We start from the raw sequence: 57,671 nt of genomic DNA, 5'->3' as shown, positions 1-57,671 counted from the left end.
TGCCACTTCGTCCAGGGTCTCGCCGTTGGGCACACCATGCGTCCAGATCAGGTAATCCGGGTTGTCCTTGCGGATCAGGTCCGAACTGATGCCCTCATAGTCGCCGTAGTTCCATTCCACTGCCAGCGGCTCATGCTGCGCGTCAGGGTAACCTGCCAGTTCGGCGGTGCGCCGCGCGCGGCGCAGTGGGGACGTCAGGACCAGGTCGAAGTCCACCTGGTCCAGCACCTTTCGGGCCTCCACGGCCTGCTGCTCGCCTTCCACGGTCAGGGGCAGGTCGGTGAGCCCGGTGTATTGCCCGCTCTTGGACCACTCGGTCTCGCCGTGGCGCAGGATCCAGAGCTGGGGGCGGGGCGCGGTCATCGGGTTAATCATTTGGACTCCTCGTTCGGGGAAAGTTCGACGGCGGCGGGAGGCTCTGCTGCTTCCGGAACCGGGGGTGCTGCCTCGGGCTGCTCCGCCCACCAGGCGAGCAGCCTCGCTTCGGCATCGTCCGGTTGAAGGGGTCCGTGTTCCATCCGTTCCTCCAGCAGGAATTTGTAGGCACGGCCCACCACGGGACCAGGCTTGAGGTTCAGGATGGCCATGATTTTGGCGCCGTCCAGATCGGGCCGGACCGCGTCCAGAGACTCCTGCTCGCGCAAAACGGCGATCCGGTCTTCCAGGTCGTCGTAGGCGAAGGCGAGCCGTTCGGCCTTCCGCTGGTTGCGGGTGGTGACGTCAGAGCGGGTCAGCCGGTGCAGCCGTTCCAGGAGATGGCCGGCGTCCGTAACGTAGCGGCGGACGGCCGAATCACTCCACCCGGCGTCACCGTAACCGTAGAAACGCATGTGCAGCTCCACCAGCCGGGCCACGGCCTTGATGGTGTCGTTGTCGAAGCGGAGAGTCTTCATCCGCTTTGCCGTGAGCTTGGATCCCACCATGTCGTGGTGCCGGAAGCTGACCGCGCCGCCCGGTTCGAAGCGCCGCGTAGCCGGCTTGCCGACGTCGTGCATCAGTGCTGCGAACCGCAGCACAAAGTCGGGAGCCGGCAACGCGCCGTCGGCGTCCGTTTCCAGGGCAGCGGCCTGTTCCAGGACCTGAAGGGAGTGCTGGTAGACATCCTTGTGGCGGTGGTGCTCGTCAGATTCCAGCCGCAGGGCGGACACCTCAGGCAGCACGAACTCGGCGAGGCCGGTTTCCACGAGCAGGTCCACACCGACTCGGGGGTGGGCACCGCAGATGAGTTTGACCAACTCATCACGGACCCGTTCAGCCGAGATGATCTTGATCCGCTCGGCCATCTGGCTCATGGCAAGCCGCACGTCGTCGTGCACGGAGATGCCCAGCTGCGATGCGAACCGGGCGGCGCGCATCATACGGAGGGGATCATCGGAGAAGGAGGCCTCGGGTGAAGCGGGCGTTGCCAGGACGGCGGCGTTGAGATCCCGGACGCCGCCGAACGGATCAATGAGTTCAAGCGACGGGAGCCGCAGGGCCATGGCGTTGATCGTGAAATCGCGGCGCAGGAGATCGTCGGTCAGGGAGGTGCCGAAGGCCACCACGGGCTTGCGCGACTCCGGATCGTAAGCATCGGCCCGGTACGTGGTGATCTCGATCTGGAAGCCGGCCTTCCGCATCCCGATCGTCCCGAAGGCCCGGCCGATCTCCCAGAAGTTGTCCGCCCACTTTTTGATCAGGGCAACTGTCTGGCTCGGCGTGGCGTCCGTGGTGAAGTCCAGGTCCGGCGAGGCGCGTCCCAGGAAGAGATCCCGTACCGGACCGCCCACCAGGGACAGCTCGTGGCCGGCGTCGACAAAGCGCTGCCCGAGCTCCAGGACCACCGGGTCAACCTGGAAATCGACGGTGTTGGAATCAATCTTGTGATGTGCGTGCGCCATAGTTACTTAAGCTTGTCAGAAACCAGCGGCTTGGCAGGCCAAAATCTCCTCAAGATCGCTCCTATTCGCCTGCAGCCCCTCAAAGTGCGTCATACGCAGTCCACTTTGATGTCATGTTCCGGTAATCATGATCGGACAAGAGTCGTTAGAGTGGACTCCATGGCCCATCCCGTACCGAGCGCTCCCGGCAGGAGGACAAACGCACCGTTGCCGTCGGCAATTGGTGCCCACGTCGCGCCTGCCTTGCACTCGGCCCCGGCCTCGCTTCCCACGGTGGAGGAAATTTCCGCCGGCGGCGTTGTGGTGGACACGTCCGACGGCGAACTAAGGGTTGCGATCATTGCCCGCCTTAACAGGGGCGGACGGCTGGAGTGGTGCCTTCCCAAGGGCCATCCGGAAGGCAAGGAAGACAACGAGCAGGCAGCAGTGCGCGAGATTGCCGAGGAAACCGGCATCGAGGGCGACATCCTGGCCCCGCTCGGCAGCATCGACTACTGGTTCACTGTCAGCGGGCACCGCGTCCACAAAACCGTCCACCACTACCTGCTGCGCGCCACCGGCGGCGAACTCACCATCGAAAACGATCCGGACCACGAAGCCGTGGACGTCGCATGGGTCCCCATCAAGGAACTCGCACGGAAGCTCTCGTTCCCCAACGAGCGGCGCATCGCGGATCTGGCCCGGGACGTCCTGCCAGAACACCTCTAAGGCCGTCTCCGCCGAAGCTGCGTATATGCCTATACAGGCATATAGCCTGTCCGTTGCGGTACAAACAGCGTCCGGGTGAGACGATGAACTCGATGTCAGCTACCAATCCCCCCTCCGACAAAGCCGGCCCCGCCGCCCCGAGCGGAACAGCGAGTGAAACCCGGTCCAGCGCCATCATGGCTGCTGGCACCCTGGTGTCCCGGTTCCTGGGCTTCGGCAAGACCTGGATGCTGGGTGCCGCGCTGGGCCTCGGCTCCACGGTTAACGACACGTTCATCAATGCCAACAACCTGCCCAACCTGATCTTCCTGCTGGTGGCCGGTGGTGTGTTCAACGCCGTCCTGGTCCCGCAGATCATCAAAGCGAGCAAGGCCCCGGACAGGGGAGCGGACTACATCAGCCGGCTGCTGACGCTGGCCGTGCTCCTACTGCTGGGCCTCACCGCGCTGGTCACGCTCGCTGCTCCGTGGGTCATCGAATTGACCACCCAGGGTTATTCGCCGCAGCAGAAGGCCCTGGCAGTCGCGTTCGCCTTCTGGTGCCTGCCCCAGATCTTCTTCTACGGCCTCTACGCGCTGCTGACACAGGTCCTCAACGCCAATGGTGCGTTCGGGCCTGCCATGTGGGCCCCCATCATGAACAACCTGGTGGCCATTGGCGGCCTGGGCATGTTCATCTGGATCTTCGGCGAGAACCGCATGAACCCGCACACGCTGGACAACTGGGGCCCGTCCCAGACCCTGCTTGTGGCCGGCTTCTCAACCATAGGCGTGGTGGCCCAGACAGCCATCCTGCTGATCCCGGTGATCCGCCTGCGGCTGGGTCTCCGGCCCCGGTTTGGCTGGCGCGGAGTAGGCCTTGGCCAGGCCGCTAGGCTGAGCGTTTGGACGCTCCTGACGGCCGCCGTGGGGCAGTTGGCGTTCCTGTATGTCATGCGCATCGCCACAATTCCCGGTGCTGAGCGCCTCCGGCTGAAGGAAGCGGGGGATCCGGCGGCCGAGATGCTGCCCGGTAACGCAGTCCTGGAGGTGGCCAGCCAGCTGTACCTGCTGCCGCACTCCATCATTGCGCTCTCGCTCGCCACTGTCCTGTTTAACCGGATGACCCGCGCTTCGCAGGATGGCAACCGCGCGGAACTCCGCGACGCCCTCTCGCACGGCCTCCGCACGATGGCGGTGGCCACCGTCTTTGGCGCGCTGGCACTCTTCGCGCTGGCGGGCCCGCTTGGCATGTTCTTTTCCGGTGGTCCGCGCCAGGACGGCGTCATGCTGGCCCAGACGCTCACCATCCTCGCTCTCAGCACCCCGTTCATGAGCGCCAACTTCATGATGTCGCGGGTCTTCTACGCCAATGAGGACGCCCGCACGCCGTTCCATATCCAACTGCTGCTTGCCGTGGTCTATGTGGCCGGTGCCTTCGGGATCCAGTTCCTGCCGGTGGGCCAGATCATCTACGCAATCGCCCTCCTGTATATGGTGGGCAATATACTTTCGGTGGTCATCAGCGCCTATTTCCTGCGCCGGCTCCTGGGCCACCTCGACGGGCCGCGGATCGCCAACTCCTACATCCGGATGGGTTATGCAGCGCTCGGTTCTGCGATGGCGGGCGCTGGTGCCCTGTGGCTGATGGGCAGCTACAGCGCCGACGGCTTCGCCTGGAAGGACCGGCTCGCCGCCCTGGTGACCGTTATCGTCGTCGGACCCATCATGCTGGTTGCCTATGTCTTCCTGCTGAAGGTCTTCCACGTCGCCGAGCTCCGGGACCTCATGCGCCCCCTGTTGGGACGGCTGGGACGCGGCACGGGACGGTCCGGCGGCGGGGGAACGCCGTCGTCGGCTGCGGGTGCCGACGTTTCCGGAACGGAACGTCCGACGCCGGAACGCGCCACGGTCGCGGTGGACACCGGCCTGATTCCCCGGATTTCCGGCGAATTCGACGCCGCCTCCTTCCGCGCAGGACCCGTACCGGAGCGCCAGGCAGCGCCTACGGCGCCAGCTGATGGCGCACAAGGGGAAACTGAAGCAGTGTCTAGCGGGGGCACTGAAACCGCCGCGGGATACCTTCCCGCAGAGGACGTGCCCGGCACAGCGCGGGGCGGGCTGCTGCGCGACGAGATTCCCCTTCCCGGCCGGCGCACGTTCCAGGGCCAGGCCGGACAGAACCCCCATTTCAGGCCACGCCGGCCTCGAAAAAAGTGATCTTCTCGCGGTTTTTGGTTGCCTGTCGACCACGGCGGTCCTAGCCGATCGGCTAGGATCGACAGTGAACAGGGGTAGTTGCAGGCAAGCGCAGACCGGCTCGCCGGCTGGCTTTTAGCCTGTTTCTGACCGGCGGTGGCATCATCTACGCCGGCATTCCCGGACAGTCTAGGAGGAACAAGTGTCCCACCCGATCGACGTTGGATCAGTACTCGGCGGCCGCTACAAGGTCACAGCCACGGTATTGACCTCACACGACCAGGATCTGGTGCTGGACGGGGTGGACCAGGTTCTCAACCGACCGGTCAGCATTCTGGTCGCCGGCCCGGACAACACCGAACAGGTGGCCCAGAGCGCCCGCGAGGTGGCTACTGGTGAGCGCCCGGGTAACGTCCAGGTCCTGGACCTTGGGGTCACTGAGGCCACCACGTACCTCATCACCAACCACACGTCCGCGGCAGACCTGTTGGACCTCGTGGTCGCTTCCGACGCACCTTACGTCGAGCCGTTCTTCACGGATACCCTGGGCAGCGAAATTTTCGGCCAGGTGCGTTCACACGAACCGGAACCGTACGACGACGAAGAGAACGTCGACGCCGGATATATCAACTATTCGGACAATCACCCCAGCCAGGTTGACCCATTCCGGTCCGCCGCACCGCTTGCTCCGCCGCTTGTACCCCCGGTTGTTCCGGCCCGTCCGCCGCTCCGCCCGGCGGTCCTTCCGGCGTCGGGCCCTGCTAAGGCCGGGGCCGTTAGAGCAGGCGCCGCCGCTGCTGGCGCCACTGCCGCACATCAGCACGTCACTGCGCCGCAACCGGTGCAGGCTGCGGAGAACCGGCCAGTTTCCGGACCGGCCGAGCCCAAGGCAGGTGCCGGATCCGATTCGCCCAAGGTCTCCCTGTGGTCTGAGGACGACTATTCCAACGGCTCCCAGGACGCATCCTACGACGAACCCGTGGTCTCCCGAGCGCCGGAACACTCCGATCGCGCAGCGGGCGCCTTCCCGTCGGTTGCCCGGAAAGTGTCTCCGGCGGCCGCAGTACCGCCTTCCGGCGGGACGGATGACTATTACGATGACGACGAGCCCGAGCGTGAGCCCCGCTCGATGCGCTGGCTGGTTGGCGGGCTGCTCGCCGTGATGTTGATTGCCGGGCTGGTCTTTGCGGTCACAAACCTGGGCAGTCTATTCAAATCTGGCCCCCAGGCCGCCCCAACCTCCAATTCGACGGGCTCCACCCAGCCAAACTCCGGGTCGGCTTCCCCTAACCCGAGCTCCGCACCGCCGGCGGCACCGCCTGCCATCGACAGCATCACCCGCCAGGGGGATTTTGACTTCGCAGGCACCTACGACGTGGATCTTGTGAAGGCGTTTGACGGCAACGCAGCCAGCTACTGGTCAGACATGGAATTTGCCACCGAGGGCTGGGGCGGCCTCGCAACCGATGGCGTGCCCTTGTTCGTCAAGCTGAAGAATCCGGCGAAGGTTTCATCCATCACCCTGACTCAGCTCGGGGCCTCGGGCGGCAATCTCAGTGTCTTCACCAATGACCGTCCGTCATTGGACGGAGCCAAGCTGGTGGGGACCAACAGCTTCACGTCAACAGATCTGACCATGCCGCTGGCCGAGCCGGTGGAGGCACAGTACGTGATCGTGTCCATCAAGACGCTTCCCAAGCTGGCCGCCCCGAAGACCCGCTATGGCTTTGGCATCCGCCTGGCGGAGATCAAGATCCAGTAGGACCACACCTGCGTCGTTCCCGTTGAGCCGCGTCTGTTCTGCCCGGAGTATTGCTCCGAAGTATCAGACGCGGCTCAGCTGTTTTCAGACGGTAATCTGGAAGGGCGTCCCGTCCACATGACGGGGCTATGACCGCTGATGGTTCCTCCGTTCGCGCGACGCCCGGAATATTCACCACCTAGATTCAGTTGTGCCATGTGGCCGGCCGCAAAAGCCGGCGCATCGACTAAGGAAGAGGTTCACCGTTCAGTGAGCAACGCAGAAAACACCGCGTCCGAAGTACGTGATGTCATCATCGTCGGCTCGGGCCCGGCCGGGTACACGGCCGCTGTCTACACGGCGCGCGCCAACCTGAAGCCCTTGCTTCTGGCCGGATCAGTTACCGCCGGCGGCGAACTGATGAACACCACCGACGTCGAAAACTACCCTGGCTTCCCCGAAGGCATCATGGGGCCGGACCTCATGGAGAACTTCGAGAAGCAGGCAGCGCGGTTCGGAACGGAAATCCAGTTCGAGGACGTCACAGCACTGGACCTCAACGGCGACATCAAGACTGTCACCATCGGTACCGGCGAGACCTTCCGTGCGCGGGCCATCATCCTGTCCACCGGATCCGCTTACCGTGAGTTGGGCCTCCCGAACGAAAAGCGCCTCTCCGGCCACGGCGTGAGCTGGTGTGCAACCTGCGATGGTTTCTTTTTCAAGGACCAGGACATTGCGGTCATCGGCGGAGGAGACTCGGCCATGGAAGAAGCCCTCTTCCTGACCAAATTCGCCAAGTCCGTCACCGTTGTGCACCGCCGCGACACACTCAAAGCTTCCAAGATCATGGCGGACCGTGCTCTGGCCCACGACAAGATTTCGTTCATCTGGAACAGCTCCGTTGACGACGTCATCGGATCGGACAAAGTCACCGGGCTCAAGATCAAGAACCTGAAGGACGGCACCGTGTCCGACCTCGCCGTCACCGGCGTCTTCGTCGCCATCGGAAACGACCCCCGCACCGACCTGGTCAAGGACTCCCTGGAGATCACGGCGGCCGGTACCATCGCCGTCGAGGGCCGGAGTTCCAAGACCAGCATCCCTGGCGTCTTCGCCGCCGGCGATGTTGTTGATCCCACCTACCGTCAGGCCATCACGGCCTCCGGTTCCGGATGTGTTGCCGCGATCGACGTGGAACACTACCTCGCAGACCTTCACGCGTAAATCCGCGTACCCGCCGTTCGAAGAGAGAGACAAGGTTATGAGCAACGCTAAAGACGTAACAGATGCAAGTTTTGCTGCGGACGTACTGTCCGCCGACAAGCCAGTAATTGTGGACTTCTGGGCTGAATGGTGCGGCCCCTGCCGCAAGCTGGGACCCATCCTCGACGAGATCTCGGTCGAATACAGCGAGAAGGTTAGTGTCGTCAAGCTCAACGTCGACGACAACCCCGCCATCGCCGCCGAGTACGGAATCACGTCCATCCCCGCCGTTTACCTCTTCCAGGACGGCCAGGTGAAGAGCACTGTTATCGGCGCGAGGCCGAAGCAGTTCTTCGAAAAGGAATTTGCGGACGTCCTTTCCTAATCAGGTAGGGGACTTCGGTCCCATGTGACCAGTGACACCGTCCTGTGGCCACTGCTTCCATGAAGCGGTGGCCACGGGCCTTTAAGACCTGGCCCGTGGAAGCACAACCACATTGCATCAACCGTCAATTGTTTCCTAACTTCACTGATTGCTCAGAGTCGCTCCAGGAGACCCAGTACAGGGATGAGTGTCTTATCAATGAGGGAGAGTGGGCTGTAAATTCCGGTCAGACGTCCCCGGCGCCATCCTAGAGTTCGCCTTTCCGGATTCGGATTGTTGTTTCACGTGAAACATTGGCGATCGCGAAACATGGATTCATGCGAACATCGACGATTCGCCAAGCCATGCGGCGTACGGTGTGGCCATGCTCGCCGGACGGACTAAATTTCTTCGGCGTCAGTGCATGCTGATCCTTACATCCGAGTGCCCTTGCCGCACGACAATGCCGCAGCGATTCAGTTCGACATACTTGAACTCAGCTGAGTTCAGTTCGGCTCACGACGGTAAATCAATCAACCCAGGCTTCCACTTTCGTGACGGTCACACTCTGCGCACTGATGCGTACCCCGCACTATGTTTCACGTGAAACACGGCCGAAGCCTGCGTGAGTCTGCTCCCTTCAGTCCTATTGGCCTGCCCGACGGCATTTGGAGCCAGTCCTCAAGGATCTGGTTCACGCGATGTCGCCGTATTGCGTCCCGTCCATTCGCTGAGGAGAATACCCGCGGCGCACTCAGAGATTGGATCGAACTCTGAGCAGCGAATGCCAATTAGATTAGGTGGCCTAGTGGCCTTGACGCCCCATTTCACCTTGCGGAGGACAATATGGAACCGGAGCATCAGACTACCGGAAGCACCCTGACCAGGCCGGCGTTCCAGCCTCGCTGGCCGTCCATGGTCTAAATCAAACGCCGATTCTCGCAGTTGACGCCTAGAAGATCACGGCTCCAAGGGTGTGGTCAGAGTCAACGCCGGTGGTTGGAGGAATCGGGGCTGGTCGGGGGAGTCGTCGCTGGACGGGGGCAGCCAAGGAACGCCGGGGACGCCAGGTGACCGTTATGACGCTAGGATCCGAGCAATTGGAATAGATCCCCGACATCAAATGGCACCGTCCCCTCGTAACTGACTGGCCACTCTCGAAAACGACTTCCTGATCGAAAATGCGCACAAGTCTCATCGCCAAACCACAGCACGTCGGTATCCTGCCGCGACGGTATCCAGTTCAGTGCCAGCCTGACCAGTTTCAACAGTCCAGTCTTGTCCACAGCATGTCGACGACACAGCAGCGCGCAACTCAAGATTCAGCGACCCCCGGGAGCATACTCACACAGCGTTGGGAACCCGCCAGCACAGACAAGGTGCCTGCGGACGAATTCGAGACCGTCGGCCTGGAGACTCACTATGCCCTTCCGCCGATACCTGCAGCCTCGGGTGGTAATTCAGGGGCCGTACGGATAGGGCACGCGCAGCGCATTCAGTCTGTACTCGCTGCGCTGGTGGGTCCATCGGGATCGTCGTTCGTATTGTCCGAGATGTCCATTGATGCCGATGGCCCGAATGGGAAGCACATGCGGAGATTGTCCAAGCCCGATATTGCCCTCGGCCGCAGCCCACGCCGGTCTCGACACCCACTTGTTGGGGCCGCACCCCTTCACAACGCCGTGGTCGTCTCAGCGGGCCCATGCCAAGAGACGGGCCATACCAGAAGACCTCATGCGCGCCACGGGTGCGGGCCGGCAAAGACGGCACGAGGACACGGATGTTCTTCTACGCCGGACTGTTTCACGTGAAACAGTCCCGCCCCGGCGACGGCTTCGCGGATGGCAAGACCTCGAGCGTACTGTTTCACGTGTAACAAACTGAGCGAAATCTCCGACCAAGCTTCCCGGGATGGATGCTAAGGACGCCGGCTTCGCATGTGCTCGATGCTATCTTCTGAGGCCAACTGCCAACTGGCCGCATCCCCACGTCAACCTGGTTGCTCCACGACCGACGCGTCGTAGACACCCGGACAACCCGTACACAGCCCAGGCACACGAGGAATACTCTCCTCACCGCAGGAATTCTAGACACTGCCGGGCGCCCTCAATCCTGCCACCGGGCTCTATAGACGCTTGCGTGACGGCTGAGCCCTCGCCCAAGCCCTCCGGCCTGCTGCGTCGATGGGGGACCGTCAGCCTGAACCAGGACTGGACGAAGGTGATCGCCGTGTACCTGCCCGTGGCCAAAATAGGCGTTGTGGCTTCGCCGCTACGCACATCTCTGTTCGCAAGATCGCTACGGTTGCCGTCCAGTCAGCGCAGGACAGAACCAGAGCCAACTTGCTCGGTTGTCAGCGAAGGACGGTATCGGAACCGCCTGCTCGGTCTTAACATGTCAGTCCGCACTGCAGCTCCCGACCGGAACAACACGCGTGGGCAGGTCATGAGCCAGCTGGCCAATACCGACTTTCCTGTCCGAAGGGCGGAGCCCTAGGTGCCCGACCAACTCCACCCCAAAGACCTAGAGCAGGTGACGAATGTCAGCGGATGACGGAATCGTATCCATCGGAAGTGTGACTGTTCGGTTCGACTGGAGGGTTCAATCGCGTTGATGTCCACCGACTTCGAAGTTATCCCCAAATGTTATCCACACTGATATCCACACTGATATCCACAGGCTTATCCACCGGTCTGCAAATCGTGGATGCAGGACCCCTAGTGCCGTCCTTTAGATCAGCCGACACCCTCGAGCCGGCTTTGCTCCAGGACAACTACCACGGACGAAGCGCATGCTCACGTTGGACTGGAAATATCGCCGGAAATCCAACTATTGAAGTCGCTTTCCGTCCCGAAAGAGAGTCTGAATCGACCTTGGTAATGTTTCACGTGAAACGGGACTGCAGGCGCTATCCAATGCTCGTGCGTACCGCTCGTTGCAGGATCCGCTCGTGTGGGCCAAATCTCTTCGTGATGCCTGCCACCAAGCAATCTATCCACAAAGTTATCCACAACGATATCCACCATGCAATTCACACCTACGGGCCCAAGCCTGTCCTGGCTCCATCTCTTGTTGTGGCAAGTTTGCCGCACACGATGATGAAGAGTGGGCCACGGAAACATAATCTTTCGGATACTCCCTTTCCCTCAAACCAGGCTGCTGTCCGCCTGGCTAGCTGATTCATCTTCAGCCGGGCCATGATCTGACGTGGTTGCAGTTGTGGTCGCTTCCCCGTCGGATCCGAACCTTTCCGGACGGTCCCGCCTGTCTCAAACTGCTGCACAGCAAGACGACTCGGCTTGCACCAATTCCTTCCACTCCCGGACACTCCCGGACTGGGCCAATTCTGTGCACCCCGCGGTCAGGTCCTAGAGGGGCGAAGCCAAGTTGCGGAGCTGGTCCAGAGACGCACTATGGCGCACTGCCAGAGTCATGCTGTAACGACTTGGAGTGTCGCAGTCCTGCCCAGGGTGGTGGTCCCGTATGAGGCAGCCGGCGACACTGTTGGCCCAGCCAGGGGATCGATGCGCCCTCCTGAGATTGGTGTGTATCGAGGCGCCCTGCAGATTCAATTCGTCGACGTACCGTCTCCACAGAAGACTATTTGATGAAAGGCCCGGTTGGGGGCCGCGGTCGTACCTGCCTGCCTGCCTGCCTGCCTGCCTGCCTGCCTGCCTGCCTGCCTGCCTGCCTCAACCGATGCTACCGGTGCTACCGGTGCGCCGGCGTGCGCCAGCTCAAAAGTCCTCGGATGCGCCAGGAAGCTATCTGTTCAGGCTAACTGCCCGGCGAGTGGAACTCAGGCGTCAGGGTTGGGGCCACCACGGAACGGGACATGCTGGACCCCGGCCATGGCTCTCCGCTGGATACTAGCCCTCTGGACGGCTTCCCAAGCTCCCAGAACCCTGGGCGGGCATGCGCTGGGTCAGCAGGATATAACCAGTGGCGGGCGTCACTGCCGGCCGGGGGATTGGGGGCGGCATTATCCTCGAGGGGTGAAGAGGCCATAGTAGGCTCTAAGCCGTCAACTCCAAGGTCTGGGAATTGTCTCTGTTCCCACGGCGATCGAGATGGGAGGGCGCTTGGGCTGCAAGTTTACAATCCGAGACGCAGCCAGCTCGCCGGCGCCGTGAGGACGTCGGGGTATCGGTGTGTCGGGGCCGTGGGGAGATGCCAGGCACGGTGAGCTGGACTCGTCACGATGTTTCACGTGAAACCATTTAGAAGACGGCTGGGCGTAGGCCGAACCTGCTCAGCAATCTCGGCTACCCTCACGAAGCTTGGTGAACTGCTTCTGCAGGAGTTTTTTAGCCACCGCTTTGGCTGCGGGCGAAGCCCCTCGGATGCTGGAAAACCGAATTCACTTCCGCAGCCGCAGCGTAGGTGACGCGCCGGCGACATCACTGGCCGAGGACTTTAGATTATACCAACTTCATGTTCGTTCTCGATGGCGCCGCCGCCTAGATCCGGCGCATACCCTGTTGATGTTTCACGTGAAACAGCAACCGCGAGGCGCCTTCCCATCTGGACCAGACGTTGCCGAACCCGGACGTTGCCGAACCCACCCGGATGTTGCCGAAGCAGATTGAAGGTCAGAAGACTATCTCGCGACAGGTCTCCGGGGGAGACGTCCACCCTGGCGCATCCCCGTAGTCAACGAGTTAGCCGCAGGCTAAGGCCAACATCTGCACGGGTACGTACACTGCACACCAGATCCCTGGAACAGATCGGGGCAAGCGCAACGATGACGGTGTTCCCGCCGCTTGGCAGGATAGGCACCGCACGGACTGATTGGAAATGTGCGAATCGACGCATTCTTCACTGCTTCGGAGCAACGGAACCCATTGGGTGACAAGCATCACGAGTCGCATCGGAGTGTCCAGCGATCCGTCGAATCCACCACTCCTGCCTGATCGCCGTCTCGAGAGTTCGCGCTCCGCCATCTACATCGCCCTCAGTGCCCACCTCCAGTGCGTCAGCAACCCGGAGCCACAGAAGTCCACCGCTGCAGCGGGAACACAAGCAGAGACGACAGTCGTTGGAGGAGACCAGTCTTTGGAGGACTCCAGTCTTTAGAGGAGTCGAAGGCAGCAGACAATGCCAAACTCGCGTCCCACAACGGAACTATTTCATCGGGCCCAGAGGGGTACCCCATGCGGACCGCGGGCTCGAGCCCGGGGCGCGTCACAACCACCATGGCCACGCCAGTATCAGCTCCGGAATGCTAAGATGGCGTCGATACAGACGAAAGAAGGGCCTGTTTCACGTGAAACAGGCCCTTCTTTGAACAGAGAACGCTAGTTTTCAGATCCTGGCGCAAGAACTTCCATGATGCGGTTCAGGTCTTCAACACTGGCGAATTCAATGCTGACACGCCCCTTGCGGACACCCAGGGAAATCTTGACGTTGGTGTCCAAGCGGTCTGACAGCGAGGATGCCAGATAGTCCAGGCGCTCATGGCGGGCTCCCGGACGAGGGATGTTGTTCTTGGCAGGCTTCGCAGGATCCTGATAGAGAGTGACGGCCTCTTCGGTTGCCCGAACAGACATGCCTTCAGCCACGATTTTCTGGGCGAGGCGTTCCATGGCTGCTGCATCCGGCAGGGCGAGCAGCGCGCGCGCGTGGCCAGCGGAAATAACGCTGGCCGCCACACGACGCTGAACCAGGGGCGGAAGTTTGAGGAGACGCAGCGTGTTCGAAACCTGGGGACGTGAACGGCCAATGCGGTCCGCAAGCTGCTCGTGAGTGGTTCCGAAGTCTTCAAGCAGTTGCTGGTAGGCCGCAGCCTCTTCGAGCGGGTTCAACTGGCTGCGATGCAGGTTCTCCAGCAGTGCATCCCTGAGGAGGTCATCATCAGTGGTGTCCCGGACAATGGCAGGGATGGTCGCCATCCCGGCCGCCTGTACTGCCCTCCAGCGACGCTCACCCATCACCAGCTCGTACGGTTCTCCACCTTCTTCGGTTGAAGTACGAACCACAATTGGCTGGAGGACGCCGATTTCGCGCACGGAGTGGATGAGCTCCGCCATGTCATCGTCATCGAAGACTGAACGGGGCTGTTTACGGTTCGGATGGATGTCGGTGACCGGAATCTCAGCAAAACGCACGCCGGGGACTTCCACGAGGTCAACACCGTTATCCGGCGTACTGCTCTGGGATACAGGTGCCTCGGACACAGACTCGCCAGTCGCGCCTTCAACCGGCATGGGCGAACCGTCCACCGTTGATGTAGCTGCACCGCCCTTTACAGGAGCTTTTGCGGCCGGCAGCTTCTCTGCTGCCTTGGCTGGCGGATTCGCGGGGGAGGCCGTTCTCGGCGCAGCTGCTTTCTTCGTTACCGATGCGTCGTTGGCCTGGGCCGGCGCATCCGACTCGGAAGCAACCGACTCCGAAGATGAAGCATCTGAAGCTGCCCCACCATTTCCTGAAGCGTCATCAGGGGACACGACTTTCTTACGGCCTTCAGGGAAGAAGAGATCCACAGGCCGCGACACAGCGCCGCCGTTGCCCGACGCACTACCGGCGGAACTTGGAATGAGTGCGCCAAGACCGCGGCCTAGGCCACGTCGCTTTTCGCTCATGGATAAATCCCTCCGATGGAAGAGTCAGACCTTGCCGGACTCCGGTTGTTGCAGTTCTTGAAGATTCTAGCGTTCAGCGATTTCGGCTGCGGCTTCCAGGTAAGACAGGGCTCCACTGGAGGAAGGATCGTACGTCATGACGGTTTGCTGGTAGCTCGGAGCTTCTGAAATCCGCACGGAGCGGGGGACTACAGCACCAAGGACCTGCTCGGGGAAGTGCAGGCGAACTTCGGCTGCCACCTGGGCTGCAAGGTTGGTCCGTCCGTCATACATCGTGAGGAGAATAGTGGAGACCACCAGATCCGCATTCAGGTGCTTCTGGATCATCTCGATGTTCTTGAGGAGCTGACTGAGGCCTTCCAGTGCGTAGTACTCACACTGGATAGGGATAAGGACCTCACCGGCAGCACAGAAGGCATTAACCGTGAGCAACCCGAGGCTGGGCGGGCAGTCAATGAAAATGTAGTCGAGGCGTTCTTCGCCGTTCTTTGCCCGGGTCCTGGCATAGACGTCGATCGCCCGGCGGAGCCGCTGTTCACGGGCCACAAGCGAAACAAGCTCAATCTCCGCGCCGGCCAGGTGAATGGTGGCAGGAGCACAGATCAGGTTGCTGATGTCCGGGCAGGGGGCCACGACGTCAGCGAGAGGGAAATCGTTGATGAGGACGTCATAGATGCTGTCCACATCGGCATGGTGCTCGACGCCGAGGGCGGTGGAGGCGTTGCCCTGGGGATCGATGTCAATGACCAGGACGTTCAGGCCGGCTGCGGCCAGGGCAGCAGCGATGTTCACGGTGGTGGTGGTCTTGCCCACGCCGCCTTTTTGGTTGGACACCGTAAAGATACGGGTCTTCTCCGGCTTGGGAAGTTTCCGGCCAACCAGCCGTTCGCGGCGCCTGGTCTCGTGCGCGAGTTCCCGGGCGATAGGACTGGAATCGTCCATGGTGTCCATAACGTTGATCCGGCCACCCGTTGTTGTTTCACGTGAAACAGACGCAAGAATTGCCATTTCCGCAACCGGATTAGGGTGACTTTCCCCTCGTCCGGGCGCGGAACCCATGCCCATGCCAGCAACTGATCGTGCTGACCCCAAAGACACAAACGGGGGTATCCGTTGTGTGGAGGCTTCGCTACTGGTCACTGGGACACACTCACTCTCGTTCGGCTTTTGCTGCCGTTGTCTAGCCTAACCGCTTCGCCCTGCAGACCAAGGCTACCGGGCCAGGACTAGGAGAACTTTCGGGACTTGTTAACGACGATCCGTACCACCGTGGTGGGTTCCTCCAGGAGGTTTTCACCGACAGTCACTACAGAAGTCTGGACGCCACCGAGTTTCCGGATGACCTTCGCTGCTTTTTCGATTTCCTCGCCTGCACTGCGTCCCTTAATGGCCACAACTTCACCCTTGCCGGCGAGCAGGGGGATGGTCAGACCGGCGAGGTTGCTCAGCGCGGAAACAGCCCGGGCAGTCACAACATCAGCGTCCACCATGCCAACCGCAAGCTCCGCGCGCGTCCGCATCACCGTGACGTTTGTCAGGCCGAGATCGTCCACCACTTCCTGGAGCCAGATCACCCGGCGCTCCAGCGGCTCGATCAGTGTCAGCTGGAGATCCGGACGCGCGATCGCGAGGCAAAGTCCGGGAAGTCCGGCTCCGCTTCCGACGTCGGCAACATGGCTGCCGTGCGCGATCTCGCTTTCGATAACGGCACAGTTAAGGACATGCCGGCTCCACAACCGTGGGATCTCACGCGGCCCGATCAGCCCGCGTTCGGTTCCGGACGTGGCCAGGTGCTCCACGTAGCGTTTGGCCAGGTCCAGGCGGTCACCGAAAATCTTCTCGGCCGCCAGCAATTCTGCTGCCGTGATGTCAACCATGATTAGCGGTTCAGCATTCTCTAGTCTGCGGATACTACGATGTGACGCCCGGCGCCTTCGCCCTCGGACTCGCTGACGAGTCCCAGGTCAGCGACGGCGTCATGAACGATTTTGCGTTCGTAGGCACTCATCGGCTCCAGTGCCACGGCTTTGCCGGACTCCTTGACCGCAGCTGCCGCATCCTCGGCGATCTTCTGCAGGTGGACGGCGCGCTGCTGACGGTAGCCGTTGATGTCCAGGACCAGGCGTGAACGGTTCTCCGTTGCGGAGAGAACAGAGAGCCGGGTCAGTTCCTGAAGGGCTTCGAGGACTTCGCCGTCTTCGCCTACGAGGCTGTCGAGACCATCAGTTCCTTCCTCGGCAACGATGGAAATGTAAGTGCGGCCGTTCCGGACTTCAATGTCAATGTCGCCGTCGATGTCAGCGATATCAAGGAGTTCCTCCAGGTAATCGGCGGCAACGTCGCCTTCCTCTTCGAGGCGGCTGGCAGCGGATCCCTTGGGCGAAGCATCGGCGTCGGTCGAGGCTTCGTCCTGATCGTCAATGATCTCGTCGGAAAGGGCGTGTTCGGTGCTCTCGGCTGACATTACTTCTTCTTCCTGTTCTTACGCTGTGGCTGGACGCGCTGTCCCTTTTGCTCGAGGACCGCAGCTGCGGCAGCTGCCTCCGCTTCGGCGTCGGCCTTTTTCCCGCCCAGAATGGGCAGGACCGGCAGGCCCTTGGCCGCACGGCGTTCGGCGAGTGCCTTGGCGGCTGGGGATCCCGGCGTCGGCATGCGGCGGATGACGAAGAACTGCTGCGCCATGGTCCAGAGGTTGGTGGTGGTCCAGTAGATAAGGACACCGATGGGGAAGTTGATGCCACCCACGCCGAACACGAGCGGCAGGATGTACAGCATCATTTTCTGCTGGCGCATGAAAGGGCTGGCCATGGCCTCTTCGGACATGTTCTTGGCCATGATCTGCTTCTGCGTGATGAACTGCGAAGCCGTCATCGCAAGGATCATCACGATCGACAGGATGTTGACAGCCAACTGCGCGTCGCCTCCTCCTCCATGCAGGAGGGTGGCGGAAAGCGGAGCACCGAAGATGCTGGATTCGTCGAACTGCACCACCTGGTCGTGGCTCATCGCACCGACACCCACACCCGCCTTGGCGTTGGAGCTGATGCCGGAGAGCACCTGGAACAGCGCGAAGAAGAACGGCATCTGGATCAGCATGGGCAAGCAGGCCGAGAACGGGTTGGTCCCGTGCTTCTTGTACATGGCCATCTGTTCCTGCGCCATGGCCTGGCGGGAAAGCTGGTCAGTCTTGCCCTTGTACTTGTCCTGGAGTTTCTTCAGGTCCGGCTGCAACAGCTGCATGCCGCGCTGCGCCTTGATCTGCTTGACGAAAACGGGGATCAGGGCGGCACGGATCACCAGCACCAGCCCGATGATGGACAGTGTCCAGGTCCAGCCGTTGGCCGCAGGCAGGCCGATCGCAGTCAGGCCCTCGTGGAAGCCCACCATGATGATGGAAACCAGCCACTTGAACGGAAACATGATTGTTTCAAAGAAGTCCATACGATATCCCTATTCGTCAGGCCGCAAGGCGGCCTTCTCCATCAGTCTGAGCAGCCAGGTACTTGTCCGGGTTGTTCAGCACAACAATTGTGGGGGTCCGGTGATCGGGCCAGTGGCGGTGGCCGGCGGGGACATGGTCCACACCACCGGCATTCCACGGATGGCAGCGCACAAGGCGACGGGCTGCAAGCCAGCTGCCCTTCACCGCCCCATGGACAGTGATCGCTTCAAGGGCGTACGCCGAGCAGGAAGGAAAGAAACGGCAGACCTGGCCATACAAGGGAGAAATCACCTTGCGGTATGCCATCAGCAGCAGAATAAGAATGTTTCTGGGCAGGTTCCAGAGGAAGGTGCCCACGGCGGCAGCAACAGGATGAAGGGAGTGGACGACGGCGGCAGTTACCTTACGCACGCTGTGTCCCTTCCTGTGTTGTACCGGTCGAACCGTTTACAGCAGCCCGCGGAAGGCGGCTGCCCAACCGGCTCATGGTTGATTCCAGTGCGGCGTTGTAGTCCGCCAGCAGTTGATCCCAGCTGGCGGCAGCGGACGCAGGCAGCGCCCGGACCACTATGGCGAACCCGGTACCGTACTCGCGCAGCGAGGCAGCACCGGCTTCTCTCAGTCTCCTCTTAACGAGGTTCCTGACCACAGCGTTCCCGACACCTTTGGAAACGATGAACCCGATCCGGCTGGGTTCGTCGGCAGCAATAGCTGCCGCATATAACACTACGTTCCGGCGTCCATTGCGGACACCGGAACGTACAGTTGTTGAAAAATCGGTTGCAGTCCTCAAACGGTTACGGGTGGCCAGCACCTTAAACTCGCAAAGAAAAGTTAAACCGACGAGTCAGTTATCTAGGCCGACAGTTCGGTGCGGCCCTTGCCACGACGGGCTGCCAGGATGGCACGGCCGGCACGGGTACGCATACGAAGGCGGAAGCCGTGCTTCTTGGCTCGACGGCGGTTATTCGGCTGAAAAGTCCGCTTGCTCACGTTAGTTACTCCAGTGGATCAAAGGTGCGCCCACCCGATCAGTAAAAGGGGAAGAACTGGCCGACGCTAAGTTTTGTATATGCACGCTTCCCCCGGCTGCTCCAACGCGGTGCGTCAGAGAGATTCAGAAGGGGCCAAAAAGCGTACACAAAGGACTTCACAACGTTAGGGCAAAATGCCTGCCAGAGTCAAACCGGGGTACCCCTGCGTCCCTGTCCCCGGCTGTGGTTAACCTGGCCCCACAGCCTGTGGATGAAGTGGCTCACAAGGCCTGTTTTCGAACCACATCGGTGTAATTATCCACAAGGTACTTCCCAGCTATCTTCTGGCCTTTTGTTCCCCTAGAGTGGCTCAGTAGCCGATTATCCACGGACTGTGCATAACCCTGTGGATGAAGCTGAACCAGAGTCCTGGTTCGGGACTTGGGGCTGCACGTAATGCAGGCACGCAAGTTTTGAGGAACTGATTGATGACAGTAGACGAAGCCAACCACGCCAATACTGTCGGAAGTTCCTGGCGTCGGGTTGTGAGCCTGCTCGAGCAGGACGACCGCGTATCTCCACGGCAGCGGGGCTTTGTCATCCTGGCGCAGGCCCAGGGCCTGATCGGATCCACCCTCCTGGTGGCCGTACCCAACGAACTGACCCGTGAAGTCCTTCAGACCCAGGTCAAGGACGCCCTGGATGACGCCCTGCATAACGTTTTCTCCGAGGACATCCGCTGCGCAATCGACGTGGACACCGATCTGGTGCCCCTTCACACGGAGCCGGAACCCGTCGTCGAACCTTCCTACTCGCCGGACCAGCTGATCGAACAGAAGCCGCAGCCGATGCTGCCGAGCACTTCCCACGAGTTCGGCCGGCTGAACCCCAAGTACGTTTTCGATACCTTTGTGATCGGTTCGTCCAACCGCTTTGCCCATGCAGCTGCCGTGGCCGTGGCCGAAGCGCCCGCCAAGGCCTACAACCCGCTGTTCATCTACGGTGATTCCGGGCTGGGCAAGACCCACCTCCTGCACGCGATCGGCCACTATGCCCGCCGCCTGTACAGCGGAATCCGGGTCCGGTACGTGAACTCCGAAGAGTTCACCAACGACTTCATCAACTCCATCCGCGATGACGAAGGCGCCAGCTTCAAGACCACGTACCGCAACGTGGACGTGCTGCTGATCGATGACATCCAGTTCCTGGCCGGCAAGGACCGGACGCTGGAGGAGTTCTTCCACACGTTCAACTCCCTGCACAACAACAACAAACAGGTGGTCATCACCTCGGATCTGCCGCCCAAGCAGCTGGCAGGTTTCGAGGACCGGATGAAGTCTCGCTTCGAGTGGGGCCTCCTCACCGACATCCAGCCGCCCGAGCTCGAGACCCGCATCGCCATCCTGCGGAAGAAGGCGCTCAGCGAAGGTCTCTCCGCCCCGGACGATGCCCTGGAATACATCGCTTCCAAGATCTCCAGCAATATCCGCGAACTCGAGGGCGCACTGATCCGGGTGACGGCATTCGCCAGCCTGAACCGCCAGCCGGTCGATGTTGCGTTGGCTGAGATGGTCCTCAAGGACCTCATCACGGACGACGGCGCCCAGGAAATCACGTCGAGCCAGATCCTGATCCAGACGGCGGAGTACTTCAAGCTCACCATGGAGGAACTCTGCAGCAAGTCCCGGACCCGCACGCTGGTGACCGCCCGGCAGATCGCCATGTACCTCTGCCGCGAGCTCACGGACATGTCCCTGCCGAAGATCGGCCAGGAACTCGGCGGCCGCGACCACACCACTGTGATCCACGCGGACCGCAAAATCCGTGAGCTGATGGCTGAGCGTCGTGTGATCTACAACCAGGTCACCGAACTCACCAACAGGATCAAGCAGCAGCAGCGCAACTCCTAAGCCGTCGTCTCTATACCTTATTAACAGGTGCATGTGGATAACCCTGTGGATACTTAAGGGGACAACCGAACTTAATGGGCTTAAAACCCTTAAGCCGCCTGTGGATCAGCGAAAACCCAAAAATTGTTATCCCCATCCACAGCCTGTTTAAAACCTGCGTCACCCACAATCCATGAACAGGGCTTAACCGCTGGATCCTGCGGCCGGATCGAGTTATCCACAGTATCCACAGCAGTTATTAACACTTCTAATCCCAATAAATTGATTTCCCTCAAATAACAATCTCGATCCGCACCCCGAACCGGCCCAGGCCCAAGGGCCTCCGGACCCCAGGCGTCCTGACCGGGGATGGGTTAATCAGCCGTCTTCCGGCTAAGCTGTCAGCAGCGCTCCCATCCTCGGGTTTCTTTGTGGTTCAGCACTCGATGAACCATGCAGGTTCCGTTGTTGGGGCGCCACTACTTTTGGGCTCCCTGTGGGAGTTTCCGGTTCAGACAAGGCAGCAGCAATGAAAGGCGGCACCCTTCCGTGAAGTTCAGAGTCGAACGGGACGTCCTGGCAGAAGCCGTCACCTGGACAGCCCGGTCGTTGTCTCCGCGGCCGCCGGTTCCAGTGCTGTCGGGTCTGCTCCTGAAGGCTGAAGCCGGCACCGTCAGCCTCTCGAGCTTTGACTACGAGACCTCCGCACGGCTGGACATCCCCGCGGACATCACCGCCGAGGGAACCATCCTCGTTTCCGGACGCCTCCTCGCAGACATTTGCCGCAGCCTTCCTTCCGCTCCGGTGGTCGTGGAGACCGATGGCAACAAGGTGACGCTGACCTGCCGCCGCAGCAGCTTCCACCTGGCCACCATGCCCGAGGCCGAATACCCGCCGCTGCCTGCGTTACCCGCCATCAGCGGCACCGTCCCGGGTGACGCATTCGCCCAAGCTGTGTCCCAGGTGATCATTGCGGCCAGTAAGGATGACACTCTCCCCATCCTGACCGGCGTCCGGATGGAGATCGAGGACGACCTCATCACGCTTCTGGCCACCGACCGCTACCGTCTGGCCATGCGCGAAGTGCCGTGGAAGCCCACCACACCGGGAATTTCCACCAGTGCGCTGGTCAAGGCAAAAACCCTCAACGAAGTGGCTAAGACCCTTGGCAACAGCGGCGACATCAACCTCGCCCTTGCTGACGATGACAGCCGCCTGATCGGTTTCGAAAGCGGCGGCCGCACCACCACATCGCTGCTTGTGGATGGCGATTACCCCAAGATCCGCTCGCTGTTCCCGGATTCCACCCCCATCCACGCAACAGTCCAAACGCAGGAACTTGTGGAAGCCGTCCGCCGCGTGTCGCTGGTGGCCGAACGCAACACCCCGGTACGCCTCGCCTTCACCGAAGGACTGCTGCACCTGGACGCCGGCACCGGCGAAGATGCCCAGGCCTCCGAAGAACTCGAAGCCCAGCTCTCCGGTGACGACATCACCGTCGCCTTCAACCCGCACTACCTGGTGGAGGGCCTGAGCGTCATCGAAACGAAGTACGTCAGGTTCTCCTTCACCACGGCGCCGAAGCCCGCGATGATCACGGCTCAGGCAGACGCCGACGGTGAGGACCAGGACGACTACCGCTACCTGGTTATGCCCGTCCGCCTTCCCAACTAGGTAGCAGAAAACGTCGTTATGGGCGCTCATAACGACACTTAGTGCGACCTAGTTGGGCTGCCCCGTTCAGCAACAGCCAACCCCGCGCAGAAAAGAGACCCCCGTGCATATTGGACTGATCGGCCTTGGCAAGATGGGTTTCAACATGCGCGAACGCCTGCGCAAGGGTGGCATTGAGGTTACCGGCTTTGACCGCAACCCCGAGGTCACCGACGTTGCCTCCGTGGATGAGCTCATTGCGGCCGTTCCGGCCCCGCGGCTGATCTGGGTCATGGTCCCGTCAGGCGACATCACCGATGCCGTCGTCACCGAACTCGGGGACAAGCTCGACGCCGGCGACCTGGTGATCGACGGCGGCAACTCCCGCTTCACCGAGGACCAGAAACACGGTGCCGCGCTGGCCGGGAAGGGGATCCGTTTCGCCGACTGCGGCGTTTCCGGCGGAGTGTGGGGCCTCCAGAACGGGTACGGGCTCATGGCTGGCGGCGACGCTGCCGATATTGAGCGGGCCCTGCCGGTTTTTGATGTGCTCCGTCCCGAAGGCGAGCGGGCGGACAGCTTTGTCCACGTCGGCGGAATCGGTGCCGGACACTACGCCAAGATGGTCCACAACGGCATCGAATACGGCCTGATGCAGGCGTACGCCGAAGGATACGAACTGCTGGCCGCCAAGGACATTGTTGACGACCTGCCCGGTACGTTCCGCGCCTGGCAGAAGGGCACCGTGGTCCGGTCGTGGCTGCTGGACCTCATGGTCAAGGCACTGGACGAGGACCCGGGACTGGAATCCATCGATGACTACGTCGAGGACTCGGGCGAAGGACGCTGGACCGTTGAGGAAGCCATCGCCAACGCGGTTCCGGCACCGGCCATCACGGCTGCACTCTTCGCACGCTTCTCCTCCCGCGAGGAGAATTCGCCCGCCATGAAGATGGTTTCCGCGCTGCGCCACCAGTTCGGCGGGCATGCCACCCGTCCCGCCCAGTAACCTCCACCCCGGGACCCGCCGGTTCCGAGAATTGTCGAACACCGCGTGTACCTAGAACACCTTTCGCTCACTGACTTCCGCAGCTACGCCCAGGTTGACCTTCCCCTCGAACCGGGGGTCACCGTGCTCGTCGGGGCAAACGGCATCGGCAAAACCAACCTCATGGAGGCCATCGGGTACCTGGCCACCCTCAGCTCGCACCGGGTCAGCTCCGATGCCCCGCTGCTGCGGTTCGGCACGGACCGCGCGCTGGTCCGGGCCCGCCTGGTCCGCGGCGGGCAGACCACGGTCCTGGAACTTGAGATCAACGCCAGCCGCGCCAACCGGGGGCGGATCAACCGCAGCAATCCCGTCCGGGCCAGGGATCTCCTGGGGATCTGCCAGACGGTGCTTTTCGCCCCCGAGGACCTGGCGCTCGTCAAGGGAGATCCGTCCAACCGCCGCCGGTTCATCGACGAGCTGCTGGTCAGCCTCATGCCCCGGCACGCGGCGACGCGCACGGACTATGACCGTGTCCTGAAGCAGCGCAATGCCCTGCTCAAATCCGCCCGGGCCGGAAAATTCACTGCCGGACACGAGGCCACCCTCGATGTCTGGGACCAGCACATGGCCCGGGCGGGCGCCGAGCTGCTGCACGCGCGGCTGGAACTGGTGGAACTATTGAGCCCGCACCTGGCCAAGGCGTATGCCCAGCTCACGGATGGGTCCAAGGAAGCCAACGCCCTCTACCGGTCCACCCTCCAAAATGTGATGGACGACGACGGCGGCGCGGCACCGGGTGCCGGTGGCGGTTCGTTGACGGATGGGTCCGCCGCTGCCGAAGATCTGCGGGACCTCACCGTTGAGGACCTCACCGGCCGCTATGTCCAGGCCTTTGCAGCCTCCCGCCGCAAGGAACTTGAGCGCGGAATTTCCCTGGTGGGGCCGCACCGGGATGAGCTCGAACTGATTCTCGGCGAAGCGCCCGCCAAGGGGTACGCCTCGCACGGCGAAACCTGGTCGATGTGCCTCTCACTCCGGCTTGCTTCCTATTACGTCATGCTCGATGACGCGAGGACCGGCGGGTCTGCACCGATCCTCATCCTCGACGACGTTTTCGCCGAGCTGGATGTGCAGCGCCGGCGTAAACTGGCGGCAATAGTCTCCGGCGCGGAACAGGTCCTGGTGACCGCCGCCGTCGACGCCGATATCCCGGAGGAACTCTCCGGCCGGCGGGTGAAGGTCGTCCCGGGAGGAATCGATGAATAAGGATGAAAAGGGCGGGCTGCAGCCTGGCCGGGATCCTGACAACATCGACGCGCCGCAGGCTGCGCTGAACCGCATGCGTGAGGCCGCGGCCGCACGCGGCGAAATCCGCCGGAAGGCACCCCCCAAGGCCGGCGCCGCCAAGACAAAGGGTGGGATCCGGGATACCCGGGGTTTCAGCCAGTTCCATTCCACCGGCCGTGATCCGCTGGGGCTCGGCAAAGTGGTGGGACGCCTCGTGGCCGAACGCGGCTGGAGCTCGCCAGTAGCGGTGGGTTCGGTCATGGCAGAGTGGGCCACGCTGGTTGGCCCGGAAATTTCAGCGCACTGCACCCCGGAGAGCTTCACCGATACCACCCTTCACGTGCGCTGCGACTCGACGGCCTGGTCCACGCAGCTGCGGCTGCTGAGCAACAGCCTGCTGGAGAAGTTCCGCACGGAACTGGGCGATGGCGTGGTCACCAGCATCCAGGTGCTCGGCCCGTCAGCACCCAGCTGGCGCAAGGGCGGACGTACCGTCAACGGCCGCGGGCCGCGCGATACCTACGGTTAGCCGCCGCCGTCGACTCTTGAATATTCGTCCGGCGGCGTGTAGGGCGAGCTAACGGCCTTAGGGCGTATAGGCACCCGGAGGCGGGACCTTGAGGGCGCCCTAGGCGGGGTCAATGGCCTCGCATCGGCACATCAAGGTCCCGCGACGCCCGCCGGAATGCGGGTTTGCGGCCCATTTCACGATAGAATCACAGCAGATAACTGGGCGCCGGTGAAACGTTGACTGAGTCCGTTTTCCGCACGCTCTCCGCAGGCGGACTTCGGTCCTGCACGTCGACGTATCCGTCAGCGCCATCAGCTTGTGCCTGTTGGCGGATGCTTTCCACTGGAAGGCCGCCGCCGGCCATCATCGAAAAAGAGGAGTCGACAGCACCTGTGGCTAACGACAATACAGATACCCAGGCAGTGGAACGCGCAACGGAGGACGTCCCTACCCCCGATACGCCGGCGGAGGCCGTGACACCCCGGGAATACGGCGCAAGCGACATCACCGTACTTGAGGGCCTCGAAGCCGTCCGCAAGCGCCCGGGCATGTATATCGGCTCCACCGGGCCGCGCGGCCTGCACCACCTGGTCTATGAAGTGGTGGACAACTCTGTTGACGAGGCGCTGGCCGGGTACTGCACGCACATCGAAATAGTCCTGCAGGCCGACGGCGGCGTCAAAGTTGTAGATGATGGCCGCGGCATCCCCGTGGACATGCATCCCACCGAGCACAAGCCCACTGTCGAAGTGGTTATGACCATCCTGCACGCCGGCGGCAAGTTCGGCGGCGGCGGTTACGCAGTCTCGGGCGGCCTCCACGGTGTGGGTATCTCCGTGGTGAACGCGCTCTCCAGCAGGGTGGACACTGAAGTCCGGCGGCAGGGCAACGTCTGGCGGATGTCCTTCGCCGACGGCGGCAAGCCCCAGGGCGGGCTGGTCAAGGGCGAAGAGAGCGCCACCACCGGCACCACCCAGACCTTCTACCCGGACGCGGGAATCTTCGAATCCACTGAGTTTGATTTCGAGACGCTCCGCGCCCGCTTCCAGCAGATGGCCTTCCTGAACAAGGGCCTGCGGATCACGCTCACGGACGAGCGCACCGCAGCGTCGAACGCGGACGCCAATGAGGACCTTAACCTTGACGTGGTGGTCACCGAAGGTGAAGTCACCGCTGAGCACCGCACCGTGGTGTACCAGTACGACGACGGCCTGCTGGACTATGTGAAGCACCTGAACTCGGGCAAGAAGGTTGATGTTGTCCACGAGGACGTCATTTCCTTCGAAACCGAGGACACGGAACGGCACATCGCGCTGGAGATGGCGATGCAGTGGACCAACGCGTATTCCGAGAGCGTCCACACCTACGCCAACACCATCAACACCCACGAGGGCGGCACCCACGAAGAGGGTTTCCGCGCCGCGATGACCTCCCTCATCAACCGCTACGCGCGGGAGAAGAGCATCATCAAGGAAAAGGACGACAACCTCACCGGTGACGATATCCGTGAAGGCCTCACGGCGGTCATCTCCGTGAAGCTGGCCGAGCCGCAGTTTGAGGGCCAGACCAAGACCAAGCTCGGCAACTCCGAGGTCAAGGGCTTCGTCCAGCGCGTTGTCACCGACGGCCTGGGTGACTGGCTGGAACGCAACCCCGGCCCCGCCCGAGATGTCATCCGCAAGGCCATTTCCGCAGCCCAGGCCCGGATGGCCGCCCGGAAGGCCCGTGACAATGCGCGCCGCAAGAGCCCGCTGGAATCCTTCGGGATGCCCGGCAAGCTGTCCGACTGTTCCTCGAAGGATCCCGCCCGCTGCGAGGTGTACATCGTGGAGGGCGACTCCGCCGGCGGTTCCGCCAAACGCGGCCGCAACCCTGAAACCCAGGCCATCCTGCCGCTGCGCGGCAAGATCCTGAACGTGGAGCGGGCCCGGCTGGACAAGGCCCTGGGCAACACCGAGGTCCAGTCCATGATCACCGCGTTCGGCACCGGCATCGGCGAGGACTTCGACCTCAGCAAGCTCCGGTACCACAAGATCGTGCTGATGGCCGACGCTGACGTTGACGGCCAGCACATCACCACGCTGCTCATGACGCTGCTGTTCCGCTACATGCGCCCGCTGATCGAAAACGGCTACGTGTACCTGGCGCAGCCCCCGCTGTACCGGATCAAGTGGTCCAACGCGCCGCACGACTACGTCTTCAGCGACAAGCAGCGCGATGCCAAGCTCCTGTCCGGGCAGGCCGCCGGCCGCCGTATCCCGAAGGACAACGGCATCCAGCGCTACAAGGGCCTGGGTGAGATGGACTATACCGAGCTGTGGGACACCACCATGGACCCGGACCACCGGACCCTCCTGCAGGTCACCATGGACGATGCCCTGGCAGCGGACCAGACCTTCTCCACACTAATGGGCGAAGACGTGGAGTCCCGCCGAAACTTCATCCAGCAGAACGCCAAGGACGTCAGGTTCCTGGATATCTGACCGGTTCACCGAGTAGATATTCCAAGCCCGACATATACCTGAAACGGAAAATATAAACGATGAGTGACGAGACACCAGAGAACCCGGCGGAATCCGCCGATCTTCCGGAAGCCGTTCTTGAAGGCGACGTGTTGGTTGACCGCGTGGAGCAGGTGGACCTGCAAACGGAAATGCAGCGCTCGTACCTGGACTACGCCATGGCCGTTATTGTGGGCCGTGCCCTTCCCGACGTGCGCGATGGCCTCAAGCCCGTGCACCGCCGCGTGCTGTACGCGATGTTCGACGGCGGTTACCGGCCGGAACGGTCCTTCAACAAGTGCGCCCGTGTGGTGGGCGAGGTCATGGGCCAGTACCACCCCCACGGCGACACCGCGATCTACGATGCGCTGGTCCGCCTGATCCAGGACTGGACCATGCGCTACCCGCTGGCCCTGGGCCAGGGCAACTTCGGTTCGCCGGGCAATGACGGTGCCGCCGCCCCGCGGTACACCGAAACGAAAATGTCCCAGCTGGCCATGGAGATGGTCCGTGACATTGACGAGGAAACCGTCGACTTCCAGGACAACTACGACGGCAAGAACCAGGAACCCACCATCCTGCCGGCCCGTTTCCCCAACCTGCTGGTCAACGGTTCGTCCGGCATTGCCGTGGGCATGGCCACCAACATTCCGCCGCACAACCTCCGCGAAGTAGCTGACGGCGTCCAGTGGTACCTGGCCAATCCGACGGCCAGCCGCGAGGAACTGCTCGAAGAGCTGCTGCTCCGTATCAAGGGACCCGATTTCCCCACCGGCGCGACCATTCTCGGCCACAGGGGCATTGAGGACGCGTACCGGACGGGCCGCGGCTCCGTGACCATGCGCGCCGTGGTCAACGTCGAGGAACTCCAGGGCCGTACGTGCCTGGTTGTCACCGAACTGCCCTACCAGGCCAACCCGGACAATCTGGCCATCAAGATCGCCGAACTGGTCAAGGACGGGAAGATATCCGGCATTGCGGACCTCCGCGACGAGACCTCCGGCCGCACCGGCCAGCGGCTGGTCATTGTGCTCAAGCGCGACGCCGTGGCCAAGGTGGTGCTGAACAACCTGTACAAGCACACCGACCTGCAGAGCAACTTCTCCGCCAACATGCTGGCCATCGTGGACGGGGTTCCGCGCACGCTGAGCCTGGACGCCTTCATCCGCCATTGGGTAACGCACCAGCTGGACGTCATTGCGCGCCGTACCCGCTACCGCCTGCGCAAAGCCGAGGAAGAGGCGCACATCCTGCGTGCCCTCCTGAAGGCACTGGACGCGCTGGACGAAGTCATTGCGCTCATCCGTGCGTCCAACACCACCGAAGCCGCGCGCGACGGACTGATGCAGCTGCTGGACATCGACGAACTGCAGGCCCGGGCCATCCTGGACATGCAGCTGCGCCGCCTGGCAGCCCTGGAACGCCAGAAGATCCAGGACCGCCATTCCGAACTTGAGGCCCTGATCGCCGAGTACAACTCGATCCTTGCCTCCGAGGAACGCCAGCGTGAAATCATCAGCACCGAGCTGGGCGAAATCGTGGCCAAGCACGGTGATGACCGCCGCACCAAGATCCTGATGGGCTTCGACGGCGACATGTCCATGGAGGACCTGATCCCCGAAGAGGAAATGGTTGTCACTATTACCCGCGGCGGTTACGTCAAGCGCACGCGCAGCGACAACTACCGGTCGCAGCAGCGCGGCGGCAAGGGCATCAAGGGCGCCCAGCTCCGCGGCGACGACGTGGTGGAGCACTTCTTCGTGACCACCACCCACCACTGGCTGCTCTTCTTCACCAACCTCGGCCGGGTCTACCGGGCGAAGGCGTACGAACTGGTGGAGGCCGGCCGTGATGCCAAGGGCCAGCACGTCGCCAACCTGATGGCCTTCCAGCCGGACGAGCACATCGCCCAGGTCCTGGACATCAGGGACTACCAGCAGGCCCCTTACCTGGTGCTGGCCACCAAGCGCGGCCTGGTCAAGAAGACCCGGCTGGAGGACTACGACACCAACCGCTCCGCCGGCGTCATCGCGATCAACCTGCGTGACGAGGACGAGCTGGTTTCCGCCCAGCTTGTCTCCGAAACGGATGACCTCATGCTGGTGTCCCGCATGGGCCAGTCCATCCGCTTCACCGCCACCGACGATGCCCTGCGTCCCATGGGCCGGGCCACGTCCGGTGTCACCGGCATGAAGTTCCGCGAGGACGATGAACTGCTGGCGGCGGACGTCGTCACGGACGGTTCGTTCGTCTTTGTGGTCACCGAGGGCGGGTATGCCAAGCGCACCGCGGTGGAGGAATACCGCCTGCAGGGCCGCGGCGGCCTGGGCATCAAGGTGGGCAAGTACCAAGAGGAACGGGGCCACCTCGTGGGCGCCCTGATTGTTCAGGAAGAGGACGAGGTTCTGGTGGTCATGGAAGGCGGCAAGGTTGTCCGTTCATCCGTGGCCGGCGTACCGGCCAAGGGCCGCGACACCATGGGTGTTATCTTCGCGAAGCCGGACAAGAATGACCGCATCATTGAAGTGGCCAGGAACAGCGAACGCGGCCTCGAGGGCGAAGAATCCGTGGACGATGACGTAACGTTGGCTGAAGAGGCCGGGTCCCCCGAGGGATCCGCAGGGTCAGCAACAACGGCAGAAACATCACCGGCTGTTGAGTCAGAGGACGCCTCCGGCGACGCTGAGCCGAACGAAGACTACACCGGAGGTAACGAGTGAGTAATCCCGACTCATATCCCAAGCCGAGCAGCAATGTACCCGGCGGAACGCCGCCGCCCGCGGCCGCACCCCGGGTGAACGCCCCCGTCCGTCCGCAGCAGCGCCCACCGGCCCCTGCAGGCGCGCCGGGGCAGCGGCCGGCCGTTCCCGGCCAGCGCCCTGCGCAGGATCGGGTTCCGGCAGGCCAGACCGGCCAGCGTGCCGGACAGGGCAGGCAGGCGGCAGCACAGGACAGCCAGCGCCCAGTGCAGGGCCGGTCTCCGCAGGCCCAGCCCGGCCTGGTCAAGCCTGCACCCAAGGCCAAGGTCAGGCGTGCACGGCTGCTGGTCAGCAAGGTGGATCCCTGGTCGGTCCTGAAGATGGCATTCCTGCTGTCGGTGGCGCTGGGAATCGTCACCGTGGTGGCCGCCATCGTCCTCTGGACTGTCCTGGACCTCACCGGAATCTTTGACCAGGTGGACAGCCTCCTGGGCACCCTGGCAGGCTCCGAAGGCGGCGGGTTCGAACTGAAGAAGGTCGCATCCCTGGGCCAGGTGGCTTCCTTTGCCACGATTATCGCCGTGGTGAACGTTGTCCTGCTGACGGCGCTGTCCATGCTGTCAGCGGTGCTTTACAACATCTCCGCAACGCTTGTTGGTGGCATCGGCGTCACCCTCACGGACGACTGAAAACCCTTAATTTCACCGGAAATTCTCCGGCGAAATGCCTCGATTTGAGATCGGGCCGGGATGTGCTGTAAAGTCATGTCTCGGCCCGATGAGGCATCGGGGCGTATAGCTCAGGCGGTTAGAGCGCTTCGCTGATAACGAAGAGGTCCCAGGTTCAAGTCCTGGTACGCCCACGGAACCTGTGCAGGTTCGAAGGAAGGTTCGGTTTGCTTCACGGCAGGCAGGATCGGAACGGGGAGCATGTGAAGAAGTTGCTGGTACTTGCAGCTGCGATCGCAGGCGTCCTGCTCTACAGGAAAGCACAGGAATCCGAGGCCCGGAAAACAGTCTGGAGCCAGTCGACCGACAAGGTCGAATAGGCCGGATTCCCGGACCGGGAGCTTGCAAAAGGCTCCACGGTTCTAGGGTATGATTGACGGGTTGCTTCTTATGGGGGCATGGCGCAATTGGTAGCGCACCTGCTTTGCAAGCAGGGGGTTCGGGGTTCGAGTCCCCGTGCCTCCACCATAAGGAGAGTCCCGGACAGCTGAAAAGCTGTCCGGGACTCTGTCGTTAAGGCGGCACAGTGTTATAGCAGGACAGTAGGGTTGAACGGTGAACTTTCTTCTTGCGGCCGTGGGCGTCCTGGGTGTGGCGTCGTCCGGGCCGTTGATCGCCGCGACCCTCGGTGCCACCACCGTCAGTGCCCTCGCCATCGCCTTCTGGCGCAACGCCATCGGGGCCGCCGTCATGGCCACTCCCACCGTGGTCCGCGAACCCCGGCAGTTCGGCCGGATCACCGGCCCCGAGTTCAGCTGGTCGCTGCTCGCCGCCGTCGCCCTGGCCCTGCACTTTGCCTGCTTCATCACGTCCCTCCAGCTCACCTCCGTGGCTGCCGCCACCGCCCTGGTCTGCCTGCAGTCGGCCTGGATTGCGGTCTTCCAGCTGTTCCGCGGCACCAGGCACCGCTGGCAGGTGCTGGCAGGGCTGGGGATCGCCTTTGGTGGTGTTGTCACCATCACCGGGTTCGACATGGGATCCTCGCCGGACGCGCTTCTGGGTGACCTGCTGGCTGTCGCCGGTGGGGCCCTGGCCGGCCTCTACACGCTCGCCGGCGGCAAGGCCCGCCAGACCATGACCACGGGAACATACACCACGCTCTGCTACGGGATGTGCGCTGCCTTTGTGGCGGTGCTGGCGCTCTTCAGCGGCCAGCCGCTGGTGGGGTTCGACGCCGTTGGCTGGGTGGGGATCCTGGCCATCACCGTGTGTGCCCAACTGGTGGGCCACACAGCCTTCAATCACCTGCTGGCCACCATGAGCCCGCTGCTGGTGTCGATGATCATCCTGCTGGAGATCCCCGGCGCAGCCGTGCTGGCCGCGGTCTTCCTGCACGAGACACTGCCTGCAGGCACCTACGGCGGGCTGGGGCTCATCCTCGTGGGCCTCGCCGTCGTGGTTCTGGGACAGCGGTCAGGCTTCAGGAAACGGCGCGAAGGTTCCGCCGCGCGTGGGGATGAACCGCCGTCGGATCGTCTGGCTGAACTCGGAACGGACTGAGGCCGCGCAACAGCCGGAAACCGGGCCTATTGTCCGCCGCGGCGGACAGACTGGGCGGTGTTGACCGTGTGGATGGCCCGCAGGAGCTTCGCCGGGAAGTAGACCGAGAAGAACACCACCATGGGTGCCTTGAGGGCCATTTTCTTGACGTTGTGCGCCTTGTACGTGCGGTCGAAGCGGGTCACGTAGTACCGGTAGTCCCGCGGTGAATCCTCGAGCCGGCGGGCGGACATCCCGGACACCATCTGGGGCCAGTACTGGACCTTGAGTTCGTGGTCGGCAAGGTGCAGGGAGAGATCGATGTCCTCGTGCATCTCGTCCTTCTCGTCCCGGCAGGTTTCGTCCCGGATGGTTTCCCATGCCGTAGCCCGCAGGGCCATGTTGGAGCCGAACAGGAAGTGGTACTGGTGCTTGGCGAGCTTGAGCATCAGCTGACGCATCTTGTCGTCTGCCTTGAGCCCGAACCGCCGCATCGGCATGTCGTAGTAGACCACCGGCCCGGTGGCTGCCTGGACTGACGGATCAAAAAAGGCCTTCTGGACCTGCTCCACCCAGTCCGGCTCGACAACGGAATCGGCATCAATGCGACCCAGGACGTCGCCGGTGGCATGGTTTAGGCCAAAATTTCGGGTGGGAATCAGGCCCTGGTCCCGGTCCTGGCTGAGCAGGATGATGGGACTTTCCGGATACTCCAGCTGCATCTGCGCCACGATGGCGGAGGTGCGGTCAGTGGAGAGGTTGTCCACCACGATGATTTCGTGGGCCGGCACCGACTGGTACACCGCAGCGATGAGACACTGCCGGATGACACTTTCCTCGTTGTAAGCCGGGATGACAATGGACACGAGCGGCAGCTGTGCTGCGTCGTTCAAGGCATCCCCAGAGGATTTATCGGCTGACATCAGTTCAAATTTAGCACCGATCAGGGTTCGTCCCGCCAGCGACTGGGTCCAGCCCGGACAAACACTGGGAAAACACTGAAAGGGCCCCGCACCAGGCGGAGCCCCTTCCGTGGGCGGCGCGAGGGCGCCGGAAGTGCTAGTTGCTGCCCTTGTCCGCGGAACCGTTCATGTTGGCCGCAGTGTTCTTGATGGCGGTCTTGGCATCGGTGGACGCCTTGGCTGCTGCGTCTGCCGATTCATCGGCGACGTGCTTGGCCTTCTCGGCCGCGTCCTCCGCGTCGGCGGCAACATCCTCTGCCTGGCCGGCCACGGCGTCCGCGGCCGAAGCGGTGGCGGCCGCAGCCTTGCTGGCTGCGTCCCCGGCCGTGTCCTTGGCGTCGTTCACGGTGGTGGCAGGAACCGGCGCCGGAGTAGGTGTGACAGGAGAAGGGGTCTTCCACGGGTCTTCCACGGGCTTGGAAGCCTTCCAGGCGGCGACGCCGGCGGCAACGGCTGCGGCGATGATGCCGAACACCAGCCAGCCGCGCTTTTTGGGCTTCTGCGGCTGGGCGATCTGGACCCCTACGGCCTTACCGGCTTCGTGCGCGGCGGCCTTGAGCTGCGTGCCGGCCGACTGTGCCTGCTCCTGGAGGGAATGCACGACGCCGGAATCGGCAAGCCGCTGGGCGACGGCGTCCACGTGGGACGGCGCGCTTTCCAAGGTGCGGTGCACGGCGTCGGACGCGTGGCCGATCTGGTCCGAAAGGCGCGGCAGGTATTCCACCACCACGCGGTCCCGGGCGTTCTGGATAACGGGAGTGGCCTTGTCCAGCGCTTCGTACAGGCGCGGAGTGGCGACCTCAACGGCGTCGTGGATTTTCGGGGCGAGCTGGGCGAGCCCCTCCTGGATGCGCGGCGTCACTGTTGCGACGCCGTCGGCAAGGTTGTGGGCCGCGGTCTTGAGCCCCTCCTGGATTTTGGGAGATGCGGTGTCCAGGCCATGCTGCAGGCGGGGAACTGCCCAATCCACTGCTGCTTCCACGCGGGGGGATGCCCAGTCCTTGGCGCTCTCAACTGCGCTGTTGACTGACTGTTCAAGGTCACGGGCAATACGATCCGATTTCTTCACAACTACCTCCCGATTAATGTGACGGTTCTGTTGTTAGCCTACGTGCCTTGACCTGCACGGGCTATTCTTCCCGCGGATTTACACCTGATTTCACCCAGCGCGGAACTGCCGGTCCAGCCCCTTCCACGTTGACCTGCCGTGAAAGAATAGGCGGCATGACTGCAATCGCAACTGCAAAAGCAACCATCCACACGAGCCTCGGCGACATCGTCGTTAATCTGTTCGGCAACCATGCGCCGAAGACGGTCAAGAACTTCGTTGGCCTGGCCACCGGGGAGCAGGCCTGGACCCACCCCGAGACCGGTGAGGACAAGACTGGCACGCCGCTGTATGACGGCACCATCTTCCACCGCATCATCAAGGACTTCATGATCCAGGCCGGCGATCCGCTGGGCCGCGGCGTGGGCGGACCCGGCTACAAGTTCGATGACGAAATCCACCCCGAACTCAGCTTCAACGCCCCCTACAAACTGGCCATGGCCAACGCCGGCATCCAGGCGGGCAAGGGCACCAACGGTTCGCAGTTCTTCATCACCACCATCCCCACCGACTGGCTGCAGGGCAAGCACAGCATCTTCGGCGAGGTTGCTGACGAGGACTCCAAGAAGGTCGTCGACGCCATCGAGGGCGTCCGCACCGGAATGGGCGACCGCCCGGTTGAGGACGTCACCATCAACAGCATCGACATCGAGCAGCTCTAACCCATCACATGAGCTACGGAATTCCGGCGGCCGAGCCGTCCGCGCAGGTTCCGGTGTGCCCCAGGCACCCGGACCGGCCCTCCTATGTGCGCTGCCAGCGCTGCGGCCGCCCAGCGTGCCCGGACTGCCAGCGGGCGGCCGCCGTCGGATTCCAGTGTGTTGACTGCGTCAACGAAACAAAGCGCACGACGCCGGCGGTCAAGACTGTCTACGGCGGCGCCGTGGCAACCGGAAAACCAATAGTGACGTTTGGAATTATCGCCCTGTGCGCGGTGATGTACGTTCTGCAATGGGTGGTGCCCGGCGAGTGGATCTACCAGAACCTGGCGTTCGCCAATGTTTTTGCCACTCCCGAATTCGGTGAGTTCGAACCGTGGCGGATGCTGACGGCGGCGTTCCTGCACTCCCAGGGATTCATCCTCCACATTGTGCTGAACATGTACATGCTGTGGATTTTCGGCCAGGCACTCGAACCGCTTCTGGGCCGGGTCCGCTTCCTGGCGTTGTATCTCATCTCTGCCATCGGAGGGTCTGTCGGCTATCTCTTGCTGACCCCCGGCTACGTGCCTGGCGTGCCTCTTGCCGGAGTGGTGGGCGCCTCGGGGGCGATCTTTGGACTCTTCGGGGCGATGCTGCTGGTACAGCGACACCGCGGCGGGGATACGCGGCAGCTGTGGGTCCTGATCGCCATCAACGGCGTGATCGGATTTGTGGTCCCCCAGATCGCCTGGCAGGCGCACCTGGGCGGGCTCGTCGCAGGCGCCCTGTGCGCTGCCGTGATTGCATACACGCCCCGGGGCCCGCGGCAGGGCCTGCTGCACGCGGCCGGACTGGTCGCCGTCCTTCTCCTGCTGGCCCTGGCGAGCTGGCTCCGCGTCACGGCCGGTTGACCGTCCGGGTCCTCAGGCCCAGCTCCAACAGACCGCTTAGACCCCGGTGTCCCAACGGACGCCGGGGTCTTTTCTGTGCCTCGTGAGGCCTCCGCACCGCGCTGCCCGTTCACTTGCTGCGGGCGTCCCGGCGTGCGAGCAGCCCGTGGTCCGCGTCAGGCCCATGACGACGGCGCCTAAGTTATCCACAGGGGTTATCCACACTGTTAGTAACTTACACGGGTGTAGTTCAGGATTTCGATGTGCCCCTGCTCCCGGGTGTCCGCCCTTTTGCCGGATTTCGTCATCCTGTTGTCCACAATTGTGGACAAGACCTGGGGATGCGCCTGTGGTTAAGTGGAAAAACAAGCCATTTGAGCCCGACCTGTGGATATCCTGGCAATTTCCCGCGCCGGGGGCCCATAGGAGGGGATCCGGCCTGCCCGTATCAACAGGGTTATTCACAGTGTTAACAACTTACAGACATGTAGTTAACCTTCGGTGTTTCCCCGACTGGGGCAGCTGAGGGGTCCGCTCGGGCCGTCCTGTGGATTGTTATCCACAACTGTGGACAACTTGTGGGTAGTCCAGTGTTAGTAAGTGGATAACACGTGTGTGTGCGAGGGTGTTCCTACGCAGCATCGGACCCAACAAGCTTCCAGCCAGGAGGACCGCCTTGAGCGCCACCGCAACAACCCAGCACATCTACCTCGACAAGCAGCACCCCGCGGTATGGCGCGCTCTCAACGGTCTGGGGCTGAAAGTGCGCGAAGCCGCCGACGCGGCCGGGATTGACCGCAAGACCATAGAGCTGCTCAACGTGCGGATCTCCCAGATCAACGGCTGTGCCTATTGCCTCGACATGCATGTACGGGACGCCATGGAGGCCGGGGAGAGCCATCAGCGGCTTGCTGTCCTGCCGGCGTGGCGGGAGACAGCCCTGTTCACGGACAAGGAGCGGGCTGCCCTTGCCCTGGCAGAATGCATCACCGAACTGCCGGACCACCGGACAACCGAGCTTGAGGAAGGATATGCGCGTCAGCACCTCAGCGCCGATGAATTTTCGGCGGTCAGCTGGCTGGTGATCACCATGAATGCCTTTAACCGGGTGTCCATCACCAGCCACCATCCGGTCCGCCGGGACCGCTGACTGGGACATTCCGTTCGGGCGGTGTGAATTATCCACAGCCAATCCACACTGTTAATAACTGTCCGTCCGAGCGCTTTGGATCCGGTCCCGTGCGCCATGGCCTGCACGGGCGGATATCGCTTCCGGCCCCGGGAAAGTTATGCACATTGTGGATAACTTTCCCAACAGCTGTGGACAACAGGCGCCGGCGGGGCGTCCGGTCAGTTCCCCGCGGAGCGGCAGGTCAGCCGGTCCAGACGCCTGAGGATCCGCGCCGGTGGCTGTCCAGAAGATGGGTGTCCACCATGCCGATGGCTTCCATCAGCGCGAACATGGTGGTGGGGCCAACGAACGAGAATCCCTGCGTCCGCAGCGCCTTGGAGAGCGCCACCGATTCCGGTGACTGCGTGGGGATCTCCGCGTGCGTGACCGGCTGGGGAGTGGCCCGGGGCTGGAACTGCCACACGAAGTCAACCAGGCCTTCCCGCTCGCGCAGCGCGATGGTGGCCCGGGCATTGGTGATGGCGGCACGGATCTTGAGCCGGTTGCGGACGATGCCGGGATCCTGGAGCAGGCGCTCAACATCCGCTTCCGTAAAAGCGGCAACAGCGTCCGGCTGGAAGTCGAGGAAAGCCTGACGGAAGGCGGGGCGCTTCCGGAGGATCGTTGCCCACGAGAGACCTGCCTGGAAGCCTTCAAGGCAGATGCGCTCGTACAGGCCTTGTTCGTCCCGGACGGGCAGGCCCCATTCGGAGTCGTAGTACTCGCGCAACAGCGGATCCACGGCGGCCCACGGCGGACGGGCGAGGCCGTCGTCGCCCAGGACTGTTCCGTCCACACCCTCGTTTAGGGGCTGGGCGGCGGCAGCGGGAGTCATGCGGGTCCTGCGGTCAGGTCAGGAACGCCAGCGCGTGGTCATCAGGAAGCCGATGATGGCAATGCCGAAGCCGGCCACGATGTTCCACGACTCCCAGGCCTGGACAGGAAACCGGCCCTCGCTGATGTAGAACGTGATGATCCAGAAGAGCCCGATGATCATCAGGCCGAACATCACCGGCTTGAACCAAACAGCGTTGGGCTTATACGCCTGCGCCCCGGAAGCGGGCTGCGCGGCGCTGGAAGTCTTCTTGCGAGGCTTTGACTCGGGCACGTGCTCTCCTTGGCGGACTGGAGCAAGCTCGGCGCCGCGGGCTTGATATCCTGCAAGAAGGAAGTTGCCAGCGGTCTGCGCGATCTTGGTCAAATCTGGATTCTTACTAGCAGTCAATTCTAGCCGTAGTTCAGGGCATTCAAACGCCCAGCGCGGCCACCCCGGAGGAGAACGCGTGGTAGTGCAGGAGAAGGCGAGGCGCGCCGCTAGGAGGCCCGCCCGTGCGGCGCCCGCGCGCGCTTCCATTCTGCGTGGCACAGTGCAGGTGCTCGGCGAACTGCTCATCACAGCCGGCATTATCCTCCTGCTTTTTGTGGGCTGGCAGCTGTGGTGGACCAACATCGAATCCGACGCCAAGCAGAGTGCCGTCATCAAGGAGTTCGCCCAGGGGCTGGGCGGCGCGGTGCCCGCGAGTCCGGAACCGGATCCATCGGCAGCGCCCGTGGATTACGGCACCCCGGCCGTTGCCGCGGCGCCAGGCCATGCCGGCACCATCGGCATCATGTATATCCCCCGCTTTGGCCCCAACTACACGCGGCCCATCGTGCAGGGAACCACCGGGGATGTCCTGGATACGCTGGGGCTTGGCCATTACGCCAACACCGCCATGCCCGGCGCGGCCGGTAACTTCGCGGTGGCCGGCCACAGGCAGACCCATGGTGCCGTCCTGGACAATATCCACACCCTTGTCCCGGGGGACAAAATCTACGTCCAGACCAAGGACGGCTACTACATCTATGTCTTCCGCAACAACCAGATTGTGATGCCGTCCCGGACCGATGTCCTGGAACCGGTCCCCACCCGCCCCGGCGTCACTCCCACCGAAAGCTTCCTCACCATGACCAGTTGCAATCCGCGCTTCGGCGCCGAGGAACGCATCATCGCGTACGCGCTGCTGGATAGCTGGCAGCCTGCCTCGGCGGGCCCGCCGGCCGAGATCGCCGCCCAGGTGGCCGCAGCGGTGGGAGGAAACTGAGTATGTACGGCTGGATTTTCCGCCACCTGCCGGGCCCCCTCTGGCTGCGGATCCTCACGTCGCTGGTGCTCATCGCCGGCGCACTGATCCTGATGGTTCAGTTCCTGTTCCCATGGATGTCCGGGTTCACCGCATTCACCGACTCAACGATTGGTTCTGCAAGCCAGCCATGACCACAACCAAAATCCTGGTCGTAGATAACTACGACAGCTTCGTTTACACCTTGGTGGGCTACCTCCAGGAACTCGGCGCCGAGACCACCGTTGTCCGCAACGACGACGTGACCCTCGCTGAAGCCATCGAGATGGCACAAACGCGCGACGGCGTCCTCATCTCACCCGGTCCGGGTAACCCCGCCGAGGCGGGCGTGTGCATTGAGCTGATCAAGTGGTGCGGGGCGAACAACAAGCCGATGTTCGGTGTGTGCCTGGGCCATCAGGCCCTGGCCGAAGCCTATGGCGGCACAGTGACCCACGCGCCAGAGCTGATGCACGGCAAGACCTCGCTGGTGGAGCACAACGGCACCAGCGTCTTCGCCGGGCTCCCCTCCCCCGTGACAGCGACGCGCTACCACTCGCTGGCAGCGGTAAGGGACACCATCCCCGACGTCCTGGAGATCACCGCCGAGACCGCGACCGGCGTCGTGATGGGCCTGCAGCACCGCACTGCACCGCTGTGCGGGGTGCAGTTCCACCCGGAGTCGGTCCTGACCGAAGGCGGCTACCAGATGCTGGGCAACTGGCTCGAGTCCCTGGGAATGGCGGGAGCCGCCGCCCGTGCCTCCACGCTGAGCCCCCTCATCCAGCACTGACCGGAACACACGCACGAACAACGCGGGGTCACTTCGTGCCCATGTTCCCCTTCGGGATGGGCGCGAAGTGGCCCCGCGTTGCTTTAAGGAGCGGGTGGAGGCCTAGCCCTTTTTAGTGGCTGAGGGCGTGGCCGTTGGCGATGGCGATGGCGGCGGGGCCGGTTCCTTGGCCACCACAATATTGATGGTCTTGCCCTGATCGACGGCGGCATTCACGGGGTCACTTTGATCCGTGACCCGGCCCGCCTCCACCTGGGAGTTCTCCACTTCCTGGACGTTGGGGACCAGGCCCAGTTCCTTCAGCGCCGTTTCCGCCTCGGCACGCGTGCGGCCGCGCAGTTCAGGCATGGACACCTTGCCGGTGGAAATCACGATCTCCACCGTGGTGCCCACCCCCACCATCTGGCCCGGTGCCGGGCTGGTGGTAATCACCCTGCCGCCGGGAACGGTGGCGCTGTTGGCTGTGGTGGTGGAAGGGGCTCCCACGAGTCCTGCCTGGCGCAGGATGTCCCGCGCCGCGGCTTCTGTCTGGCCCGGAAGGTTCTCCGGAATCTTGACGGCGCTTGGGCCTTCAGAGATATTCAGGATCACCTCCGCATTGGGGTCAAGCGAGGTTCCGGCCACCGGGTCAGTGCCGATGGCCGTCCCGCTGGGTATGGTCTCGTGCTTGTTCCGTTTGATCTGCGGCCGCAGGTTGGCACCATAAAGTTCCTGCAGGGCCGCCGACTCCGTCAGGGCCGCCACCGCCGGGACCGCCACCTTGGGCGGCGCTGGAGCTGGCTGGTTCATGATGTTGTGCAGCCAGAGACCGCCGCCGCCAAGAACCAGCAGGGTGAAGATCACCAGTGTGGCAATCCACGTACGACGACGGGACTTCTGCCGGTCGGTCCGCTCGCGTTCCGGAGCGAAGCCCAAGGGCAGTTCATCGACATCCGACTGTCCCCGGGTGGCGGCCGCCATGACCGGTACGCCGTCAGTCCGGGTGTCGTCCGCGCTGCGCTGCCGGCCGGTGGGGACATCGTCCAGGAAGCCGGCTCCCGTGAGCCCGAACGCCTCTGTCACGGGCGGGCGTTCCGGCGTCGGGACGTGGTCGTTGGGATCGGTGGGGGCTTCGGTTGCGGCCAGCGCGGGCACGGACACGCCCGCCCGGGCGGCGCGCAGCGCACGCCGGAAGGCGGCCGCGTCCTGGAAACGGTCCGCCCGGTTCTTCTGCAGAGCCTTGGCCAGGACACTGTCCAGGGCGGCCGAGACCTCCGGGTTCACGCTGCTCGCGGGCTCCGGGATTTCCCTGACGTGCTGGTACGCCACGGACACGGGGCTGTCACCAATAAAGGGCGGGCGGGCGGTGAGCATTTCGTACAGCAGGCACGCTGCGGAGTAGAGGTCGCTGCGCGCATCCACTGTTTCGCCCCGGGCTTGCTCGGGCGAGAGGTACTGGGCAGTTCCCACCACGGCCTGGGTCTGCGTCATGGTGGCGGATGAATCGGCGATTGCCCGGGCAATCCCGAAGTCCATGACCTTCACGGAATTGGAGCCTTCGCAGTACATCACGTTGGCAGGTTTGATGTCCCGGTGGACGATGCCCGCTTTGTGGCTGTATTCAAGGGCAGAAAGCACGCCCAGGCAGAAGTCGATGGCCTGGTCAATGCTGACTTCCTTGGCCCGGATCAGGTCGCGGATGGTCCGGCCCTCAACAAACTCCATTACGATGTAGGGCACCCGGACACTGTCCTCCGAGCCATCCGGAACCGTATGTTCGCCCGTGTCGTAAATGGCGACGATGGACGGGTGGTTCAGCGCCGCCACGGACTGCGCTTCCCGTTTGAAGCGCGCCTGGAACTGCGGATCACGGGCCATATCCGGGCGGAGAAGCTTGATAGCAACGGTCCGGCCAAGCCGGGTATCCACTCCGCGGTGGACATCCGCCATCCCCCCGCGGCCGATGATTCCGCCGAGTTCATAGCGGCCGCTGAGGACACGCTGGTTATCCACCGGGAGGCTGTCCTCCCGGTGGAGCGGGGTGCGGGCCGAATCACTCACTGTCAATCCCGACCGCTACGGCGCGCAGGTAGGAGGCAATCCCGGCAGCTGGCCGGGGTTGCATTTGGGGAGGGTGGACGTTGGCTCAGCAGGGGCGGCCGGCGTGGATGGCGGAGCTGTCGGCGTGCTGGCCGGGACCGGGACGGCGTAGGTCACAGTCACTTCAGCCCCCTTGGGCACGGTGCCCGTGGGGTTGACCTGCAACACCGTTCCGGCGGCGGAAGTACTCTGCTGCGGGATGACCCGGACGGACAGGCCCATGGTTTCCAGCGTCCCCTGGACCTGACGGTAGTCCTTCCCGAGGTAGGCCGCCGAAATGATGTCCACGGTGCTGGGGGTGGGCGTGGGCGTGGGCGCGTCGGTGGTCCGGGTGGGGGTAGGCGTAGCGGACGCCGAGGTTTTTGACGGGCTGGCGCTGGTGGACGGCGGGTTGCTGGATGCAGAGTTAGTGGTGGTGCTGGCCGGGTTGAAAATCCCGGCCTGCGTCAGGAAGAACCCCACCAGCGCGAACAGAACCAGCACGATCAAGGCGACCAGCGGCCACGTCCAGGGGCTGCGGCCGCGACGCTCGGGCTCGTCCTCCGGTTCGTCGTCGTACTTCTCTTCCTCCTGCACCCAGCTGCGCTCCGCGGCCAGGGCGTCCGCACGCGAAAGCGTGCTCCCGGCTCCCGCGGCCGCTGCGCCGACTGCAGCGCCGCCGGCAGCGGCACCCAGCACGGGCAGGGCGGACGTCGATGTCGTGTTGCTGTCCTTCTGGGCGATGACTCCGGTGGGTGCCGTGGCAATGTCCACCGGCGCGGTAATGGGGCCCGTGGTTGCCTCGAAGAGCAGCATGCCGGGAACCGCTGCGTGCGCGGCGTCAATATCGCCGTTGCGGATGGCCTCGGCGGCTTCCGACAGCTTGATGGCGTTGGCCGGGCGGTTCTTGGGGTCCTTGGACAGCATGGACATCAGCAGCGCGCGGACCGGTTTAGGCAGGGTCTCCGGAAGCGGCGGCGGGGCGTCGTTGACCTGCGCCAGGGCAATGGCGATCTGGGATTCGCCGGAGAAGGGCCGGTGCCCGGTGAGGCACTCGTAACCGATCACGCCGAGTGAGTAGATGTCCGAGGCGCCGGTAGCGGTCTGGCCGGTGGCCTGCTCGGGGGCGAGGTACTGGGCGGTGCCCATTACCTGGCCTGTCTGTGTCAGCGGGACCTGGTCGGCCAGGCGGGCGATGCCGAAGTCGGTGACCTTGACGCGGCCGTCGGGGGTGATCAGCAGGTTACCGGGCTTGATGTCGCGGTGGACCAGCCCCTGGGCGTGGGCGACGGAAAGGGCGCGGGCGGTCTGCGCCATCATGGACAGCGTCCGGTCCGGGGACAGTACCTGCTCGTGCTCGATGATGCTGCTCAGCGGCTGGCCCGGAACGAGCTCCATGACCAGGTAGGCCGAGCCATCCTCCTCGCCGTAGTCAAAGACATTGGCGATGCCCACGTGGTTCAACAGGGCGGTGTGGCGTGCCTCGGCGCGGAACCTCTGGAGGAAACCGGGGTCACCGGTGTATTCCTCCTTGAGTACCTTGATGGCGACAATCCGGCCCAGGACCTGGTCCTTGGCCTTCCAGACCTCTCCCATCCCGCCGATCGCAATCCGCGTGGTCAGCTGGAATCTGCCGCCGAGGGTGATTCCCGTTGTAGGCCTCACTTATTCAACACCGCCTCAAAAATCTTCTTCGCGTTCGGACTGGTTAGCTGTGCGCCGGTGGTGATGTCGACGCCTTCCATGACGATGGTGACACTCACCTCCGGGTTGTTCGCCGGGGCAAACCCGGTGAACCATGAGTTGTTCAGGCCGTTGCCCAGTTCAGCGGTTCCGGTCTTGCCGGCCACTTGGACGCCGGGGACGGCCGCCCCGCGGGCTATGCCCTGGCTCACCGCACTGGTCATCCATTCGGTGATCTGGCGGGCAATTTCCGGGGTGGTGGACGTCCGGAGCGCTTCAGGCTGGGGCTCGTCAATGACCCTGAGGTCCGGGGACCGCACGGTCTTGACCAGGCTGGGGCTCATCTGGACGCCGTTGTTGGCGATGGCCGAGGTCATCAAGGCAATTTGCAGCGGAGTGGCGCGCACGTCCTTCTGGCCGATGGCGGACTGGGCCAGGCCTGGCCCGTCCATGTCATCGGGGAATCCGCTGCCCCTGGCGTAGGCGAGCTTGAGCTGGTCGCCCAGATCCTCGCCGAAGCCGAATTTTGCGGCCTGCTCGGCGATGGCGTCGCGGCCTAGGTCGAGGGCAATGCTGGCGAACGGCGTATTGCAGGATTGCTGCAGGGCGAAGGCAAAGCTGGCCTTGTCCTGGGTGTAGCAGTTGCCTCCGGCGTAGTTCGGCAGTTTGTACTGGATCCCAGGGAAGGGCATCTCGGCCGGGTTGGGGAGCACGCTGTCCTTGTTGTACTTCCCTGAGGCGAGGGCCGCGGCGGTATCCACCAGCTTGAAGACTGATCCCGGAGCGAGCAACTCGCCCGTGGGTCCGCTGACATTCTGGTTCAGGTTGATGCCGGGGACCTTGACCAGCTCGTTGATGTTGGTGGTTTCGGCGTTGGGGTCCTGGGTGGCGATCAGGTTGGGGTCATAGGACGGCTTGGACACTATGGCCAGGATGGCGCCGGTCTTGGGGTTGGTGACCACAATGGATCCCCGCTGGCCGTCCGGGATGAGGTCGTAGGCGAGCTTCTGGATGGCGGGATCGATGGTGAGTTCCGCCGAGGCGCCCTTCGGCTGGTTGCCCAGGAAGAGCTGGCCGATCCGGTCGAAGAACTGCTGGTCGGAGCTGCCGGCCAACTGGGCGTTCATGGCAACTTCCAGGCCGGTGGCACCGTAGTTCTTCGAGAAGTAGCCCGTGATGCCTGCATAGAGTGGTGGCTGCGCGTAGGTCCGCTGGAACTGGCAGACCTCCGAGGTGCCTTCCACCGATTCGGCCACCGGCTCCCCGCCCACGATGATGGCGCCGCGGTCGTTGCAGTAATTCTGCAGAATGGCCCGCTGGTTCAGGGGGTTGCCCTTGAGGTCATCGGCACCGACCACCTGGACGAAGCTGATGGCGCCGAAGATCAGGGCAAACATGGCGATCGCTGCCACCCAGGAATTACGGATTGCTTGGTTCACGCTCGTTTCACCGCCTCGGTGGGAGTATCAATTCCTGCAGGTTCCGCAGCGCCGCCGGGAGGAAGTGGTGTGGTGTCCACCGGTCCCCGCGCCGTATGGGAGATCAGCAGGAGCAGGCCAACGATGATCCAGTTGGCCAGCAGCGACGAACCGCCGGCGGCAAGGAACGGCGTGGTCAAGCCGGTCAGCGGGATCAGTCGTGTGACTCCGCCGATCACCACGAAGCACTGAAGGGCGATGGCGAAGGAAAGTCCGCAGGCCAGCAGTTTCCCGAAGGCATCCCGGGTGCCCAGTGCTGCCCGGAACCCTCGCGTGAACAGCATGACGTACATCAGCACTACGGCGAACAGTCCGATCAGGCCCAGCTCCTCGCCGATGGACGCGATGATCATGTCGCTGTTGGCGAAGGGGACCAGGTCCGGCCGGCCCTGGCCCAGGCCGGTACCCACCAGGCCGCCGTTGGCCATGCCGAAGAGTCCCTCGATGACTTGCCGGCTGCCGGTCTCGTACACGTCTGGGCTGAAGGCGTTCAGCCAGCCATAGATGCGGACTTCGACATGGGAAAACACCTGGGCTGCCACGAAGCCGCCGCCCAGGATGAGGCCCAAGCCGATAACCACCCAGCTGATACGGCTGGTGGCCACGTAGATCATCACGATGAACAGGCCGAAGAACAGCACGGAAGACCCGAGGTCGCGCTGGAAGATCAACACGCCGATGCTCACCAGCCAGGCGGTGATCATGGGCCCCATGTCCTTGAACCGGGGGAACTGCAGCGGGCCGATCTTGCGGCCAGCCAGCAGAATGAGGTCGCGGTTGGAGGAAAGATAACCGGCGAAGAATATAGCCAGGGTGATCTTGGCGATCTCACCCGGCTGGAATGTCATGGGACCCACCCGGATCCAGACCCGGGCGCCCAGGATTTCGCCGGCCGAGATGCCGGGCACCAGTGGAAGAATCAGCAGGAGCGCGCTCACAGCCAGCGAGATGTAGGTGAAGCGACGGAGGACCCGGTGGTCCTTGAGGAACCAGATCACGCCGATGGCCACGGCCATGGCGATCAGGGTCCAGCGCAGCTGGTTGTTGCCGGTGTCCTCCCCGGGGGCGTCGAGGCGGTGGATCATCGCGAGACCCAGGCCGTTGAGTGCCACCACCAAGGGAAGTATCACCGGATCGGCATATTTAGCCCGGATCCGCAGGACAACGTGGAAGACCAGGGCGGCCACCGCGAGGAGGCTGGACTGGAACCAGAAATCGGAGTCGAACGCCTTCGCCTGGTCAACGCCCACCAGCATGTTGGCGCCGATGCCCACAGACAGGGCGAGGATCAGCAGCAACAGTTCCACGTTGCGCCGGGGCTTGGGGATGGTGCTGAGCTGGCTCACTGGCCCCCCTCACAGGCGGTAGTGGGGGTGGGTGAGGCGGCAGGGGCCGGCGCTGCCGCAGGAGCGGACGGGTCCGGCGACGGGACAGGTGCGGTGGGTGTTGCAGCCGGCGCAGTTGTTGGGGCCGGAGTGGGCGAGGGGGTCAGGCACTCATCCGGCGGAGCAATGGTGCCGGTGCCTTCGAGGTTCTTCACGATCCGCTGGGCGTCGTAGAGGTCACGCGCGGGAACTGTCTGCCGGACGCGCTGCTGGGAGAACTGGGGCAAGGAATCCATCCGGATCTCTGTTACGGCTTCGAGGGTTGAAAGCTGAATGGGACCAAGCCGCTGCGACACACCGTTGTAGATGGCCACGCGGGAATCGTATTCCCCGATGTAGTAGCGGGTCTGGGTCCAGGCGTAGCCGAGCCAGAGGCCCACGGTCAGCACCACCAGCACGGACGCGGCGATGGATAAAGTGACCCAGCGGCGGGGTTTGGGCTGTCCCAGGAGGTCATCCGCCTCCGCAACGGGGGCGTCGGCCTTGTGCGTCAGGACGGTGGCGGCCCGCCGGGCCACGGTGCGGCCGGCGATGGTGGGAATGGAGCCGGACTCGGCCGCAGTGGCCGCAGCACCGACGAGTTCGTGCGGGCGCGATGCGAGTTCCTGCCGCAGCACTTCGGCCGAAAGGTGCTCGCCGAGATGGGGGTCGGTGGAGGGCGGGGGTTCCTTTGCGGCTGGCTTTTCGGGGGCTTTGTCGGCGGCGGGCTTTTTGTCGTCGGCCGCCTCGGGGTCCGGTGAAGCGCTGGCGGCCTCGCCGCCCGCGGCGAGGGCTTCGGTGAGCAGCTGTGAAGGGATGATGTCGACGGCGGCGGTACTGACGTCGTCGGACGTTTCCTCGGTGATTTCCACCATGACCACGGTGACGTTGTCCGGTGAGCCGGCTTCCAGCGTCAGGTTAATCAGGGTTTCGACGCACTCACGCAGATCTTTTGTCTCGCGGACGGTCCGTTCCACCACATGTCCGGCCACATAGTTGAGCCCGTCCGAGCACAGCAACCAGCGCTCCCCGGGTTTGACGTCCAGGGTGTCCAGATCCAGCTCGGGGCTGGCGTCGACGTCGCCTAGAACGCGCATGAGGACGTTTTTGTGCGGGTGGGTTTCGGCCTCTTCGGGCCGGAGCCGGCCCTCATCGATCAGCCGCTGGACGAACGTGTGGTCCACGCTGACCTGTTCAAACTCGCCATCACGCAGGCGGTACGCCCGGGAGTCGCCGATATGCGCGAAGTGCAGCTTGCCCTCGGCGAGCAGCAGGGATGTGACGGTGGTGCCCATGCCGGCGAGCTTGGGGTTGATATGCACCAGCTCGGATAGCAGGGAGTTGGCCGTCTGGATCTCGTCGGCGAGGACCGTGCCGGCGTCGCCGTCGTAGTCGCCGTGGTCCAGATGCAGCATGTCCAGCACGGTGGCGGCGGAGGCAACATCGCCGCCCGCGTGGCCACCCATGCCGTCCGCGACCACTGCCAAATGGCGGCCGACGTACGCCGAGTCATCATTCTTGGCCCGGATGCGTCCCACATCCGAGCGCGCGGCATAGCGCATGATGAGGGGCCGCTGGACGGGTGTGGCCCCGCCGGCGGGAATGTCAGCGGCCATGGCTACGGCCTCAATTCGATGACCGTCTTGCCGATCCTCACGGGTACACCAAGCTCAACGGGCAGAGCCCGGGTAAGTTGCTGGTCGGCCAAGTAGGTGCCGTTGGTGGAGCCAAGGTCCTCGATGAACCATCGACTGCCTTGCGGGAACAACCGCGCGTGGCGGCCGGAGGCGTAGTCGTCCTCAAGTACCAGTGTGGCTTCCTGAGCGCGGCCCAACAGGATGGGGCTGGCGGCCAGGGGGATGGTGGTTCCCTTGAGCGGACCTTCGGTGACCACCAGTTGGTGGGCCTGCTGCTTGAGCGGCTGCGGCGGAGCCTCGGCCAGTTCCGGGTTTTTGCGGACCTGACGGGCGGTGGGGGTGCCTGCGGCGGCTTTGCGGCCCACCATCAGGTCCCTGCGCATGGCCGAAACGATGCTGAAGACGAGGACCCAGAGCAGGATCAGGAACCCAAACCGCAGGGCAGTGATGGTCAGGTCACTCATGGGCGGCCCCCAGGGTTGGCGGGAAGCAGGCGGAAGATGATCTTTGTCCGTCCCATCGTGATGGTGGAGCCGTCGGTCAGTTCGGTGCTGCCTGCCAGTTTATGGCCGTTGACGTAGCTGCCGTTAGTGGAGCCGAGGTCCACAGCGCTGGTGACGCCGCTGGCGGTGCGGATCTCGAGGTGGCGGCGCGAGACGCCGGTGTCGTCAATCAGGATGTCGGCCTCGGAGGACCGGCCCAGGACGACGGAGGGGGCATTAAGCGAGTAGCGCTGGCCGTCGATGTCCAGGACGGGCTGCAGCCGAACGGGCGGGCGGCTGGGGGCTGCGGGCATGTTGGGCCTGGCCGAGGAGACTCCGGGGCCGGCTTTGGACTTCTCAGTGGAGGAGACGATCTCGAAGTTGCCAGCGCGAAGATCCTCGGACCGGCGGAAAGAGATCCGCACCGAGCCCTGGAGGGTGTAGCCCTGGCTCCGGACGTGGTTGATGACGACGTCGCAGAGTTCTTCGGCCAGCGGCGTGCCCCAGTCCTGAGCCCTCCTGAAGTCGTCATCACTGAGTTGGACGTCGAAGACATTGGGGGCCAGTGTGCGGCCGGCGGCGATGGTGAGGGCTTTGTTGTCCACCTCGCGGCGGAGCCGGCTGGCGATTTCCACAGGTTCAACCTGGGCGCGCGAACCGGTGGAGAAGACACCGCGGACGGCTTTTTCGATGCCGCGCTCGACCTTGTCCAGCAATCCCATGGTCCTTCTCCTTTCCCCCCGGCAGCGGGGCAGTTTTCGTTCCGGAACTCAGCCAACAATGCTGTTCAGAACCCAGCAGCCTGCCTGGCAGTGGCAGGCACTACTACATCAGATACTACTGGGCAGGCCTGTGAATGACCTTAATCCACAACGGCCAGGCCCCCGGAAAAGTTCGCTAGGGGTTCCATGCCGGCCCCCTCCCGGCGGGGAATTTGACCCCTCCCGAGGCTCAATTGGTGTTTTGCCGCCGATGTCCGTTATGCTTGATCTCGCTGCTTTTACAAGGTTGCGGATCCGGGAAACCGGCCGTAATTCATGGAAAAAGAAGTTGCGCGCGAGTGGCGGAACGGCAGACGCGCTGGCTTCAGGTGCCAGTGTCCGAAAGGGCGTGGGGGTTCAAATCCCCCCTCGCGCACGCAATCAAGGGAACCCCGGTCTTCGGACCGGGGTTCCTTTCTTTAACGCCGGGGCGGTCCTTAACGCTGGGCCCCGAATCCGGCATGCCGCGGGCGTAACTGTGGGTATAGCATGCGAGTGACACCCGCTGGATCATGCGGCCGGAGGACTGCTCATGCTGACATTGGGCGCAATTGATATGGAAATGCTGCAACTCGCCCTCGATTCCCCGTCCGACTGGGATTCCAGGTACTGGTTCGACCCCCGCACGGGAGAGACCAGCCTCTGGCTGAGGGACTCGCTTGACGAAGCCGAAGAGTCCGAGGAAGACCTCGAAGCACGCGGCGCCATCCTTGTGGAACCGATAAGACCGTATGAGGCCTACCGCGACATGGAATCGTTCATCGCGGATGTGCGGGATGAACGCGCCAAGGACCTGCTCTGGCGCGCAATAGACGGCAAGGGAGCATTCCGGCGTTTCAGGAACACGCTCGCAGAGTTCCCCGAGCTTCAGACCCTATGGTTCTCATTCCATAACCGAGCCATGCGGCGCCGCGCCATAGAGTGGTTGGCGGAATCTGGTGTGGTGGAACAGGATGAGGCTGAGAAAGCCCTGCGCCTACTCGCGTAACGCCCCGAAGCCCGCAATAAGGGCCTCAAGCCCCAGGCTGAACGCCACGTCTGCAGGTTTCTCGTGCCCCAGCGCGGCCAGGCTCCGGACGGCACCCGTAAAGCTCGGCGTCGATTCCGCCATGCTGCCGGAATCGAAAATGTCGGCTGGGGCCGTGACGTCGTAGGCGGATCCGAAGATGAAGGATTCCAGGGCCACGATGGCGGACACGATCCGCTCCTCCGGGAATCCGGCCGCCCGGAAGCCGGCACTGACGGTCTCATACATGGCGAGGGTCTGCGGTGCGTCAGTCACGGGAAGTACTGCGATGACGGGAATCAGGGGCGTGTGCTCCGCGAAGACGTCCCGGTAACTCCAGGCCCACTTCCGCACGGCGGACTCCCAAGGTTCCGCCGCGAATGCGGTCACATCCACCAGGGCAGTCAAATGGTCTTCCACGAGGAGGAGCACGTCCCGCTTGGATTCCACATGGTTATAAAGGGCCGACGGCGCCACGTGCAGTGAGCGGGCCAGTGCGGCCATGGTGAGACCGTCGTAGCCGTCCTTGCCGATGAGCCGCAGGGCTGCTGCCGTGATGCCCGCCTGGTCCAGGACAGCCGCGGCGGGCCGCCCCACGCGGCGCCGCGCCCCACCGGTTTGCGGCACGGGTTCGCGTTCCGTGGCAGTTCGTGAAGCGGCTGGTGATGCCGGCATTGCTGGCCTTTCTGCGGGCAGATGTCTCCAGCATTATTCCACCCGGCTCTTCCTTGCGGACCGCAAAACAGCTATAGTTCTAATAAATGAATGGCATTCATTTAGTGGTTCGTGTCGCTCGACCGGCCATAGAGAGGACATCATGCTGAATCTTGACCGTGACGTTGTGATCGTTGGCGCTGGACCCTCCGGGCTCACTGCTGCCCGCGAGCTGAGGAAGGCCGGCCTCAGCGTGGCAGTGCTGGAAGCACGGGACCGCGTGGGCGGCCGAACCTGGACCGACACCATTGACGGGGCCATGCTGGAAATCGGCGGCCAGTGGGTCTCCCCGGATCAGACCGTACTGCTGGAGCTCCTGGACGAGCTCGGCCTGAAGACATACTCCCGCTACCGGGAGGGCGAGTCCGTCTACGTCGGCGCCGACGGGAAGAAAACCCGCTACACCGGTGATTCCTTCCCGGTGAGCGCAGCCACCGGGGCGGAAATGGACAAGCTGATCGGCATTCTGGACGGCCTCGCCGCGGAAATCGGCGCCACCGAGCCGTGGGCCCATCCCAAGGCCCGTGAGCTGGACACCATCTCCTTCCACCACTGGCTGCGCCGGAACTCCGCCGACGAGGAGGCCTGCAACAACATTGGCCTGTTCATCGCCGGAGGCATGCTCACCAAGCCCGCGCTCGCGTTTTCGGCACTGCAGGCGGTCCTGATGGCAGCGTCCGCCGGGTCCTTCAGCCACCTCACCGACGAGGACTTCATCCTGGACAAGCGGGTCATAGGCGGGATGCAGCAGGTGTCCCTGCTGCAGGCAGCGGAACTGGGTGCCGACGTCGTACTTAACAGTCCGGTGCGCACGGTCCGCTGGGAGGATGCCGGAGAAGGCGGACACCGCGTCAGCGTTGTTTCGGAGCGCGCCACCGTGAATGCGCGTTTTGTGATCATGGCGGTGCCACCGAACCTTTACTCACGCGTCTCTTTTGACCCGCCGCTTCCGCGGCGGCAGCACCAGATGCACCAGCACCAGTCGCTGGGCCTGGTGATCAAGGTCCACGCCGTTTACAGCACGCCGTTCTGGCGTGAAGACGGACTCTCCGGAACGGGTTTCGGTGCCGGTTCGCTGGTCCAGGAGGTCTACGACAACACCAACCACGGTGATTCACGGGGAACCCTGGTGGGCTTCGTCTCGGATGAAAAGGCCGACGCCGTCTTCGAGCTGACTGCCGAGGACCGCCGCCGCGCCATCCTGGAATCGATTGCCGGGTTCCTGGGGGACAAGGCCCTGGAACCCGAGGTCTACTACGAATCCGACTGGGGCTCCGAGGAATGGACCCGGGGCGCGTACGCGGCCAGCTACGATCTGGGCGGCCTGCACCGTTACGGCAAGGACCAGCACACTCCTGTGGGCCCGATCTACTGGTGCTCCTCGGACCTCGCCGCCGAAGGCTACCAGCACGTTGACGGAGCCGTCCGCATGGGCCAGCGCACAGCGGCGCGAATCGTGGACGCGGCGGGCACTTCCCATGCGACAAACGAGGCAGCCGCCGCCGTTGGCTGAGCGCACCAGCTCCAACCCATTCAGCGTCGAATGAAAGAGAGGCACGGCCATGAGTCCCAAAGAAGTGACAGCACAGCCACCCCGCGCCCCGGGCAATGGCCTGGCTGAAAAGGGCCTGAGCGGGAAGGGCCTGAAGGCGGGCGCGGTGGGATTGCTGGGCGCCGTCGTCATCGGTGTCTCCTGCATCGCGCCGGCGTACACGCTGACCGCGGCGCTGGGGCCAACGGTTTCGGAAGTGGGGGTTCAGCTGCCGGCGATCTTCCTGGTGGGCTTTATCCCCATGATCCTGGTGGCGTTCGGCTACCGCGAACTGAACAATGCCATGCCCGACGCCGGCACCTCGTTCACGTGGGCATCGCGCGCCTTTGGTCCGTGGATCGGCTGGATGGGTGGCTGGGGGCTGATTGCGGCCACCATCATTGTGCTGTCCAACCTGGCGGCCGTCGCCGTGGACTTTTTCTACCTCATGCTGGCCCAGCTTTTCGGCAACCCGGAATTGGGCGAGCTGAGCAAGAACCTTCCGCTGAACATCGCCACCACCCTGGTGTTCATCGCCCTGGCTTGCTGGATTTCCTATCGGGGCATGGAAGCCACGAAGGGCGTGCAGTATGTATTGGTGGCGTTCCAGCTGCTGGTGCTGGGCTGGTTTGCTGTAGCTGCCTTCAGTCACGTGGCCAACGGCTCGGCGTTTGATGCGACTGCCATTTCGCCCGACTGGTTTAACCCATTCGCGGTCGGATCCTTCTCAGCCTTTGCTGCCGGGGTTTCCCTCTCCATCTTCATTTACTGGGGCTGGGACGTCACGCTGACCATGAACGAGGAAACCAAGAATCCAGAGAAGACTCCGGGACGGGCGGCAACCGTCACCGTGGTGGTGATTGTCGCGATCTACATGACCGTCGCGCTGGCCACCCTGTCCTTCGCAGGGGTGGGCGAAACCGGCCTCGGTGCCGGGAATCCGGACAACCAGTCGAGCATCTTTGCTGTTCTGTCCGGGCCGGTGATGGGACCGTTCGCCATCCTGATGTCCCTCGCCATCCTGAGCAGTTCGGCGGCCTCGCTGCAGTCCACGTTTGTGTCTCCGGCGCGGACCATGCTGTCGATGGGCCACTACAAAGCACTCCCGGGACGCTTCGGCAAGGTCAGCCCGCGCTTCAAGTCCCCGAGCTACGCCACGATCGCGGCGGGCCTTGCCGCAGCGGCCTTCTACGTCATCACCCGGACCACCTCGGAGAACGCGCTCTGGGACACCATCACGGCGCTGGGCATGATGATCTGCTTCTACTACGGCATCACAGCGCTGGCATGCGTCTGGTTCTTCCGGGCCCAGGCGTTCAGCAATGGCCGCGCCTTCTTCTTCAAGTTCCTGGCGCCGCTGCTGGGTGGAGTCATCCTGCTGGTGATGTTCTTCAAGACCGCCGCCGATTCCATGGACCCCGAGTACGGCTCCGGATCATCGGTGGGCGGGCTGGGGATGGTGTTCATCCTGGGCATGGGCGTGATCCTGCTGGGCGTGGTGATCATGCTGGTGATGTCCCGGCTGCGGCCCGAGTTCTTCAAGGGGCAGGTGCTGGCCCGCGGCCGCGAGGAGTTTAGGCGGGCGGGCGTATCGAAGCCTTGAACCGCCGTCGGGAGTTTGCGAGGTGGCTGCGCATGGCGGCCGAGGCGGCGGTCTCATCGCCGTCGGCGATGGCGGCAGCGATGGACCGGTGCTCGTGCACCACCTGGTCAAAGTGGTCCCGGGCGTAATGTTCGACGCCGGTGAGCAGCCGGGTGCGTGGCATCGCGATCATCGTCTGGCCCAGGGCGGCGAGGCAATCTGAGTAGAAAGGGTTGCCGGAGGCGGCCGCGATGGCGCGGTGGAACTCGAAGTCGGCCTTCATGGCGTGGCCGGGGTGGTCAGCGCTGGCGGCGAACTGTTCCAGGGCAGCATTGACCGCCCGGAGCTGGCGGTCGGAGTGGTTGCGGGCGGCCAGGGCCGCAGCTTCGGACTCCACTCCCAGCCGGAATTCCAGCAGGTGGAGGCGGTCTTCGACGCTGGCGACGGGGCGGCTGCCCGGGACTGGCTGGGGGCCGTCGTCGGGCGGGGTCAGCGCGAAGCTGCCCCGCCCGCGTTCGGTTTCCACCAGGCCTTCGGCCTGGAGCCGCGTCAGCGCCGAGCGCACCACGGTGCGGCTGACACCGAAGTCGCCCATCAGCGTGTTTTCGCTGGGAAGCTTGTCGCCGGGCTGGATGACGCCGTCCACGATGCGGGTGCGAAGGTCGGCGGCGAGGTCCGCGGTCAGGTTCCGGCTCATGCGTTCAAGGTTACGCGCCGAACTCCACGGACTCGGTGGTCCAGGCGCGGGCCTGGTCACTGAGGGTCACGCCCAAGCCGGGACGGTCCGGGACGAGCATGCGGCCGTTCTTGGTTTCGAGGCGCTCGTTGAACAACGGATCCAGCCAGTCGAAGTGCTCCACCCACGGTTCCCGCGGGTACGCCGCGGCGAGGTGCAGGTGGATCTCCATGGCAAAGTGCGGCGCCAGGCCAAGCCCGCGTTCGTCCGCGAGGGCGGCGAGGCGCAGGAACTGGGTGATGCCGCCGACGCGCGGGGCGTCCGGCTGGATGATGTCGCAGCCGTTGGCGTTGATGAGGCCCTTGTGCTCGGCCACGGAGGCCAGCATCTCGCCGGTAGCGATGGGCGTGTCCAGGACATTGGCCAAGTGCGCGTGGCCATCAAAGTCGTAGGCATCCAGCGGCTCTTCGATCCAGATCAGGTTGAACTGCTCCAATTGGCGGCCCATGCGCAGGGCGGTGGCCCGGTCCCACTGCTGGTTGGCGTCCACCATGAGGGGAACATCCCAGCCGATGTGTTCGCGGATGCCGGCCACGCGGCGCAGGTCTTCGGCGGAATCGGGCAGGCCGACCTTGATCTTTATGCCGCCGATTCCTTCCTCCAGGAGGACGGTGGCACGGTCCTTGACCTCTTCGAGGGAGGCGTTGAGGAAGCCGCCGGAGGTGTTGTACGTCTGGACGGAGTCCCGGTAGGCGCCCAGGAATTTCGCCAGGGAGAGGCTGGCGCGTTTGGCCTTGAGGTCGTAGAGCGCGATGTCGATGGCGGCGAGGGCCTGGGTGGCCACACCTGAGCGGCCCACGGAGGCGCCGGCCCATAGGAGCTTGGTGTAGATCTTGCCGATGTCGTTGGGGTCCTCACCGATGAGCCCCTCCGCGACCTCTTTGGCGTGGGCGTACTGGGCGGGGCCGCCGGCGCGCTTGGAGTAGCTGAAGCCGATACCGCTATAACCCATTTCCGTGGTGATTTCCGCGAACAGGAACACCACGTCGGTCATTGGCTTCTGGCGGCCGGTGAACACCTTGGCGTCACTGATGGGGACGGTCAGCGGCAGCCGCGCGGTGGAAAGCTTGACGTGCCGGATGACATCGACGGTACTCATGGTTGCTCCTCAAAAGCAGGCTGTCCGGGCTGCGTTGCCCTGCTACTTACAGTACAAGTATCCAACTTGTATTACAAGTATGTCTGGTATCGCCGCTCGTCCATGGCGTGGGGTGGTGCGCCGTTCAATTTTTGGGCGTGGCGAACGTACTGGTAGACCGTTTCCCGGCGATTCCGTAATCCCGGGCGAGAGTGGACTTTGCAGCGCCTTCTGCCGCCCGCCGAACCAGCTCCGCCGCACGCTCTGGAGGAAGGGTCTTTTTGCGTCCGCGGTACACGCCCCGCTGCCGTTCCTTTATTTTGTGGTTGTTCGAATTTGGCGAAGGGGCCCGTCGCCGACAAAATGAGGTTGGCATGGGGGCATCCTCGCGGGTAAAGCCAGGCGTGCCTTTACGAACTCCACGCGCACACCCTTGTCGGTCGGCGTCTGGACGAGTGAGCGCAGGTCGTTCAGGTTTCGGGCGAGCCGGTCCCATGCTATGGACCACTACGGTGTCTCCGTCCCGGGTAAAGCGCATCAGCTCGGCAAGTTGTGGCCTGGCAATGCCCCTTCCGGATGCCGTGTCGGTGAAGGTGTCAGGATGAAATCTATGACTCACTGAGAGGTCTGTCTAGAAGGCGGCGAATCGATCCTATTCTGACAGCCCTTCCGTGGTTGCCTGACGTCAGGTTGGGGTGTGCCCTTACCAGACGGGTGGTGCACCCTGCTGAGAACTGTCACCCAGGCCTANGACCAATGCTCGGAAAAGTCACGCTTAGACCGGTGTCGGGAAAGGACCATCTACCGACACCCCGACCTACCGGCGACACGCCGCGAAATCCATGTCGGAAACCCGCGCCGGAAATCAACGTCGGCAAACCCTGCCTTAACGGTATTCTCGACACATGTTGATCGGATATGCCAGAGTCTCCACCGCCGACCAGAACCCAGACCACCAAACGGACGCCCTCGCCCGCGCTGGCGTCGACCCGCCAAACATCTACCTCGACCACGCCAGCGGCGCCAAAGCCAGCAGGCCCGAGCTCGATAAAGCCCTCGCCTCGGCCAACCGGGCCGGCGACC

The 57,671-nt window shown here is 63.4% G+C and carries 49 protein-coding genes and 3 tRNA genes (1 of these 52 running past the window's edge); 28 read left to right on the top strand and 24 right to left on the bottom strand.

The window, feature by feature from the left end:
• Together NG697_RS17730 and NG697_RS17725 are read right to left on the bottom strand one after the other, a co-directional pair.
• On the bottom strand, positions 1-375 hold the 5' portion of the coding sequence (locus NG697_RS17730) for a histidine phosphatase family protein (protein ID WP_252600859.1). 210 nt of this gene lie to the left of the window's left edge; only the first 375 of its 585 coding nucleotides appear in the window; its start codon is at positions 373-375; its stop codon lies beyond the left edge, outside the window.
• A complete protein-coding gene (locus NG697_RS17725) occupies positions 372-1,880 on the bottom strand; it encodes a CCA tRNA nucleotidyltransferase (RefSeq protein WP_252600862.1) in 1,509 nt (502 codons plus the stop codon). The genes NG697_RS17730 and NG697_RS17725 overlap by 4 nt, the downstream gene beginning before the upstream one ends.
• Before the next feature lie 159 nt (positions 1,881-2,039).
• Here NG697_RS17725 and NG697_RS17720 point away from each other — a divergent pair, with 159 nt between their 5' ends.
• The 5 genes from NG697_RS17720 to trxA all read left to right on the top strand — a co-directional run bounded on the left by NG697_RS17720 (position 2,040) and on the right by trxA (position 8,097).
• Complete coding sequence (locus NG697_RS17720) at positions 2,040-2,588, top strand: NUDIX hydrolase (RefSeq protein ID WP_246848665.1); 549 nt, start codon at positions 2,040-2,042, stop codon at positions 2,586-2,588.
• A gap of 92 nt (positions 2,589-2,680) precedes the next feature.
• On the top strand, positions 2,681-4,786 hold the full coding sequence (gene murJ / locus NG697_RS17715; protein WP_252614802.1) for a murein biosynthesis integral membrane protein MurJ: 2,106 nt from the start codon (positions 2,681-2,683) through the stop codon (positions 4,784-4,786).
• Between the two features lie 181 nt (positions 4,787-4,967).
• On the top strand, positions 4,968-6,527 hold the full coding sequence (locus tag NG697_RS17710; RefSeq protein WP_252614801.1) for a protein kinase family protein: 1,560 nt from the start codon (positions 4,968-4,970) through the stop codon (positions 6,525-6,527).
• A 249-nt stretch (positions 6,528-6,776) separates the two neighbouring features.
• Complete coding sequence (gene trxB / locus NG697_RS17705) at positions 6,777-7,733, top strand: thioredoxin-disulfide reductase (protein WP_252600871.1); 957 nt, start codon at positions 6,777-6,779, stop codon at positions 7,731-7,733.
• A gap of 37 nt (positions 7,734-7,770) precedes the next feature.
• On the top strand, positions 7,771-8,097 hold the full coding sequence (trxA, locus tag NG697_RS17700; protein ID WP_252600874.1) for a thioredoxin: 327 nt from the start codon (positions 7,771-7,773) through the stop codon (positions 8,095-8,097).
• Between the two features lie 5,276 nt (positions 8,098-13,373).
• Here trxA and NG697_RS17695 read toward each other — a convergent pair.
• The 8 genes from NG697_RS17695 to rpmH all read right to left on the bottom strand — a co-directional run bounded on the left by NG697_RS17695 (position 13,374) and on the right by rpmH (position 19,092).
• Positions 13,374-14,657 (bottom strand): ParB/RepB/Spo0J family partition protein, encoded by a 1,284-nt coding sequence (locus NG697_RS17695; protein WP_252611303.1) that lies wholly within the window; start codon positions 14,655-14,657, stop codon positions 13,374-13,376.
• A 66-nt stretch (positions 14,658-14,723) separates the two neighbouring features.
• The gene (locus NG697_RS17690; protein ID WP_252600879.1) at positions 14,724-15,797 is read right to left on the bottom strand and encodes a ParA family protein; all 1,074 of its coding nucleotides are present in this window, start codon (positions 15,795-15,797) and stop codon (positions 14,724-14,726) included.
• An 86-nt stretch (positions 15,798-15,883) separates the two neighbouring features.
• Positions 15,884-16,534, bottom strand: a complete 651-nt coding sequence (rsmG, locus tag NG697_RS17685) for a 16S rRNA (guanine(527)-N(7))-methyltransferase RsmG (protein WP_252600882.1) — start codon at positions 16,532-16,534, stop codon at positions 15,884-15,886.
• A gap of 20 nt (positions 16,535-16,554) precedes the next feature.
• Positions 16,555-17,121, bottom strand: coding sequence for a Jag family protein (locus NG697_RS17680; protein WP_252600885.1), 567 nt, complete (start codon positions 17,119-17,121; stop codon positions 16,555-16,557).
• A complete protein-coding gene (gene yidC, locus NG697_RS17675; RefSeq protein WP_252600888.1) occupies positions 17,121-18,098 on the bottom strand; it encodes a membrane protein insertase YidC in 978 nt (325 codons plus the stop codon). Before yidC ends, NG697_RS17680 begins: the two co-directional genes overlap by 1 nt.
• Positions 18,099-18,114: 16 nt before the next feature.
• Entirely contained in the window at positions 18,115-18,510 is a 396-nt protein-coding gene (gene yidD, locus NG697_RS17670; RefSeq protein ID WP_252600890.1) for a membrane protein insertion efficiency factor YidD, read from the bottom strand.
• On the bottom strand, positions 18,503-18,913 hold the full coding sequence (gene rnpA, locus NG697_RS17665; RefSeq protein ID WP_056342732.1) for a ribonuclease P protein component: 411 nt from the start codon (positions 18,911-18,913) through the stop codon (positions 18,503-18,505). The genes yidD and rnpA overlap by 8 nt, the downstream gene beginning before the upstream one ends.
• Before the next feature lie 41 nt (positions 18,914-18,954).
• Complete coding sequence (gene rpmH, locus NG697_RS17660) at positions 18,955-19,092, bottom strand: 50S ribosomal protein L34 (RefSeq protein WP_003800212.1); 138 nt, start codon at positions 19,090-19,092, stop codon at positions 18,955-18,957.
• Positions 19,093-19,561: 469 nt separating this feature from the next.
• Here rpmH and dnaA point away from each other — a divergent pair, with 469 nt between their 5' ends.
• From dnaA to NG697_RS17600, 12 genes are all read left to right on the top strand, one after another.
• Positions 19,562-20,983 carry a chromosomal replication initiator protein DnaA gene (gene dnaA / locus NG697_RS17655; protein WP_056342735.1) on the top strand — a complete coding sequence of 474 codons (1,422 nt, stop codon included), beginning with the start codon at positions 19,562-19,564 and terminating at the stop codon, positions 20,981-20,983.
• A gap of 528 nt (positions 20,984-21,511) precedes the next feature.
• Complete coding sequence (dnaN, locus tag NG697_RS17650; RefSeq protein ID WP_058930635.1) at positions 21,512-22,636, top strand: DNA polymerase III subunit beta; 1,125 nt, start codon at positions 21,512-21,514, stop codon at positions 22,634-22,636.
• 103 nt (positions 22,637-22,739) lie between these two features.
• On the top strand, positions 22,740-23,624 hold the full coding sequence (gene gnd, locus NG697_RS17645) for a phosphogluconate dehydrogenase (NAD(+)-dependent, decarboxylating) (protein WP_252614800.1): 885 nt from the start codon (positions 22,740-22,742) through the stop codon (positions 23,622-23,624).
• Between the two features lie 45 nt (positions 23,625-23,669).
• Positions 23,670-24,872: a DNA replication/repair protein RecF gene (recF, locus tag NG697_RS17640; protein WP_252614799.1), complete on the top strand. Its 1,203-nt coding sequence runs from the start codon at positions 23,670-23,672 to the stop codon at positions 24,870-24,872.
• A complete protein-coding gene (locus tag NG697_RS17635) occupies positions 24,865-25,422 on the top strand; it encodes a DciA family protein (RefSeq protein WP_056342749.1) in 558 nt (185 codons plus the stop codon). The genes recF and NG697_RS17635 overlap by 8 nt, the downstream gene beginning before the upstream one ends.
• A gap of 374 nt (positions 25,423-25,796) precedes the next feature.
• Positions 25,797-27,887 (top strand): DNA topoisomerase (ATP-hydrolyzing) subunit B, encoded by a 2,091-nt coding sequence (gyrB, locus tag NG697_RS17630; protein WP_252600903.1) that lies wholly within the window; start codon positions 25,797-25,799, stop codon positions 27,885-27,887.
• Positions 27,888-27,946: 59 nt separating this feature from the next.
• Positions 27,947-30,625, top strand: a complete 2,679-nt coding sequence (gene gyrA / locus NG697_RS17625) for a DNA gyrase subunit A (RefSeq protein WP_252600904.1) — start codon at positions 27,947-27,949, stop codon at positions 30,623-30,625.
• The gene (locus NG697_RS17620; RefSeq protein WP_252600906.1) at positions 30,622-31,293 is read left to right on the top strand and encodes a DUF3566 domain-containing protein; all 672 of its coding nucleotides are present in this window, start codon (positions 30,622-30,624) and stop codon (positions 31,291-31,293) included. Before gyrA ends, NG697_RS17620 begins: the two co-directional genes overlap by 4 nt.
• A gap of 99 nt (positions 31,294-31,392) precedes the next feature.
• A tRNA-Ile gene (locus NG697_RS17615) sits at positions 31,393-31,466 on the top strand.
• 69 nt (positions 31,467-31,535) lie between these two features.
• Entirely contained in the window at positions 31,536-31,652 is a 117-nt protein-coding gene (locus NG697_RS17610; RefSeq protein WP_210412373.1) for a DLW-39 family protein, read from the top strand.
• Between the two features lie 72 nt (positions 31,653-31,724).
• Positions 31,725-31,800, top strand: a tRNA-Ala gene (locus tag NG697_RS17605).
• 87 nt (positions 31,801-31,887) lie between these two features.
• Positions 31,888-32,832: a DMT family transporter gene (locus NG697_RS17600; protein WP_252600908.1), complete on the top strand. Its 945-nt coding sequence runs from the start codon at positions 31,888-31,890 to the stop codon at positions 32,830-32,832.
• A gap of 26 nt (positions 32,833-32,858) precedes the next feature.
• Here NG697_RS17600 and NG697_RS17595 read toward each other — a convergent pair whose 3' ends face one another.
• Positions 32,859-33,734: a glycosyltransferase family 2 protein gene (locus NG697_RS17595; RefSeq protein ID WP_252600910.1), complete on the bottom strand. Its 876-nt coding sequence runs from the start codon at positions 33,732-33,734 to the stop codon at positions 32,859-32,861.
• 136 nt (positions 33,735-33,870) lie between these two features.
• Positions 33,871-34,842, bottom strand: a complete 972-nt coding sequence (locus tag NG697_RS17590) for a hypothetical protein (RefSeq protein WP_252614798.1) — start codon at positions 34,840-34,842, stop codon at positions 33,871-33,873.
• Positions 34,843-34,997: 155 nt separating this feature from the next.
• On the opposite strand from NG697_RS17590, the gene NG697_RS17585 reads away from it, so the two are divergent.
• From NG697_RS17585 to NG697_RS17575, 3 genes are all read left to right on the top strand, one after another.
• Entirely contained in the window at positions 34,998-35,543 is a 546-nt protein-coding gene (locus NG697_RS17585) for a peptidylprolyl isomerase (protein ID WP_141138883.1), read from the top strand.
• 8 nt (positions 35,544-35,551) lie between these two features.
• Positions 35,552-36,433: a rhomboid family intramembrane serine protease gene (locus tag NG697_RS17580; RefSeq protein WP_252600918.1), complete on the top strand. Its 882-nt coding sequence runs from the start codon at positions 35,552-35,554 to the stop codon at positions 36,431-36,433.
• A 655-nt stretch (positions 36,434-37,088) separates the two neighbouring features.
• Positions 37,089-37,562: a carboxymuconolactone decarboxylase family protein gene (locus tag NG697_RS17575; RefSeq protein ID WP_252611319.1), complete on the top strand. Its 474-nt coding sequence runs from the start codon at positions 37,089-37,091 to the stop codon at positions 37,560-37,562.
• Positions 37,563-37,785: 223 nt separating this feature from the next.
• Here the strand turns inward: NG697_RS17575 and NG697_RS17570 are convergent, their stop codons facing one another.
• The gene (locus tag NG697_RS17570; protein ID WP_252600924.1) at positions 37,786-38,418 is read right to left on the bottom strand and encodes a DNA-3-methyladenine glycosylase I; all 633 of its coding nucleotides are present in this window, start codon (positions 38,416-38,418) and stop codon (positions 37,786-37,788) included.
• An 18-nt stretch (positions 38,419-38,436) separates the two neighbouring features.
• Positions 38,437-38,691 (bottom strand): cell division protein CrgA, encoded by a 255-nt coding sequence (locus tag NG697_RS17565; protein WP_056342777.1) that lies wholly within the window; start codon positions 38,689-38,691, stop codon positions 38,437-38,439.
• Between the two features lie 175 nt (positions 38,692-38,866).
• On the opposite strand from NG697_RS17565, the gene NG697_RS17560 reads away from it, so the two are divergent.
• Genes NG697_RS17560 through NG697_RS17550 form a run of 3 tightly spaced genes read left to right on the top strand, consistent with a single transcriptional unit; the run spans position 38,867 to position 40,478 of the window.
• A complete protein-coding gene (locus NG697_RS17560; protein WP_374209947.1) occupies positions 38,867-39,667 on the top strand; it encodes a class E sortase in 801 nt (266 codons plus the stop codon).
• Positions 39,668-39,669: 2 nt separating this feature from the next.
• The gene (locus NG697_RS17555; protein WP_167349826.1) at positions 39,670-39,840 is read left to right on the top strand and encodes a hypothetical protein; all 171 of its coding nucleotides are present in this window, start codon (positions 39,670-39,672) and stop codon (positions 39,838-39,840) included.
• Positions 39,837-40,478 carry an aminodeoxychorismate/anthranilate synthase component II gene (locus NG697_RS17550; protein ID WP_252600925.1) on the top strand — a complete coding sequence of 214 codons (642 nt, stop codon included), beginning with the start codon at positions 39,837-39,839 and terminating at the stop codon, positions 40,476-40,478. Before NG697_RS17555 ends, NG697_RS17550 begins: the two co-directional genes overlap by 4 nt.
• Positions 40,479-40,580: 102 nt before the next feature.
• On the opposite strand, the gene pknB is transcribed toward NG697_RS17550, so the two are convergent.
• The 7 genes from pknB to NG697_RS17515 are packed head-to-tail and all read right to left on the bottom strand — an operon-like array spanning position 40,581 to position 49,902.
• On the bottom strand, positions 40,581-42,518 hold the full coding sequence (pknB, locus tag NG697_RS17545; protein ID WP_308293102.1) for a Stk1 family PASTA domain-containing Ser/Thr kinase: 1,938 nt from the start codon (positions 42,516-42,518) through the stop codon (positions 40,581-40,583).
• Positions 42,519-42,533: 15 nt separating this feature from the next.
• The gene (locus tag NG697_RS17540; RefSeq protein WP_252600927.1) at positions 42,534-44,201 is read right to left on the bottom strand and encodes a protein kinase domain-containing protein; all 1,668 of its coding nucleotides are present in this window, start codon (positions 44,199-44,201) and stop codon (positions 42,534-42,536) included.
• Entirely contained in the window at positions 44,198-45,658 is a 1,461-nt protein-coding gene (locus tag NG697_RS17535; RefSeq protein WP_252614797.1) for a penicillin-binding transpeptidase domain-containing protein, read from the bottom strand. The genes NG697_RS17540 and NG697_RS17535 overlap by 4 nt, the downstream gene beginning before the upstream one ends.
• Complete coding sequence (locus NG697_RS17530) at positions 45,655-47,043, bottom strand: FtsW/RodA/SpoVE family cell cycle protein (protein WP_252600931.1); 1,389 nt, start codon at positions 47,041-47,043, stop codon at positions 45,655-45,657. Before NG697_RS17530 ends, NG697_RS17535 begins: the two co-directional genes overlap by 4 nt.
• Positions 47,040-48,677 carry a PP2C family protein-serine/threonine phosphatase gene (locus NG697_RS17525; protein ID WP_252614796.1) on the bottom strand — a complete coding sequence of 546 codons (1,638 nt, stop codon included), beginning with the start codon at positions 48,675-48,677 and terminating at the stop codon, positions 47,040-47,042. The genes NG697_RS17530 and NG697_RS17525 overlap by 4 nt, the downstream gene beginning before the upstream one ends.
• 2 nt (positions 48,678-48,679) lie before the next feature.
• Positions 48,680-49,162 carry an FHA domain-containing protein FhaB/FipA gene (locus NG697_RS17520; RefSeq protein WP_252600935.1) on the bottom strand — a complete coding sequence of 161 codons (483 nt, stop codon included), beginning with the start codon at positions 49,160-49,162 and terminating at the stop codon, positions 48,680-48,682.
• Positions 49,159-49,902: an FHA domain-containing protein gene (locus NG697_RS17515; protein ID WP_252600938.1), complete on the bottom strand. Its 744-nt coding sequence runs from the start codon at positions 49,900-49,902 to the stop codon at positions 49,159-49,161. Before NG697_RS17515 ends, NG697_RS17520 begins: the two co-directional genes overlap by 4 nt.
• 332 nt (positions 49,903-50,234) lie before the next feature.
• Between NG697_RS17515 and NG697_RS17510 the strand changes: the two genes are divergently transcribed.
• A tRNA-Leu gene (locus NG697_RS17510) sits at positions 50,235-50,317 on the top strand.
• 156 nt (positions 50,318-50,473) lie between these two features.
• Complete coding sequence (locus NG697_RS17505; protein ID WP_252611323.1) at positions 50,474-50,929, top strand: UPF0158 family protein; 456 nt, start codon at positions 50,474-50,476, stop codon at positions 50,927-50,929.
• Here the strand turns inward: NG697_RS17505 and NG697_RS17500 are convergent.
• Positions 50,918-51,622 (bottom strand): TetR/AcrR family transcriptional regulator, encoded by a 705-nt coding sequence (locus NG697_RS17500; RefSeq protein ID WP_252600944.1) that lies wholly within the window; start codon positions 51,620-51,622, stop codon positions 50,918-50,920. The genes NG697_RS17505 and NG697_RS17500 overlap by 12 nt on opposite strands.
• A 142-nt stretch (positions 51,623-51,764) precedes the next feature.
• Between NG697_RS17500 and NG697_RS17495 the strand changes: the two genes are divergently transcribed.
• Positions 51,765-53,174: a flavin monoamine oxidase family protein gene (locus NG697_RS17495; RefSeq protein WP_252600947.1), complete on the top strand. Its 1,410-nt coding sequence runs from the start codon at positions 51,765-51,767 to the stop codon at positions 53,172-53,174.
• A 49-nt stretch (positions 53,175-53,223) separates the two neighbouring features.
• A complete protein-coding gene (locus NG697_RS17490; RefSeq protein WP_252600950.1) occupies positions 53,224-54,795 on the top strand; it encodes an APC family permease in 1,572 nt (523 codons plus the stop codon).
• Here NG697_RS17490 and NG697_RS17485 read toward each other — a convergent pair.
• Together NG697_RS17485 and NG697_RS17480 are read right to left on the bottom strand one after the other, a co-directional pair.
• Complete coding sequence (locus NG697_RS17485; RefSeq protein ID WP_252611325.1) at positions 54,767-55,471, bottom strand: FadR/GntR family transcriptional regulator; 705 nt, start codon at positions 55,469-55,471, stop codon at positions 54,767-54,769. The two genes, NG697_RS17490 and NG697_RS17485, sit on opposite strands and share 29 nt — an antisense overlap.
• Positions 55,472-55,481: 10 nt before the next feature.
• Positions 55,482-56,609, bottom strand: coding sequence for an L-talarate/galactarate dehydratase (locus NG697_RS17480; protein ID WP_252611326.1), 1,128 nt, complete (start codon positions 56,607-56,609; stop codon positions 55,482-55,484).
• A gap of 884 nt (positions 56,610-57,493) precedes the next feature.
• On the opposite strand from NG697_RS17480, the gene NG697_RS17470 reads away from it, so the two are divergent.
• On the top strand, positions 57,494-57,671 hold a 178-nt coding region (locus tag NG697_RS17470), incomplete at its 3' end, for a recombinase family protein (protein WP_252614817.1).

It is taken from the genome of Pseudarthrobacter raffinosi, from assembly GCF_023913835.1.
GTDB lineage: Bacteria > Actinomycetota > Actinomycetes > Actinomycetales > Micrococcaceae > Arthrobacter > Arthrobacter raffinosi.
Note: the sequence above shows the minus strand (reverse complement) of the source record. Positions and strands in the feature narration are given on the sequence as shown.

What these genes read in the sequence shown, in the direction of transcription:
- NG697_RS17550 (WP_252600925.1), top strand. Translation starts at nt 39,837, where the DNA reads ATGACCACAACCAAAATCCTGGTCGTAGATAACTACGACAGCTTCGTT.
- NG697_RS17635 (WP_056342749.1), top strand. Translation starts at nt 24,865, where the DNA reads ATGAATAAGGATGAAAAGGGCGGGCTGCAGCCTGGCCGGGATCCTGAC.
- rsmG (WP_252600882.1), bottom strand. Translation starts at nt 16,534, where the DNA reads ATGGTTGACATCACGGCAGCAGAATTGCTGGCGGCCGAGAAGATTTTC.
- trxA (WP_252600874.1), top strand. Translation starts at nt 7,771, where the DNA reads ATGAGCAACGCTAAAGACGTAACAGATGCAAGTTTTGCTGCGGACGTA.
- NG697_RS17725 (WP_252600862.1), bottom strand. Translation starts at nt 1,880, where the DNA reads ATGGCGCACGCACATCACAAGATTGATTCCAACACCGTCGATTTCCAG.
- yidC (WP_252600888.1), bottom strand. Translation starts at nt 18,098, where the DNA reads ATGGACTTCTTTGAAACAATCATGTTTCCGTTCAAGTGGCTGGTTTCC.
- NG697_RS17525 (WP_252614796.1), bottom strand. Translation starts at nt 48,677, where the DNA reads ATGGCCGCTGACATTCCCGCCGGCGGGGCCACACCCGTCCAGCGGCCC.
- NG697_RS17480 (WP_252611326.1), bottom strand. Translation starts at nt 56,609, where the DNA reads ATGAGTACCGTCGATGTCATCCGGCACGTCAAGCTTTCCACCGCGCGG.
- NG697_RS17555 (WP_167349826.1), top strand. Translation starts at nt 39,670, where the DNA reads ATGTACGGCTGGATTTTCCGCCACCTGCCGGGCCCCCTCTGGCTGCGG.
- NG697_RS17485 (WP_252611325.1), bottom strand. Translation starts at nt 55,471, where the DNA reads ATGAGCCGGAACCTGACCGCGGACCTCGCCGCCGACCTTCGCACCCGC.
- NG697_RS17570 (WP_252600924.1), bottom strand. Translation starts at nt 38,418, where the DNA reads ATGACTCCCGCTGCCGCCGCCCAGCCCCTAAACGAGGGTGTGGACGGA.
- NG697_RS17505 (WP_252611323.1), top strand. Translation starts at nt 50,474, where the DNA reads ATGCTGACATTGGGCGCAATTGATATGGAAATGCTGCAACTCGCCCTC.
- NG697_RS17580 (WP_252600918.1), top strand. Translation starts at nt 35,552, where the DNA reads ATGAGCTACGGAATTCCGGCGGCCGAGCCGTCCGCGCAGGTTCCGGTG.
- dnaA (WP_056342735.1), top strand. Translation starts at nt 19,562, where the DNA reads ATGACAGTAGACGAAGCCAACCACGCCAATACTGTCGGAAGTTCCTGG.
- NG697_RS17500 (WP_252600944.1), bottom strand. Translation starts at nt 51,622, where the DNA reads ATGCCGGCATCACCAGCCGCTTCACGAACTGCCACGGAACGCGAACCC.
- NG697_RS17495 (WP_252600947.1), top strand. Translation starts at nt 51,765, where the DNA reads ATGCTGAATCTTGACCGTGACGTTGTGATCGTTGGCGCTGGACCCTCC.
- NG697_RS17520 (WP_252600935.1), bottom strand. Translation starts at nt 49,162, where the DNA reads ATGAGTGACCTGACCATCACTGCCCTGCGGTTTGGGTTCCTGATCCTG.
- murJ (WP_252614802.1), top strand. Translation starts at nt 2,681, where the DNA reads ATGTCAGCTACCAATCCCCCCTCCGACAAAGCCGGCCCCGCCGCCCCG.
- NG697_RS17490 (WP_252600950.1), top strand. Translation starts at nt 53,224, where the DNA reads ATGAGTCCCAAAGAAGTGACAGCACAGCCACCCCGCGCCCCGGGCAAT.
- gyrA (WP_252600904.1), top strand. Translation starts at nt 27,947, where the DNA reads ATGAGTGACGAGACACCAGAGAACCCGGCGGAATCCGCCGATCTTCCG.
- NG697_RS17595 (WP_252600910.1), bottom strand. Translation starts at nt 33,734, where the DNA reads ATGTCAGCCGATAAATCCTCTGGGGATGCCTTGAACGACGCAGCACAG.
- NG697_RS17680 (WP_252600885.1), bottom strand. Translation starts at nt 17,121, where the DNA reads ATGTCAGCCGAGAGCACCGAACACGCCCTTTCCGACGAGATCATTGAC.
- NG697_RS17515 (WP_252600938.1), bottom strand. Translation starts at nt 49,902, where the DNA reads ATGGGATTGCTGGACAAGGTCGAGCGCGGCATCGAAAAAGCCGTCCGC.
- NG697_RS17695 (WP_252611303.1), bottom strand. Translation starts at nt 14,657, where the DNA reads ATGAGCGAAAAGCGACGTGGCCTAGGCCGCGGTCTTGGCGCACTCATT.
- NG697_RS17585 (WP_141138883.1), top strand. Translation starts at nt 34,998, where the DNA reads ATGACTGCAATCGCAACTGCAAAAGCAACCATCCACACGAGCCTCGGC.
- NG697_RS17720 (WP_246848665.1), top strand. Translation starts at nt 2,040, where the DNA reads ATGGCCCATCCCGTACCGAGCGCTCCCGGCAGGAGGACAAACGCACCG.